Origin of the sequence: Acinetobacter sp. ANC 4558, from assembly GCF_002135375.1 — a bacterium.
In the GTDB taxonomy this organism is placed as follows: domain Bacteria; phylum Pseudomonadota; class Gammaproteobacteria; order Pseudomonadales; family Moraxellaceae; genus Acinetobacter.
On the sequence record NZ_NEGH01000007.1, the window covers coordinates 54,664 to 112,334 of the forward strand.

General features: G+C 35.8%; 46 protein-coding genes and 2 pseudogenes (1 of these 48 running past the window's edge). 22 read left to right on the forward strand and 26 right to left on the reverse strand.

Annotation, left to right across the window (positions count from 1 at the left end; translation table 11 throughout):
- Nucleotides 1–103 carry the 3' end of a chromate transporter gene (locus B9T31_RS09850; RefSeq protein ID WP_086181789.1) on the forward strand. Its footprint begins 413 nt before the window's first position, so only the last 103 of its 516 coding nucleotides appear in the window; the start codon falls outside the window, past its left edge; its stop codon occupies nt 101–103.
- A gap of 58 nt (nt 104–161) precedes the next feature.
- Here the strand turns inward: B9T31_RS09850 and sbmA are convergent, their stop codons facing one another.
- Complete coding sequence (gene sbmA, locus B9T31_RS09855; protein WP_086181790.1) at nt 162–1,355, reverse strand: peptide antibiotic transporter SbmA; 1,194 nt, start codon at nt 1,353–1,355, stop codon at nt 162–164.
- Between the two features lie 341 nt (nt 1,356–1,696).
- Nucleotides 1,697–3,196 carry a cation:proton antiporter gene (locus B9T31_RS09860; protein WP_086181791.1) on the reverse strand — a complete coding sequence of 500 codons (1,500 nt, stop codon included), beginning with the start codon at nt 3,194–3,196 and terminating at the stop codon, nt 1,697–1,699.
- Between the two features lie 546 nt (nt 3,197–3,742).
- On the opposite strand from B9T31_RS09860, the gene trpS reads away from it, so the two are divergent.
- Entirely contained in the window at nt 3,743–4,756 is a 1,014-nt protein-coding gene (gene trpS, locus B9T31_RS09865; RefSeq protein ID WP_086181792.1) for a tryptophan--tRNA ligase, read from the forward strand.
- Between the two features lie 322 nt (nt 4,757–5,078).
- Here the strand turns inward: trpS and sucD are convergent, their stop codons facing one another.
- The 9 genes and pseudogenes from sucD to sdhC all read right to left on the reverse strand — a co-directional run bounded on the left by sucD (nt 5,079) and on the right by sdhC (nt 16,988).
- Nucleotides 5,079–5,969, reverse strand: coding sequence for a succinate--CoA ligase subunit alpha (sucD, locus tag B9T31_RS09870; protein ID WP_086181793.1), 891 nt, complete (start codon nt 5,967–5,969; stop codon nt 5,079–5,081).
- 10 nt (nt 5,970–5,979) lie between these two features.
- Nucleotides 5,980–7,149, reverse strand: a pseudogene (sucC, locus tag B9T31_RS09875) (ADP-forming succinate--CoA ligase subunit beta); the annotation flags it as partial.
- Nucleotides 7,150–7,310: 161 nt separating this feature from the next.
- Nucleotides 7,311–8,744, reverse strand: coding sequence for a dihydrolipoyl dehydrogenase (gene lpdA, locus B9T31_RS09880; protein ID WP_086181795.1), 1,434 nt, complete (start codon nt 8,742–8,744; stop codon nt 7,311–7,313).
- 59 nt (nt 8,745–8,803) lie between these two features.
- Entirely contained in the window at nt 8,804–9,997 is a 1,194-nt protein-coding gene (odhB, locus tag B9T31_RS09885; protein ID WP_086181796.1) for a 2-oxoglutarate dehydrogenase complex dihydrolipoyllysine-residue succinyltransferase, read from the reverse strand.
- 17 nt (nt 9,998–10,014) lie between these two features.
- Nucleotides 10,015–12,837 (reverse strand): 2-oxoglutarate dehydrogenase E1 component, encoded by a 2,823-nt coding sequence (locus B9T31_RS09890; protein WP_086181902.1) that lies wholly within the window; start codon nt 12,835–12,837, stop codon nt 10,015–10,017.
- Nucleotides 12,838–13,588: 751 nt separating this feature from the next.
- Entirely contained in the window at nt 13,589–14,299 is a 711-nt protein-coding gene (locus B9T31_RS09895) for a succinate dehydrogenase iron-sulfur subunit (protein WP_086181797.1), read from the reverse strand.
- Between the two features lie 14 nt (nt 14,300–14,313).
- Nucleotides 14,314–16,212 carry an FAD-dependent oxidoreductase gene (locus B9T31_RS09900; protein ID WP_086181798.1) on the reverse strand — a complete coding sequence of 633 codons (1,899 nt, stop codon included), beginning with the start codon at nt 16,210–16,212 and terminating at the stop codon, nt 14,314–14,316.
- A 12-nt stretch (nt 16,213–16,224) separates the two neighbouring features.
- Nucleotides 16,225–16,590, reverse strand: coding sequence for a succinate dehydrogenase, hydrophobic membrane anchor protein (sdhD, locus tag B9T31_RS09905; RefSeq protein WP_086181799.1), 366 nt, complete (start codon nt 16,588–16,590; stop codon nt 16,225–16,227).
- Entirely contained in the window at nt 16,590–16,988 is a 399-nt protein-coding gene (gene sdhC, locus B9T31_RS09910; protein WP_086181800.1) for a succinate dehydrogenase, cytochrome b556 subunit, read from the reverse strand. The genes sdhD and sdhC overlap by 1 nt, the downstream gene beginning before the upstream one ends.
- A 991-nt stretch (nt 16,989–17,979) precedes the next feature.
- On the opposite strand from sdhC, the gene gltA reads away from it, so the two are divergent.
- Nucleotides 17,980–19,254: a citrate synthase gene (gene gltA, locus B9T31_RS09915; RefSeq protein WP_086181801.1), complete on the forward strand. Its 1,275-nt coding sequence runs from the start codon at nt 17,980–17,982 to the stop codon at nt 19,252–19,254.
- 143 nt (nt 19,255–19,397) lie between these two features.
- A pseudogene (locus B9T31_RS09920) lies at nt 19,398–21,201 on the forward strand (aminopeptidase P family protein).
- A gap of 77 nt (nt 21,202–21,278) precedes the next feature.
- On the opposite strand, the gene B9T31_RS09925 reads toward B9T31_RS09920, so the two are convergent.
- Nucleotides 21,279–22,721 carry a VWA domain-containing protein gene (locus tag B9T31_RS09925; RefSeq protein ID WP_086181802.1) on the reverse strand — a complete coding sequence of 481 codons (1,443 nt, stop codon included), beginning with the start codon at nt 22,719–22,721 and terminating at the stop codon, nt 21,279–21,281.
- On the reverse strand, nt 22,709–24,199 hold the full coding sequence (locus B9T31_RS09930) for an AAA family ATPase (RefSeq protein WP_265733382.1): 1,491 nt from the start codon (nt 24,197–24,199) through the stop codon (nt 22,709–22,711). Before B9T31_RS09930 ends, B9T31_RS09925 begins: the two co-directional genes overlap by 13 nt.
- A gap of 840 nt (nt 24,200–25,039) precedes the next feature.
- On the opposite strand from B9T31_RS09930, the gene B9T31_RS09935 reads away from it, so the two are divergent.
- Entirely contained in the window at nt 25,040–26,665 is a 1,626-nt protein-coding gene (locus B9T31_RS09935; protein ID WP_086181804.1) for an NAD+ synthase, read from the forward strand.
- 56 nt (nt 26,666–26,721) lie between these two features.
- Here B9T31_RS09935 and ftn read toward each other — a convergent pair whose 3' ends face one another.
- The 6 genes from ftn to B9T31_RS09965 form a co-directional block, all read right to left on the reverse strand.
- Nucleotides 26,722–27,186, reverse strand: a complete 465-nt coding sequence (ftn, locus tag B9T31_RS09940; RefSeq protein WP_086181805.1) for a heteropolymeric bacterioferritin subunit Ftn — start codon at nt 27,184–27,186, stop codon at nt 26,722–26,724.
- Between the two features lie 349 nt (nt 27,187–27,535).
- Nucleotides 27,536–29,578 carry an NAD-dependent DNA ligase LigA gene (gene ligA / locus B9T31_RS09945; protein WP_086181806.1) on the reverse strand — a complete coding sequence of 681 codons (2,043 nt, stop codon included), beginning with the start codon at nt 29,576–29,578 and terminating at the stop codon, nt 27,536–27,538.
- A gap of 88 nt (nt 29,579–29,666) precedes the next feature.
- Complete coding sequence (locus B9T31_RS09950; RefSeq protein ID WP_086181807.1) at nt 29,667–30,599, reverse strand: cell division protein ZipA C-terminal FtsZ-binding domain-containing protein; 933 nt, start codon at nt 30,597–30,599, stop codon at nt 29,667–29,669.
- Between the two features lies 1 nt (nt 30,600).
- The gene (smc, locus tag B9T31_RS09955) at nt 30,601–34,053 is read right to left on the reverse strand and encodes a chromosome segregation protein SMC (RefSeq protein ID WP_086181808.1); all 3,453 of its coding nucleotides are present in this window, start codon (nt 34,051–34,053) and stop codon (nt 30,601–30,603) included.
- Nucleotides 34,054–34,059: 6 nt separating this feature from the next.
- The gene (locus B9T31_RS09960; RefSeq protein WP_086181809.1) at nt 34,060–34,761 is read right to left on the reverse strand and encodes a GntR family transcriptional regulator; all 702 of its coding nucleotides are present in this window, start codon (nt 34,759–34,761) and stop codon (nt 34,060–34,062) included.
- Nucleotides 34,762–34,904: 143 nt separating this feature from the next.
- The gene (locus B9T31_RS09965) at nt 34,905–35,714 is read right to left on the reverse strand and encodes a sulfite exporter TauE/SafE family protein (protein ID WP_086181810.1); all 810 of its coding nucleotides are present in this window, start codon (nt 35,712–35,714) and stop codon (nt 34,905–34,907) included.
- A 29-nt stretch (nt 35,715–35,743) separates the two neighbouring features.
- Between B9T31_RS09965 and B9T31_RS09970 the strand changes: the two genes are divergently transcribed.
- The 3 genes from B9T31_RS09970 to B9T31_RS09980 all read left to right on the forward strand — a co-directional run bounded on the left by B9T31_RS09970 (nt 35,744) and on the right by B9T31_RS09980 (nt 38,220).
- Complete coding sequence (locus B9T31_RS09970) at nt 35,744–36,505, forward strand: biotin--[acetyl-CoA-carboxylase] ligase (protein WP_086181811.1); 762 nt, start codon at nt 35,744–35,746, stop codon at nt 36,503–36,505.
- A 4-nt stretch (nt 36,506–36,509) separates the two neighbouring features.
- A complete protein-coding gene (locus B9T31_RS09975; RefSeq protein WP_086181812.1) occupies nt 36,510–37,247 on the forward strand; it encodes a type III pantothenate kinase in 738 nt (245 codons plus the stop codon).
- Nucleotides 37,248–37,539: 292 nt separating this feature from the next.
- The gene (locus tag B9T31_RS09980) at nt 37,540–38,220 is read left to right on the forward strand and encodes a hypothetical protein (protein ID WP_086181813.1); all 681 of its coding nucleotides are present in this window, start codon (nt 37,540–37,542) and stop codon (nt 38,218–38,220) included.
- A 45-nt stretch (nt 38,221–38,265) separates the two neighbouring features.
- Here B9T31_RS09980 and ffh read toward each other — a convergent pair whose 3' ends face one another.
- The gene (gene ffh, locus B9T31_RS09985) at nt 38,266–39,675 is read right to left on the reverse strand and encodes a signal recognition particle protein (protein ID WP_086181814.1); all 1,410 of its coding nucleotides are present in this window, start codon (nt 39,673–39,675) and stop codon (nt 38,266–38,268) included.
- Nucleotides 39,676–39,813: 138 nt separating this feature from the next.
- Between ffh and B9T31_RS09990 the strand changes: the two genes are divergently transcribed.
- From B9T31_RS09990 to B9T31_RS10010, 5 genes are all read left to right on the forward strand, one after another.
- Nucleotides 39,814–40,623 (forward strand): cytochrome C assembly family protein, encoded by an 810-nt coding sequence (locus B9T31_RS09990; RefSeq protein ID WP_086181815.1) that lies wholly within the window; start codon nt 39,814–39,816, stop codon nt 40,621–40,623.
- 311 nt (nt 40,624–40,934) lie between these two features.
- Nucleotides 40,935–41,690 (forward strand): hypothetical protein, encoded by a 756-nt coding sequence (locus B9T31_RS09995; RefSeq protein ID WP_086181816.1) that lies wholly within the window; start codon nt 40,935–40,937, stop codon nt 41,688–41,690.
- A gap of 13 nt (nt 41,691–41,703) precedes the next feature.
- On the forward strand, nt 41,704–42,756 hold the full coding sequence (locus tag B9T31_RS10000) for a linear amide C-N hydrolase (protein ID WP_086181817.1): 1,053 nt from the start codon (nt 41,704–41,706) through the stop codon (nt 42,754–42,756).
- Nucleotides 42,757–43,091: 335 nt separating this feature from the next.
- Complete coding sequence (locus tag B9T31_RS10005) at nt 43,092–44,684, forward strand: ATP-binding cassette domain-containing protein (protein ID WP_086181818.1); 1,593 nt, start codon at nt 43,092–43,094, stop codon at nt 44,682–44,684.
- Between the two features lie 162 nt (nt 44,685–44,846).
- A complete protein-coding gene (locus B9T31_RS10010; protein ID WP_213033232.1) occupies nt 44,847–45,779 on the forward strand; it encodes a tRNA dihydrouridine synthase in 933 nt (310 codons plus the stop codon).
- Nucleotides 45,780–45,832: 53 nt separating this feature from the next.
- Here the strand turns inward: B9T31_RS10010 and B9T31_RS10015 are convergent, their stop codons facing one another.
- The 4 genes from B9T31_RS10015 to B9T31_RS10030 all read right to left on the reverse strand — a co-directional run bounded on the left by B9T31_RS10015 (nt 45,833) and on the right by B9T31_RS10030 (nt 48,622).
- Complete coding sequence (locus tag B9T31_RS10015) at nt 45,833–46,294, reverse strand: DUF1289 domain-containing protein (RefSeq protein ID WP_086181819.1); 462 nt, start codon at nt 46,292–46,294, stop codon at nt 45,833–45,835.
- Nucleotides 46,295–46,452: 158 nt separating this feature from the next.
- Nucleotides 46,453–47,067, reverse strand: coding sequence for a LysE family translocator (locus B9T31_RS10020; protein WP_086181820.1), 615 nt, complete (start codon nt 47,065–47,067; stop codon nt 46,453–46,455).
- A 33-nt stretch (nt 47,068–47,100) separates the two neighbouring features.
- Nucleotides 47,101–47,985, reverse strand: coding sequence for a DMT family transporter (locus tag B9T31_RS10025; RefSeq protein WP_086181821.1), 885 nt, complete (start codon nt 47,983–47,985; stop codon nt 47,101–47,103).
- A gap of 46 nt (nt 47,986–48,031) precedes the next feature.
- Nucleotides 48,032–48,622, reverse strand: coding sequence for a TetR/AcrR family transcriptional regulator (locus B9T31_RS10030; RefSeq protein WP_086181822.1), 591 nt, complete (start codon nt 48,620–48,622; stop codon nt 48,032–48,034).
- Between the two features lie 245 nt (nt 48,623–48,867).
- Between B9T31_RS10030 and B9T31_RS10035 the strand changes: the two genes are divergently transcribed.
- From B9T31_RS10035 to B9T31_RS10050, 4 genes are all read left to right on the forward strand, one after another.
- A complete protein-coding gene (locus B9T31_RS10035; protein ID WP_086181823.1) occupies nt 48,868–49,800 on the forward strand; it encodes a rhodanese-related sulfurtransferase in 933 nt (310 codons plus the stop codon).
- 170 nt (nt 49,801–49,970) lie between these two features.
- Nucleotides 49,971–50,282 (forward strand): hypothetical protein, encoded by a 312-nt coding sequence (locus tag B9T31_RS10040; RefSeq protein WP_086181824.1) that lies wholly within the window; start codon nt 49,971–49,973, stop codon nt 50,280–50,282.
- A gap of 70 nt (nt 50,283–50,352) precedes the next feature.
- The gene (locus tag B9T31_RS10045) at nt 50,353–50,958 is read left to right on the forward strand and encodes a DedA family protein (RefSeq protein ID WP_086181825.1); all 606 of its coding nucleotides are present in this window, start codon (nt 50,353–50,355) and stop codon (nt 50,956–50,958) included.
- A gap of 29 nt (nt 50,959–50,987) precedes the next feature.
- Nucleotides 50,988–51,407, forward strand: coding sequence for an ABZJ_00895 family protein (locus B9T31_RS10050; RefSeq protein WP_086181826.1), 420 nt, complete (start codon nt 50,988–50,990; stop codon nt 51,405–51,407).
- A 33-nt stretch (nt 51,408–51,440) separates the two neighbouring features.
- Here B9T31_RS10050 and B9T31_RS10055 read toward each other — a convergent pair whose 3' ends face one another.
- Together B9T31_RS10055 and B9T31_RS10060 are read right to left on the reverse strand one after the other, a co-directional pair.
- A complete protein-coding gene (locus tag B9T31_RS10055) occupies nt 51,441–51,965 on the reverse strand; it encodes a YecA family protein (RefSeq protein ID WP_086181827.1) in 525 nt (174 codons plus the stop codon).
- Between the two features lie 66 nt (nt 51,966–52,031).
- Nucleotides 52,032–52,235, reverse strand: a complete 204-nt coding sequence (locus B9T31_RS10060; RefSeq protein WP_086181828.1) for a PA3496 family putative envelope integrity protein — start codon at nt 52,233–52,235, stop codon at nt 52,032–52,034.
- 394 nt (nt 52,236–52,629) lie between these two features.
- Between B9T31_RS10060 and rpoD the strand changes: the two genes are divergently transcribed.
- The 5 genes from rpoD to B9T31_RS10085 all read left to right on the forward strand — a co-directional run bounded on the left by rpoD (nt 52,630) and on the right by B9T31_RS10085 (nt 57,633).
- Entirely contained in the window at nt 52,630–54,516 is a 1,887-nt protein-coding gene (gene rpoD / locus B9T31_RS10065; protein ID WP_086181829.1) for an RNA polymerase sigma factor RpoD, read from the forward strand.
- Between the two features lie 115 nt (nt 54,517–54,631).
- Complete coding sequence (locus B9T31_RS10070; protein ID WP_086181830.1) at nt 54,632–54,919, forward strand: YbeD family protein; 288 nt, start codon at nt 54,632–54,634, stop codon at nt 54,917–54,919.
- Between the two features lie 254 nt (nt 54,920–55,173).
- Entirely contained in the window at nt 55,174–55,830 is a 657-nt protein-coding gene (gene lipB, locus B9T31_RS10075; RefSeq protein WP_086181831.1) for a lipoyl(octanoyl) transferase LipB, read from the forward strand.
- A gap of 83 nt (nt 55,831–55,913) precedes the next feature.
- Complete coding sequence (locus B9T31_RS10080; RefSeq protein WP_086181832.1) at nt 55,914–56,447, forward strand: hypothetical protein; 534 nt, start codon at nt 55,914–55,916, stop codon at nt 56,445–56,447.
- Nucleotide 56,448: 1 nt separating this feature from the next.
- Complete coding sequence (locus B9T31_RS10085; RefSeq protein WP_086181833.1) at nt 56,449–57,633, forward strand: iron-containing alcohol dehydrogenase; 1,185 nt, start codon at nt 56,449–56,451, stop codon at nt 57,631–57,633.
- The last annotated feature ends 38 nt before the right edge of the window (nt 57,634–57,671 follow it).

Sequence of the window (57,671 nt, forward strand, 5' to 3'; positions counted from 1 at the left end):
CATTGCAATTGTCATTGTCACTACCTTAATGAGCGTACTCAAAAAAATACATCCTCTTTGGATAATGGCTGTTGGTGCTGCAACTGGGATTCTCTTCTTGTAAGTTTAAATATCATTCATTAATTTAAAACCCATTAACATGGGTTTTAAATCGTGACAATTTAATCATCTAATGTCGCTTCAAATGCTCTTAAACGCTTATAAATAGAAAGCAATTCAATAATTGTCGTCCATGATGAAATTAAATACTGAAAAGATTCTCGAACTTTTCCAAAAACATTGTTAATTTGCATCATTAAACCTAAGGTAATGGTTCCTGCTGCAATACTTGGAAATAACATAAAGAGACCAAATAAGTTATCAAGTTGCAAATACCAAATACGAACTAAGTTAAAATATGCATAATGAAAATATAAACGGAAATAATTTTTTCGCACGTGGCTAAATAATTCTTTTAATGTTAAAGGTTCAGCTCGATCTTCATGATCTTCACCATAAACCAACTCTTTTCGATATGCTGCTTCAACTTTCTGATTATTAAATTCCAAACCTGGTAGCTTATAACCGACCGTCATTAAAACTACCGTGCCAAAGACTGCCCATACCATTGCTGCCCACATTAAAGCATGGGAAATTTCTCCCACGACTGGTAGACTTTTAACGTGTACAGATAATTGAAAAAGTACAGGCAAAAATGCAATCAAGACCATAACAGCTTCAACGAGATTCACACCTAAGCCTTCCATTGTTTTTGCAAAGCGCATGGTATCTTCTTGTATACGTTGTGATGCACCTTCTATATGACGTAGTTTGTCCCAATTTTGGGTATAGAAGTCATTCATTGCAGTACGCCAACGGAAAATATAATGACTGACAATAAATAAATTAAAAACCACTAAAGTAACGGCGACCATCGCAATATATATAAATGTCAATGTTTCGCCATACAGTAAATTTACATCGCCCCCACCATTACTAATCATTTTTTGAATCAGATCATAAAATGGGTTATACCACGCATTAATGACAACATTGACTTGAACATTAAACCAAATATTAAACAAAATAAATGCTGATCCCCATACAGACCATGCCTGCCACGGATTATTCGATCGCCAGCGCCAGAATGAAGCAAAGATTATGGTCGAAACCAAAAACCAAAGATAAAACCATAGAAAATTAGTTGACCAAAAACGACTAATCCCAATAGGAAGTTGGTCATTTGCAATTGTAGCCAAACCAATGTGTTGTCCCCATGTTTGCCCTCCCGAATACCATAATGCGATATTGACAGCCAACCATAATAGCAATGAGCTAAAAAACCATTTAGGATTTGGGAAAAATGACTTAAACACTCTTATTTCTCAGTATTGTTATTAAGATGCAAAATCATAAACTAAATTTATTATAAATATTTAATTTATCTTAGTTTATCTATGATTAAATACGATATAAGTACAAAACAATAGATCTATTTTATTTTTTTATTCACAATCATGAGCTTATCAAACTACGCTTAGAATGAAAGTTTTATATTTTTTTATTATAACCCATTAAGAATAAAAGATTTATTTATTATCTAGCCAATTTTCATTGATAATTTTATACCAAATATCCTCACATTAAACATACAAAAGAAAAGAGGTCTTATTCGACCTCATTCACCATCAATCCAAAAAAGAAAATTCATCACTTGTTAAAAGTTTTTCGGATTTTCCAACTGCTTCACTTCTTGTACTTTATCTGGATGATGCAGGGCTGCAACACCATCTTCCATTTTCTGATCGACAATGTTTTCGGGTTGATAAACTGTAATTGTTTCATTGCCTTGTGCATCTTCCCCAACAATATACTTAAAACCTTTACGATTCATTTTATTACATAAACGTTGATATAAACCTTTAAATCCAGTTGTTTCTTCATTTGGGTTATAATAAAAAGCATTCATCACTGCAGGCAAGCCCAAACCACAGACTACACCTGAAAGCAATACAACAATAAAGGTATAACCAATTAAAATACTACTATATTCTCTAAGTTCAGGAATATTGGCAACTGCCAAAATTAATGCCAATGAAATCCCTCCCCGAACACCGCCCCATGACAATATTGATAAACTACCGTTATAACTATTTTTTCGAAATGATGGAAAAAAGGAGAAAGCCAAAAAGTTTGCAGCAAAACGAGCCAAATGTAAAATAATAAATGCAACTATTCCGCCCAATATTAATTGCACACTTAGATCAATAATAAATAGTTCTAAACCAATTAACGTAAATAAAAATGAATTAATAATCCCTTCAACAGTATGCCAAAAATGGTTAACTTCGCGCACTTCTCTTTCTGCTAAAATTTCATTCCATTTATTACCAACAATTAACCCCCCTATCACACAGGCAATTGGTGCAGATGCATGTGCATATAAAGCGATTAGATAAGATCCACAAGCCAGCAGTGCTGTTGTTAAAATTAAAGATTCCATTTCATGTTTACCACGAAGTAAACGTAAAATAGCCAATCCAACACCCCAACCAATAATAACAGCAACCACAATTTCATATAAAAGCGTTTCTAATACACCAAAAAAAGTAAAATGATGTCCTTTTAATACATTTAACAAGGTCATAAATAATGCAATACACATTGCATCATTAAACAATGATTCCCCTTCAAGCTTGACCATTAAATGATGTGGTGCCTTCACAGAACTGAGTACACTTTTAATTCCTATAGGGTCTGTTGCTCCTAAAGCAGCACCTAAAAGTAATAAGACCAGTAACTCAACTTGTCCGCCAATTAAAAATTGAAAACCATATAAAGCTAGACCAAAGAATACTGCACAAAGAACTAAAGCAATACTGGCTAAAATACTAATCGGTTTCCAATAATTGGTTAAATCTGAGACTTTAAACTTCAGTGCGGAAGATGTTAAAATGAAACAAATAACGCCATTAATTAGAAAATTATAGAAATCAATATGCCGAACGGCAGCCTCAATATTACTAATATTAATGGTTAAAAATGGATTACCACTGAGTAGGCTTGCTCCCCATTGCAATAAGAATACTAAAATCGCAGAAACAATAGGTACACCAATCGCTTGTGGAAATCCTAAAATTCTTTTATTAAAAATTGTCGTTGCAATTGAAAGTGCAAAAATAACTGTAAAAATCTGTAAAAATAAGAAACTACCCATTGCACTACCATTTTAAGAATAGGGAACATAGAAAAGATATACAGTGATAAATTTGACTTTACATCTAACTTTCTATGTAAATCATAATAACTTTTTTTACTGACGTAATAATTTAATTAACTTTTTTTTACAATAAGTGATGTTTAAATGTTTTGATTAAACATATCACAGATTATTATTTATCCAGATCAATAGCCAGACAAGCTGAAACCATTTTTTCGTTCAATACTCATACTATGTCTGGAACAATGTGATCTAAGAACCTTCTTTGCAAAGAATCATCTTCTACTTTAATTCCTTATAAACCTTGACTAGGCTAATCCTTTTATTTCTGTGCGTTTATTTCGTAATGTGGTCGTTTGATAAGCTTGTTGCGAATCTACATCAAAGAATTTCCATATGTTTAAAGCGATCACCAAACTGATAATACTCAGGCTTCTTTATATTTTTCAACTTTTATTGCTGACATAAAAAAAAAAATTACCGTACAATATATGCATTTCTTATACAGCTAAATATAGCATTGACTACTTTTCGGAATAAATAATGAGTAATCAAGACAATCGCCCAGTCATATTAACTGGTGATCGCCCGACTGGGCAACTTCATCTCGGCCACTTTGTAGGTTCTTTGCGTTCACGTGTAGGATTACAAGATTCACATCATCAACATTTACTTTTAGCCGATGCTCAAGCATTAACAGATAATGCAGATAATTTCGAGAAAGTACGTCGCAATATTATTGAAGTTGCAACAGATTATTTAGCTGTTGGAATTGACCCAACTAAAACCACGATTTGCGTTCAATCTTGCCTTCCAGCATTAAATGAACTCACCATGTTGTATTTAAACTTTGTGACTGTATCTCGTTTAGAACGAAATCCAACCATTAAAGCTGAAATTCAACTCCGTGGCTTTGAGCGTGACATTCCAGCTGGTTTTTTATGCTACCCAATTGCACAAGCTGCAGATATCACTGCATTTAAAGCAACCATTGTACCAGTTGGTGAAGATCAAATTCCAATGATTGAACAAACCAATGAAGTCGTGCGTCGTATCAATCGACAACTTGGGCAAGACTTATTGCCTGAATGTAAAGCACTTCTTTCTAATATGAGCCGTTTACCTGGTTTTGATGGTAAAGCTAAAATGTCGAAATCACTCGGTAATACGATTGTTTTAGATGCGACAGATAAAGATATTAAAAGAGCGGTCAATGCAATGTATACCGATCCGAATCATTTACGCATTGAAGATCCAGGTCAAGTTGAAGGCAATATTGTATTTACATATTTAGATGCTTTTGATCCAAATAAGGAAGAAGTAGAAGAACTTAAAGCACATTATCGTCGTGGTGGTTTAGGGGATGGTACGGTCAAAAAACGCCTCGAAGAAGTTCTAAAAGAGCTTATTGGTCCTATCCGTGAACGTCGTATTGAGTTGGCAAAAGATCCAGATTACATTATGGATATTTTAAAAACTGGAACCGATAAATGCCGTTTAATTACCCAACAGACACTAGATGAAGTCAAATCTGGTCTCGGTGTTTTCCATTTTTAAATTACACTTTAGGCAAAACCTCTAAATCATTAAGTTTTGCCTATTTTATGCAAAAAAAATCACATAAAAAACATCTTAAATATAATTATTTTACATTATTTTAAATATTATTGTTTCATTTTGCTTTTTATTTATATATAATGAACCCATAACATAAATACATTAACGTTTCATAAAACTAAAATTTCTCCTTTCGAATATAGAGAAATCTATATTCGCTTTCTACGCAATGATCACCCCAATCATTGCGTTTTTTTTCATTATTTTATATGAAAAAAATCCCCGCAAAAGCGGGGATTTTTAAAGCATCAGATAGAGTAAATTAAAGCATACCTTTATCTTTTAATACTTCATACATTGTTGAGCCAAGTTCTGCTGGACTACGTGTATATGCCATTCCTGCACGTTCAAATGCAGCGAATTTTTCTTCTGCAGTACCTTGACCACCAGAAATAATTGCACCAGCATGTCCCATACGTTTTCCTTTCGGAGCTGTTACACCAGCAATATAACCAACAACAGGTTTAGTCACATTTGACTTAATATATTCTGCTGCTTCTTCTTCCGCTGTTCCACCAATTTCACCAATCATAATGATGGCATCAGTTTGTGGATCTTCTTGGAATAACTTCAAGCAATCGATTTGGTTCATTCCTGGAATTGGATCACCACCAATACCAATACAAGTAGACTGACCTAAACCAAGCTTAGTCGTTTGTGCTACAGCTTCATAAGTCAAAGTACCTGAACGAGAGATAATACCAATACGTCCTGGTAAATGAATATGTCCTGGCATAATACCAATTTTACACTCACCGGGTGTGATTACACCTGGACAGTTTGGTCCAACTAAACGTGTTCCATTACCATTTGTTTCTAAATAGCGTTTTGCTTTCAGCATATCCAGAGTTGGTACACCTTCAGTAATGACTACAATTAACTCTACACCTGAATCGACAGCTTCAATAATCGAATCTAAAACATAAGGTGCGGGTACATAAATCACAGAGGCATCAGCACCTGTTTCTCTTACCGCATCTTTCATCGTATTAAATACTGGAAGGTCAAGGTGTACTTGTCCACCTTTACCTGGTGTAACACCGCCTACAACCTTAGTTCCATAATCTAATGCTTGTGCAGAATGGAAAGTACCATTTTTACCAGTAAAACCTTGAACCAATACTTTTGTGTCTTTATTAATTAATACGCTCATGAATGACTCCTTACCCTTTTACTGCAGCAACAATTTTTTCTGCAGCATCGGCTAAGCCATTTGCAGAAATGAGTGTTAAACCAGATTCATCTAGTAATTTTGCACCAAGTTCAGCATTGTTCCCTTCTAAACGAACAACCACTGGGACAGTAACATTTACTTCTTGAACCGCTGCAATAATCGCTTCCGCAATCATGTCACAACGAACAATACCACCAAAGATATTAATTAATACACCTTGTACTGAGTCATCAGCAAGAATAATTTTAAATGCTTCAATCACGCGATCTTTTGTTGCACCACCACCAACATCAAGGAAGTTCGCTGGTTGACCACCATAGAGTTTAATGATGTCCATGGTTGCCATTGCTAAACCAGCACCATTCACCATGCAACCAATATTACCTTCAAGCGCAACGTAGTTTAAATCAAATTCGGATGCTTTTAATTCACGCTCATTTTCTTGAGATGTATCACGTAAAGCTGCAACTTCTGGTATACGATATAATGCATTTGAATCAATACCCACTTTTGCATCTACGCAAAGGATGTCACCATTTTCACGTACAGAAAGTGGATTAATTTCAAATAATGCAAAATCATTTTCTACAAATGCTTGATAAGCCGCAGTCATAATTTTTACAAACTTATTAATTTGACCGTCTTTTAAATTTAATGCAAAAGCAACATCACGTGCTTGAAAAGGTTGTAAACCAACTAATGGATCGACTTCAACTTTAATAATTTTTTCTGGTGTTTCTTCAGCAACTTTTTCAATTTCCACACCACCTTCTGTAGATGCCATGAACGTAATACGACGACTTGAACGATCAACCACTGCACCTAAATATAATTCACGCTCAACTGGATAAACGTCTTCGGCAACTAAAATACTATTTACAGGTTGTCCATTTGCATCGGTTTGGTATGTAACCAAGCGGGTACCTAAAATGCTATTTGCATATTCAGCCGCTTCTTTTGCCGTTTTGACAACTTTTACACCACCAGCTTTACCACGACCACCAGCATGAACTTGCGCTTTCATGACCGCAAATTTACCGCCTAGTTGTTCAAAGGCTTTAACAGCTTCATCGGCATTGGATGCAATTAATCCTTCTTGAACTGGCATTCCATATTTTTTTAACAAAGCTTTCGCTTGATACTCGTGTAGATTCATTGATTTACCTTTTACTACTTTTCACGTTGTTATTACTGACAAAACTTAAACATCCATCTAGATAAGTTTTGCATTTCTTTAAATTTGTACTTTTATTCTAAGATGATTGTTCAATATTCCTAATCATCCAAATAAAAAAGAGCGGTCAAAACCGCTCTTCAATATTATTTACGCTTACGTTGGATCGCGTGAATTGCACGACCATCAACAGCTAATGCTGCTTCATGCACAACTTCTGAATAAGTTGGATGACCAAAAGTCATCAGTTGTAAATCTTCAATTGAAGATACAAACTCAAGTGCAATCATACCTTGATGTACAATATCTGAAGCACCTGGACCAATGACATGCATACCCAATAAACGATCAGTTTTTGCATCTGCTACAAATTTAACAAAACCAACAGCTTCGTTTGCAGCTAAAGCACGACCATTAACAGCAAATGGGAATTGACCCGTTTTAACTTCATGGCCTTTTTCTTTGGCTTGTTCTTCAGTTAAACCAACCCAAGCTGCTTCTGGATGTGTATAGATCACTGAAATAATCGTGTCATAATTCACTTGTGCAGCATGACCGTGAATACGCTCTACAGCCATCACGCCTTCTTCCATTGCTTTATGAGCAAGCATTGGACCACGAACTAAATCGCCAATTGCATATACACCATCAACAGATGTCGCACACCAGTCATTGACATCAACCAAACCACGTTCAGTTAATTTGATGCCTGAATCTTCGGCCAATAAACCTTCAGCATATGCACGACGACCAACACAAACAATTACTTTATCGAAAGTCTGAGTTTTTTCTTCGCCACCTTGAACATATTTAACAGTCACTTCTCGACCATTAATTTCAGAACCAGCAACTTTAGCGCCAACGCGAATATCTAAACCCTGTTTGGTTAAGATTTTTTGATATTCTTTTGCAAGTGCTTTATCAGCGATTGGTAAGAATGAATCCATTGCTTCAAAAATAACAACTTCAGCACCTAAACGACGCCAAACAGAACCCAACTCTAAACCAATCACACCCGCACCAATCACACCTAAACGCTTAGGTACTTCTTGGAATTCCAATGCGCCTGTTGAATCTACGATAAGATCTTCATCAACTGGAGCTACAGGAATATTGACTGGTACAGAACCTGTTGCAAGAATGACATATTTTGGTTCTAAAACTTGAACTTCACCTTCAAATGGTGTGAACTCAACTTTTTTACCAGCAAGTAATTTACCAGTACCTTGTAACCACTCAATATTATTACCTTTAAGCAATTGAGCGATACCACCAGTAAGCTGATCTACAACTTTATCTTTACGTGCAAGTAATTTTGAAAGATCAAAACTAACTTCACCTGTTGTAATACCGTGATCACCTAAATGATGAACTGTATCTTCATAGCGATGAGATGAATCTAATAACGCTTTAGAAGGAATACAACCCACGTTTAAGCAAGTACCACCTAAAGATGGCTTGCCTTTGTGAATACGTTTTTCAATACAAGCAACTTTGAAACCAAGTTGAGCTGCACGAATCGCAGCTTCATAACCACCTGGTCCACCACCAATAACAACAAGATCGAACTGTTGAGACATTCAGTATCTCCGTAGACGGGCTTAAAGGATCGCTTTAAGCTCGTATTTATATTGAAGTATTAAAGATCAAGGATAAGTCTAGCTGGTTCTTCTAACAATTCTTTAATTGTTACAAGGAAACCAACAGCTTCTTTACCATCAATTAAACGGTGATCATAAGAAAGCGCTAAATACATCATTGGTAAGATTTCAACTTGACCATTGACCGCCATTGGGCGATCTTGGATTTTATGCATACCCAAAATTGCAGTTTGTGGCGTATTCAAAATAGGCGTTGAAAGTAATGAACCGAAAGTACCACCATTAGTAATCGTGAAAGTACCACCAGTCATATCTTCAATTGAAAGTTTACCTTCACGTGCTTTGCCTGCATATGCGCGAATGCCATTTTCAACTTCTGCATAGTTCATACGATCTGTATCACGTAATACAGGAACAACTAATCCGCGATCTGAAGATACTGCTACACCAATATCATAAAAACCGTGATATACAATATCATCACCATCAATTGATGCATTTACCGCTGGATAGCGTTTAAGTGCTTCAGTTGCAGCTTTAACAAAGAAAGACATAAAGCCTAAACGTGCACCATGACGCTTTTCAAATGCATCTTTATATTGGTTGCGCATTTCCATAATTGGCTTCATGTTAACTTCGTTGAACGTTGTTAACATTGCAGTTTCTTGAGTTGCAGCAAGAAGACGTTCAGCAACACGTTTACGTAAACGAGTCATTGGTACACGCTTCTCAATGCGCTCACCTACTGCAACACTTAAAGGTGCTACAGCTGGTTTAGTTTGGTGATTTGCAACATCTTCTTTAGTAATACGACCACCGCGACCAGTACCCGCCACATCAGTAGCTGTAATACCAGACTCTGTTAATGCTTTACGAACTGCAGGAGCTTGATCAGTTACATGTGCACGTTCAACGACAGGCGCTGCACCTGCTTGAGTTTGAGCAGCAGCTTGTTCAACTTTTGCTTCAACTGCTGGCGCAGCACTAGCAACAGCACCTTCTTCGAACTGAGCAATCACTTCACTTGATAAAACTGTATCACCTTCATTTTTGATGATAGATGCAATCGTACCATCAGCAGGAGCTACAACTTCTAAAACAACTTTATCAGTTTCAATATCACAAATAACTTCATCACGTGATACTGCTTCACCTGGTTGTTTGTGCCAAGTTGCAATTGTTCCGTCAGCAACTGACTCTGGGAACACCGGTGCTTTAATTTCGGTTGCCATTCTTAAGACTCTCCTGTTTATTCAGCTACGATCGCTAAAGCATCATTTACGAGCTGAGCTTGTTGTTTTGCATGCAAATATGGTGAACCACATGCAGGTGCAGCAGAAGCATCGCGACCTGCATAGCTGATACGAACATGTTTGTCCGCTTTTTCAACTGTATTATAAAGTTGCGGTGCAATAAATAACCAAGCACCTTGGTTCTTCGGTTCTTCTTGAGTCCAAACAAGTTCTTTGACATTTGGATAAGAAGCAAGAACTTCAACTAAACGTTGTTCTGGGTATGGGTACAACTGTTCAACACGAACAATTGCAACATTTTTCAAATCTTGCTCACGACGTTTTTCAAGTAAATCGTAATAAACCTTACCACCACAAAGTACAAGACGTGTTACATCTGCGTGGTTGATTTGATCCACTTCGTTAATCACAGTTTCAAATGTACCAGTCGCTAATTCATCTAAAGTTGATGTCGCAAGTTTATGACGAAGTAATGACTTCGGTGACATCACAATTAATGGCTTACGAATTGGGCGAATTGATTGACGACGTAAAGCATGATAAATCTGTGCTGGTGTTGTCGGTGTGATCACTTGCATATTTTCTTCAGCACATAACTGCAAGTAGCGCTCTAGGCGTGCAGATGAGTGCTCAGGACCTTGACCTTCAAAGCCATGAGGAAGAAGCATTGTTAAACCACAAACACGTTCCCACTTTGTCTCACCAGAAGCAATGAATTGGTCAATTACAACTTGTGCACAGTTAGAGAAGTCACCAAACTGTGCTTCCCAAACGATTAAACTATTTGGTAATGTCGTTGCATAACCATATTCAAATGCCAATACCGCCATTTCTGATAATAGCGAATCGTAAATTGCAGTACGAGGTTGATTTTCTTTGATATGGCAAAGTGGAATATAAGTTGAACCATCAACTTGGTTATGAAGTTTTGCATGACGGTGCGAGAATGTACCGCGACCTACATCTTCGCCTGTTAAACGCACCAGATAACCTTGGTCTAGAAGTGTTGCATACGCTAAAGTTTCTGCAGCTCCCCAGTTTAATGGCATTTCACCTGTTTGCATTTTCAAACGATCATCAATCACTTTTGAAACTTGGCGCTGCATAACGAAACCTTCTGGTAACTCACGCATTTTTTGTCCAAGCTCTTTTAAGCGCTCGATTGGGAATGTAGTATCCCAGTTGTCTGTATATTCATGACCCAAATATGGTGCCCAATCTACAAACATTTTAGTATTTGGTTCAAGTACCAGTGCATTTGCAACATGATTACCTGCTTCTAAATCGGCACGATACTCTTCGATCATTTGATCAGCCGAAGCGCGATCTAAAATACCTTCTTGTACTAACTTATCTGCATATAATGTACGCGTTGTCGTTTTCTTGTTGATGACTTGATACATTAATGGCTGTGTTGCAGCAGGTTCATCTGCTTCGTTATGTCCGCGACGACGATAGCAGAATAAATCAATGACAACATCTTTACGGAATTTATGACGGAAATCATGCGCCAATTGAGTAATAAATATGACCGCTTCAGGATCGTCACCATTCACATGGAAAACTGGTGCCTGAACCATTTTTGCAATATCTGTACAATATTCTGTAGAACGTGCATCACGTGGATCTGAAGTTGTAAAGCCTACTTGGTTATTCACCACAATATGGACTGTACCACCTACGGTATAACCGCGTGTTTGTGACATTTGGAAGGTTTCTTGGTTAACACCTTGACCTGCAAATGCAGCATCACCATGTACAATCACTGGCAATACATCATCACCACCAATATCTCTGCGACGGACTTGGCGTGCACGTACCGAACCTTCAACAACAGGCCCAACAATTTCTAAATGTGAAGGGTTAAATGCAAGTGCAAGATGAACTTCACCACCTGGTGTGATGACGTTCGATGAAAAACCTTGATGATATTTAACATCACCAGAGCCTTTTTTATTAATAGACTTACCTTCAAACTCGCCAAATAAGTCCGCTGGGTTTTTACCCATAATGTTTACAAGAAGGTTTAAACGGCCGCGGTGAGGCATTCCGATAACCACTTCTTTACAACCGACTGAACCCGCACGTTGGATAATTTCATTTACCATTGGGATAAATGATTCACCACCTTCAATACCAAAACGCTTAGCGCCAACAAACTTATTGCCAAGGTATTTTTCTAAGCCTTCAGCTGCTGTTAAGCGCTCTAAGAAATGTTTCTTTTGATCCGCTGTATACGTAAACTGACCACGAGCACCTTCGAGACGCTGTTGAATCCAGCGTTTTTCTTTGGTATCCACGATGTGCATATATTCTGCACCAATAGATGAACAATAGATTGCCTCCATTGTTTCAACCATTTCACCTAAAGTCGCTTCAGCTTTACCAATTTCTAAGTTACTGGTATTAAAAACTGTATCTAAATCTGACTTTGTTAAACCATGTGCTGCAAGATCTAAATCTGGTACATCTTCACGTTTTGCTAAACCAAGTGGATCTAATTTTGCTTTTTGATGACCACGGTTGCGATATGCTGCAATAAGTTGCAAAACACCAATTTGACGATGTTCATGTTCAGTACTTACGGTACTTTGAACAACAGCTTGAACACGACTAGAATTACGTCCTAGTAATAGGAATTGCTCACGTACATTACTGTGAGGTTGGTCCCCTTTAGGAAATTTATCAAAGTATTCACGCCAATCATCTCCAACTGTTTCTGGAGCCGTCAAATACTGTTCATAAAGCTCTTCAATATACGCTGCACTATCAGCGGAAAGTTCAGTATCAAGACGCAATGCGTCAGTAACTTCTTGCATTTGTGGACCCATTTCCTATTGCAAAAACATTTCAGGATGCTTTTTAAGCAAAACCCATGATTAGTCATGTCAAATTTGTAATATGACATTATTCCCCATTAGGCATAACCTTGGGGCGTTATCCCTACATTAGGAAAATCCCAATGTATATAATGAATCATAACGCCCTCAGCGGCATCATCATTCATACATACCCGGCATAGCCGAGCAATTTTTTGCAAATCGATTTAAAAAAAATAATTGTTTAATATACCTTTTTTAAAGCGACTCGTGTCACAAAAAATCAACCCTATGCTTTATAAAAGCACATTTTACAAATCCATATTTTTTAGATATAGCAATATGTCAAAGTTTATCATAAAGACACCCTATGAACTGATTTTTTTTCAAACATACTATCTATAAATTGGCTAAATACACACTTCAAAACTTCTGTATCTATATGGTGGTTAATTACATAAAATTCTAGTGTGCGATACACGTTTTATGCAAAATTCATATCAATAAAATGACATAAACCATCTTTATCATCATAGCTGTTTTTTCATAAAAAATAAGTCATGAAAGGTATAATAAGCATAAAAAACACTCACTTGATATTTTTTAACCAGCGCACATTAATTTTAATTTTAGCAACACTTTTCATTTATTTTGTTTTTTTTACATAATTTAATAAATTATTTGTACTGTATCACATTTCAAAATCAAAAAAAGCACACCGAAGTGTGCTTTCTATCAACATCTAATTTTCTTAGCCAGCCATATCTAAAAGCATGCCACGGATGTGACCAATTGCTTTAGTTGGATTTAAACCTTTTGGACACACCGAGACACAGTTCATAATTCCTTTACAACGGAATAAAGAGAACGGGTCATCAAGACGAGATAAACGATCTTGAGTTGCTGTATCACGTGAATCAATAATAAAACGATATGCATTCAATAACGCAGATGGTCCTAAGAACTTATCTGGGTTCCACCAGAATGATGGGCATGATGTCGAACAACATGCACATAAAATACATTCATATAAACCATTTAAGTGATCACGCTCTTCAGGAGACTGTAAACGCTCTTTTGGTGGTGCAGGTTGATTATTAATCAAGAACGGCTGAATCTTATCATACTGATCGTAGAACTGATTCATATCCACAACGAGGTCCTTCACGACAGGAAGACCAGGTAATGGACGAACAGTGATTTCATTAGGTAAATCGTTTAGGTTCCAAAGGCACGCTAAACCATTTTTACCATTAATGTTTACACCATCCGAACCACAAATCCCTTCACGGCAAGAACGACGGAACGTTAATGTTTCATCTTGAACTTTCAGTGCAAGAAGCGCATCAAGCAACATACGATGCTTATCTGTTAGCTCAAGCTTAAAAGTTTGCATATACGGTGCTTTATCCTTATCAGGATCATAGCGGTAGATATGAAATGTACGAGTACCTCTACTCATCTTAATTCTCCTGATTAGAATGTACGTGGTTTAGGTGGAATTGCCTGAACCGACAATGGCTTATAACGCACTGGTTTATATTCAAGATGGTTATCATCAGAATACCAAAGTGTGTGTTTCATCCACTCATCATCACGACGACCATAAGAATAAGTTGGGTGATCTGGTGGTAATTCAAAATCTACGACCGTATGCGCACCACGACATTCTTTACGAGCAGCTGCAGAAATTAGTGTTGCTTTAGCAACTTCATATAAATTTTCAACCTCAAGTGCTTCAACACGTGCTGTATTAAATACTTTAGATTTATCCTTTAAATGAATATTGCGAACACGAGGTTCAATCGCAAGAATTTGTTTTACACCTTCATCAAGAAGTGCAGTCGTACGGAATACACCTGCATGGTCTTGAACGATATCACGAATTGCATCAGCAACGTCTTGAGCATTTTCACCAGACGTAGATTCATCAAGATGGCGAATACGTTTTAAAGTTGCTTCAAGAACAGTTGTAGGCAATGGTGCATATTCATCACCATGGTGCTTAGTCACATAATCAATGATATGTTCGCCAGCAGCCTTACCAAAGACAACTAAATCAAGGAGTGAGTTTGTACCTAAACGGTTCGCACCATGTACAGATACACAAGAGCATTCACCAATTGCATAGAAACCTTTAATTGGTTTGCTATAGTTACGATCACCCGAATTCGATGTATAAACATCAGTTTCTGGATTATAACCCGCTTCAAAATCAGGAAGATGCTCACCTTCAGGCACAACAACTTGACCATGAATATTGGTTGGAATACCACCCATTTGATAATGAATTGTTGGTACGACTGGAATTGGCTCTTTTGTGATATCAACGTTTGCGAATTTTTTACCAATCTCAAATACAGATGGTAAACGCTTCATAATTGTATCTGCACCTAAGTGAGTCATATCTAGAAGAATATAATCACCTTTAGGACCACAACCACGACCTTCTTTGATTTCTTGGTCCATTGAACGTGATACGAAATCACGAGGCGCCAAGTCTTTCAATGTTGGTGCATAGCGTTCCATGAACGGTTCGCCATCTTTATTACGAAGGATTGCACCTTCGCCACGACAACCTTCAGTAAGCAATACACCTGCACCCGCAACACCTGTTGGGTGAAATTGCCAAAACTCCATATCTTGCAATGGAATACCAGCACGTGCAGCCATACCTAGGCCATCACCTGTATTGATGTATGCATTCGTTGATGCACGGTAAACACGCCCAGCACCACCTGTAGCAAATAGTGTTGTTTTACCTTGGAATACTGCAATTTTACCTGTTTCTTGGTCAATTGCTGTCACGCCAAGCACATCACCTTTTTCATTGCGGATTAAATCTAATGCAATCCATTCAACGAAAAATTGCGTACCCATCTTCACGTTGCTTTGGTAAAGCGTGTGAAGAAGTGCATGACCTGTACGATCGGCAGCAGCACATGCACGTGGAACCGCTTTTTCACCATAGTTTGCTGAGTGACCACCAAATGGACGTTGGTAAATTGTACCATCGGCATTACGGTCAAATGGCATACCCAAGTGTTCTAATTCATAGACAACTTGTGGTGCCTCACGACACATAAATTCGATTGCATCTTGGTCACCCAACCAATCAGAACCTTTTACAGTGTCATAAAAGTGATAGTGCCAGTTATCTTCTTGCATATTACCAAGAGATGCACCAATACCACCTTGAGCTGCAACTGTATGTGAGCGTGTTGGAAATACTTTGGTTAATACTGCAACTTTTAAACCTGCTTGAGCAAGCTGGTAAGAGGCACGCATACCTGAACCACCACCACCAACGATTACGGCATCGAAAGTTTCGTGTGGAATATTTGTGTAATCTTCTTTAGGGGAAATAGCGCCCATGATTTTTTCCTATCAATTTGCCCAAAAAATCTGGATCGCCCAGATTGCGTATGCAAATACAGCAATAATCACTGCTGAAGTCAGTACAAGGCGTAGACCTGTAGCAGAAGGACCCATTTGACGAGTAGTCACATAATCCGTGAATACTTGCCACATACCAATCCATGCATGCGCTACAAGTGATAAGACTGACAACAAAGATAAAATCTTCATTGGTGTTGTCATCATAAAGCCATACCATTGCTCAAAGTTGAATCCACTATGAAGAAGAACCCAACCAAAGATAACAACAGTATAAACAGCCAACACCACAGCACTTACACGCTGGATATACCAATCACGAGAACCTGAACCTGTTAAACCTGTAGCACTTTTCATTAGAGGACAATCCATACAAATGCTGCAACGATACCGACTGCAGACAAGATTAATGAAATAGTAGCTGCGATACGACCACTTTGAAGCTCTTCGGCAACACCTACATCAGCAAGTAAGTGTTTAACACCTGCGATAAAGTGAAAGATCAAGCCTGCTACAAATACCCATACAATGAAGCGCACAATGAAGCTATCAAAAATAGCTTGAACTTGAGCAAATCCTTCTGGCGAAGACAATGACTTATCTAAAATCCATAAGAGTACTGGTACGAGTAAAAATACGATGACACCAGATAGACGGTGTAGAATTGATGCAATAGCCACAGGGGATTTTAAGTTTACATCTAAAACTTGACCCATGGACAAATTGACAGGTCTGTTGCTTTTCACAGCGGGCATCCTGTAAGTAAAAACTCCATTTGGAGTTTGTTGGAATTAATTCGGAGGAAAGCTGGCATTGTTAGGCAAGCCTATGCCTAAATTTAAAACGACACTGAATTATAAGACGTCAATTATCAAAATACAAACAACCATCTACTTCTTTTTTAAATAAAAACATATAAATAAGAATCATTAACAACAACTTAGTTAAAACACCTCTTACTCTTCACAGCCGTAAAAAAACTAGGGCATTGTTTTTTAATAACTAAATGCTTTTTTAAATTAGATTTAAAGATTAAAAAATAAAAAAAACTTACGACTAAAGCAGAACAAAACTCCTACTATTTTAGTAGACTCAAGGTCATTTTTTTATAATAGCAACCCAATTTTCCAATAAATTTATCATCATTTTTCATATCCATATTTATAAATAAACTTTTATTAATAAACACTTAAATTGCAAAAATACGAATTCCACTCAAAAGTTAAATATTATCAATACTTCATCACACCCTAAGATCACCCCATTCTCTTTATCTGATAAATTCAAGCATGATCAAGTGTCTTTTTTTTAAACAAACGAATCAAAAAAAAAATCGCTTTAATCTTTTTTTTCGCTCAACAAAGTTGATCTTTTTTTTCTAAAAAATGATTGTAAGTTACGAAAATTATAATAATTTAAATAAAATTCATGTCCAATCAAGGCGCTTAATTTTTTCTAGATAAAATTCAAAAATATTTACAATTAAGTTTTTAATTCAATTTTTTTCTGCAACAAGCGATTATTTTAACTTATGATAGCTCGCTGATACTGTGATTTTATTCGATTTTTTAGATAAATTCTTTTGATGATTATTGAGTTCAGGTTGTCATTTTTTATCCTTAAGTATAGTTGACAAAATTTCAGTACCAACTAATCATATTAGCAAATTTCAAACCTCTGATTTATGGATTAGAAGATAAATACCTAGGATCAGACTCACATTCACCGGGACAGGAGATCTATTGAATGTCTGAAGCAACTGGCAAAAAAGCCGTTTTACAGCTTAATGGCAAAGAAATTGAATTACCAATTTACAGCGGCACATTAGGCCCAGATGTAATCGACGTTAAAGATGTATTGACCTCAGGTCACTTTACTTTTGATCCTGGTTTTATGGCTACTGCTTCTTGCGAGTCTAAAATCACATTTATTGATGGTGATAAAGGTGTTCTTTTACACCGTGGTTACCCAATTGACCAGTTAGCAACTCAAGCGGATTACTTAGAAACTTGCTATTTACTTTTAAATGGCGAACTCCCAACTGCTGAACAAAAAGCAGATTTCGACTCTAAAGTACGCAACCATACCATGGTTCACGACCAAGTTAGCCGTTTCTATAATGGTTTCCGTCGTGATGCTCATCCAATGGCAATCATGGTCGGTGTTGTAGGTGCATTATCTGCGTTCTATCACAACAATTTAGATATTGAAAACGTTGATCACCGTGAAATCACAGCGATTCGTTTAATTGCTAAAATTCCGACTTTAGCTGCTTGGAGCTACAAGTATACAGTGGGTCAACCATTTGTTTACCCACGTAATGATCTTGGTTATGCTGAAAACTTTTTATACATGATGTTTGCTACTCCTGCAGATCGTGATTATAAAGTTAATCCTATTCTTGCTAAAGCAATGGATCGTATTTTCACGCTTCATGCTGACCACGAACAAAATGCGTCAACATCTACTGTACGTTTAGCGGGTTCTACTGGTGCAAATCCATATGCATGTATTGCTGCGGGTATTTCTGCACTTTGGGGTCCTGCACATGGTGGTGCAAACGAAGCTGTTCTTAAGATGCTGGACGAAATCGGCTCTGTAGAAAATGTTGCACCGTTCATGGAAAAAGTGAAAACTAAAGAAGTTAAACTCATGGGCTTCGGTCACCGCGTTTATAAAAACTTCGATCCACGTGCAAAAGTAATGAAAGAGACTTGTGATGAAGTGTTAAGCGCACTGGGTATCAACGATCCACAACTTGCACTTGCAATGGAACTTGAGCGTATTGCATTAAGCGATCCGTACTTCATTGATCGTAAACTCTACCCTAACGTAGACTTCTATTCAGGTATCATTTTAAAAGCAATTGGTATCCCAACAGAAATGTTTACTGTAATCTTCGCACTTGCACGTACAGTTGGTTGGATCAGCCACTGGTTAGAAATGCACAGCGGTCCATACAAAATTGGGCGTCCTCGTCAGCTTTATACAGGTGCAACTAAGCGCGATATCGCACGCTAAGTTAACATCATATGTCATAAAAACCACCCAATTGGGTGGTTTTTTTATCTGCTATTTTATGTATTATTCTTTTACTTAAATTTTAAACCTCATATTTAAACCTATTACTCACCCTCATAAACTATGGATAAAACAGAACCTCTATGGATAAAATCAGTAGCTTAGATAAATTACAATTATTACGAAAACAAATGCAATATCAGCATATTGATGCATTTATTGCCATGAGTGCTGATCCACACTTATCTGAATATTTGCCAGAGCATTGGAAAATTAGAGCGTGGTTAACGGGTTTTACAGGTTCTGTAGGAACAATTGTGGTGACTCAAAACTTTGCAGGTTTATGGGTCGATGGTCGCTATTGGATTCAAGCTGAGCAACAACTTTTACACACAGGTTTTGACTTACAAAAACAAACACAGGAAGAGTCATCCACACATCTTTATTGGTTAACAAAAAATCTACCTGCGCATGCACGTATTTCTATTAATGCACACGCCATTTCGGTTCAACATTATGATGTATTACAACACCTTGCCAGTAAAAATCACTTTGAATTAGTCACGCATCTAGATCTTATTGCTGAAATATGGGAGAACCGTCCTACGCTTCCTCAGCAAGCGATTTATGAGGTGAAGCAGAATATTAACCATCTTTCTCGAGTAGATAAAATTAAAAAAATTCGCCAACAACTCAATTGAGCGAAATATTGAAAGTCATCTTATTTCTTCATTAGATGACATTGCTTGGATTTTAAATTGTCGCGGTGCAGATGTTGAATACAATCCTATATTCCTATCACACCTTTATATCCAACAAAACCGCACGATACTCTTCATTGATTTAAGTAAAGTAAATGAGTCGTTAAAACAAAAACTGCAAGCAGATCAAATCGAATTATTCGACTATCATCATACTGTCAGTTTTATACAACAGCTCAATGATCACCATGTGTTAATCGATCCTACAAAAGTTTCTTACGCACTTCGGCAAGCCTTTCCAACACATAGCAAAATTACGGAAGATATTAATCCAAGTACATTATTTAAAGCACAAAAGTCTATCTCAGAAATCAATCATATTAAAAATGCCATGGTGAAAGATGGTATTGCTTTATGTCAATTTTTCTTTTGGCTGGAAACTGCTTTAAATAAAAATGAAAATATGAATGAACTGACTATTGATGAAAAAATCACTGCATTTCGTGCGCAACAAGAAGGTTTTATTGGACTTAGTTTTGCAACGATTGCTGGATTTAATGCCAATGGTGCTTTACCACATTACCGAGCAACACCAGAACAATTTAGTGAAATTCAAGGTCATGGTTTATTATTAATTGACTCCGGTGGTCAATATGAAGATGGAACGACTGATATTACCCGTGTTGTGCCAATTGGTACGCCATCTATAAAGCAAAAACGAGATTATACGCTTGTTTTAAAAAGCCATATTGCACTAGCACAAGTGGTTTATCCTGAAGGACTGGCTGCTCCACTACTAGATGCCATTGCCAGACAACATGTATGGAAATATCAATTAGATTATCGACATGGGACAGGTCATGGTGTTGGTTTTGCACTTAATGTACATGAAGGACCACAAGTTCTATCCTACTATGCACCCATTCATCCATATTCCAAACTTCGTGAGGGCATGATCATTTCAAATGAGCCAGGTCTTTATCATGAAAGAAATTATGGTATTCGCATTGAAAACTTAGTCGTCACTCGTCGAAAAGAATCTTCTGAGACAAACTATGGTACTTTTCTTGAGTTTGAAACGCTCAGCTTATGTCCAATCAACCTCGAATGTATTGATTTAAGTCTAATGAATGACAATGAACGGGACTGGCTCAATCAGTATCATCAGCATGTCCGTATCCAATTATCTCCGCATTTAAAGCATGAAGTTCTTGAATGGTTAACGCACAATACACGTTCAATTTAATGTCCAAATGAATGACTCAAAAAATCACCAAATTTTAAACATTTGGTGATTTAACAATAAAATAATAAATACTTTTCTTATTTCAACTGAATTACTTTTCTCATTTTAGATTGATAAACCCATTGATGATCAAATACATTTTCATCTAAATGATCCAATCTTAAATTCGCAATTGCAACAGCATAAAAACCATGCCCTTTTTGCTTTTTTTCTTGAATATTCTGCATGATGTCAGAGTTTAAATTTCCCATAATAAAATCTGAAATGACAACGATATCTGCTTGATGAAAATCTAATGTCTCTAATAATGAAAGTGAATGTGTTAGTGCTGGAACAATATCAGTTCCACCATGAAAAGACTGACTTAAAAAGTGAATGAGATCATCAAATGAAGTGTTTTTCTGTAAATCTAAAGTCGTTAAATTGGTTGAAAAATTAATAATACACATCATCCGTTTTGTTTTTAATGCTTGAATCGATAAATATAAACAAATTGCTTTCGCAATTAGTTCTGGCTGCCCATTCATCGAACCACTTGTGTCTAAACAGATAATCATGGGGCCTTTTTGACCCACTTGTTTTTTTTGCTGAGTCGTGTCGGAAATTAACCGAGCTGTATTTAAACCCTGAGTATTAAAACTCATTAAGTTTGACTCTAAATATTTAATATCAAATAAAATTTGTAAATCTGGATCTGCAAGTAATGCTAACTCACTCGGTAAAGCAAAATTTAATTCTTGAGCAAGTTTAATTCCGGAAAGCTCTTGCTGTGCGAAAACATCTTCTATTTCCACTTCTGATTGAGATTTTTTAACAACATTTTGTCGCTTTCGACGCTTTTGATCAGGCTGAGTAGAACCAATTAAATAACAAAGTTGCTTAAGCTCCTGATCCGTCTCTAAATAATCAGCCCATTGTTCAAATTGTTCAACATCTTGTGATGATAGTTTACCCTTAGAATAATCAATTAAAATTCCTGTTTCCATTCCAACACTGTCTTGATATTTCGACATGCGTTGTAACGTCGTAAGAAAATCTTTAATCTCATCTAAAAATGCATCTCGTAATAATGATAATTGCTCAAACTCCCAATTTGCGATAGCTTCGGTCAATTGTCTTTGCCATTTTTCTAAAACTAACTGCGCTTGTAATTGGGCATTTGATAAGGAATACATGCTTTGAAGCGTGTTACGCCATAAATCTGTTAAATCTGGACGTCCTAAATTTTGACTAAAATTATGATATTGTTCGATCATTTCATTCAATTGACTTAAATCAAACTGATCAATACACATCCAATATTCTAATTGCTGCTGCTCATCTAAAAAAGGATGCTGCTCATCTAAATTCGACTTCGCTTGAAAAGCCCATTCTTTTACTTTATGAACTAAATGCTTTTCAACTTTCTGATCATTTAACCAGTGTTTCAAGCTCGATTGAGAAAGTTCAGCATAAAGTTGATCTGTTAAACGTGATAATGCTTGTAGCGATTTTTTTCGATCCACGATTATTGACGACATAGCTCATCCAAACGCTTACAATCTTGAATTTGTAATTGGTAGCGCGAAAGTTTGGATTCTATGGCATTCATTAATTTTTCAGAATCCGCGACATCGACAAAACTTGAATAAAAATGTTGTTTATTGTGCAAATATCGTTGTTTTAACGCGTGCTCAGACTGTATCAATTTTTCGCTTAACGTCTGAAGATTTTGTATTAGTTCCAGTTTGTCTTGCAATAATACCTGACTTCTTACAGTTCCTTTTGTATATTTAATATATGGGGTAATCGTTTCTTCCAATCCATAATACCCACCCTTCAACGTACACACACGTACACCATTAAAATTACATACAATTCCACGAATTTCTTCACCCGTTACATCTACAGCAAAAAAATCATTTTTGGTATCCATCTTATTCAATTCAAGATATAAGGTTTGATCTTTATAATGATGATCCAAATGTGTTGTTGCACGAACATATTCTTTATTTTTAATCAAATAACTTTCATATACATTTTCTGTATAATAAAAACAATTTAGTATTTTTTGTTCAATTTCATCTTTTTCAATCATTCGTTGTTCTAAATCGAAATCTGAATCTAAACCAAATTCGAGAATAACGTCATCAATCAATTGAGCAATCAATGAAATATCTTTTTCCTTATTCCATAAACAATGCTTTAAAATAAATAAATCACTAATCAAAACCTCAGTACGTTCATTTAAAAATGCACTGGTCTTTACTAAATAAGCAACACGTTGCCAACGTCGATCAGAAATATATATCTGTTGATCTTCACTTTGTTGAATTAATCTTATTTTTATTTCATCAAAAATCGTTAAAATCGTACTAGATAACTGAACATCATAGATATACTCACGCCACTCTGCCAATTCCGCCCTTCTAATTTTCAAATCATCACTTAACCTTGGTTTTGTTTTACTTGGTTTAGCTTGTAAAAGTGCATGAAAATTTTGAGTCTGTTGTATAGGTTCAACAACTAAACGAAGAATAAAACGATCATATAATGCATCTAAACCTTGATTTTCTTCTGGAATTTCATTTGATGCACTCATCAACACATTCAACGGAACGTGTTGAATTAAATCACCATTTTTGAAAGTTTTTTCATTGACCAATGTTAATAAGGTATTCAAAATAGCTGGGCTTGCCTTCCAAATTTCATCTAAAAATGCAAAATCGGCACGTGCTAAATAATGTTCTGTTTTTCTTAAATATTGATCTTCTTTCAGTGCTTTTATTGAAACTGGACCAAAAATTTCCTCTGGCGTGCTAAAGCGATTCATTAAATATTCAAAATAAGAATTCACTTCAAATGCCGCGGCAATTCTACGAGAAATTAAACTTTTTGCTGTGCCAGGTTGTCCAAATAAAAAAGTATTTAAACCTGCAACTCCAGCCAACAAACTGAGCGCAATAATCTTTTCACGTTCATACATATTTTCACTCATTTCAGTGATTAATGTCTTCATCCGTGTTTTCATAATTTTCAACGTAAAATATGTCTGGAAGTCTTGCAAAATTGTACTCTGATTCAATCAAATTCATAGTCAAAAAGTAATTTGATTCACTGCCATGAGCATTTTTCCTAACAGACTATAGCTCTCTTATAGATTGATGTTGTTATTTTCAGTTTTTCGATGAATGTGAAAATATCCTCCCTTATTCATCAAATTAGTTCTAATGAAATATTTCGTATATCAAAATTTAACATGAGAATACATTCATCTTGGCAAGATAATGATATTCAAAAAACATTCATGATTAACATATTTTAATGCATATTTTACAGAACCCACATCATCTTAATCATCAATGTTAAAGTATATAACTTCAGTCAGGACATTACTTAAACGATAACTGATATAAGCCTTAGGCTAATACATTTCAATCAAAGAAAAATATATTATAAGATTGAATAACGAAGTAATCTTACCTAGCACATAGTAATCAAAAGTTCAGAACATAATTTTATGTGACTAAAATGCGTATGATAACTTACAAGCTTATTTATTTTTAATACATAAATACAAATCAAACAACATTTAATAACTAGAATAATTAATTAAATATGCATATAACTTGAATTAATATCAATATACGCTAGCATCTCTTTTAAATTAAGCTAAAATAGCTCGAGTTAACTTTCTTAAGCTGATCAGTTTTATAGTTTTCAGTGAAATAATTAAGGCTTTTTAATACCTTGCTTTATAAGCGATAATTTTTACTTAAACACATAGACTCCAAATAACAGATGATAATGAAAAGGTAGATATGTGTTTTAAAACCTATAGGAATAGGATTAAATTTAAATGAAATCTTTTAAAATTGCCCTAGCACAATTTTCCCCACATGTCGGCAATATTGAAATAAATGTTCAGCGCATGATTGAACAAGCAACCGAAGCAAAAAAGCAACATGCGGATATTATTATATTCCCTGAACTATCGACCATTGGATATCCAGCAGAAGACTTGCTTCTTCGCCCGAGTTTATCGAAACGTAGTGAGCAGGCATTTAAACAATTAAGCAAAGTTAAAGACATTGTCATGATTTTTGGTTTTGTAAATCAAACCGAAGATGGTCATCGCTATAATTCTGCTGCTGTCATGAAAGATGGACAAATACTCGGAATTTACAATAAACAAAACTTACCTAATTATTCCGTTTTTGATGAAAAGCGCTATTTTAGCGAAGGTCATCAACATCTTGTATTTGAGTATTTAGGTCATAAATTTGGTGTACTCATTTGTGAAGATGCTTGGACGATTAACACCGTACAACAACTTTCACAACTCAATGTTGAAACTGTATTAGTTTTAAATGCTTCTCCATATGAAGTAGGTAAACCGCAACATCGTGTGATCACGATGTCTGAGCTTGCAAAACAACTGAATTTAAATCTTGTTTATGTCAATCAGGTCGGTGGACAAGATGATTTAATTTTTGATGGTACAAGCTTTGTCATCAACAATGATGGTTCCGTTGCGCTTCAAACACCTAGTTATAAAGAAGCATTACTTTATAGTGAATATGAAGTTGAGAAAAAAGCATTCAAAACTGGAGAAATTATAGCCCCATTGGAAACGATGGCTGAGATTTATAATGGTCTAGTCATGGCAACTAGAGACTATATTAATCGCTCAGGTTTCCCTGGTGTTATTTTGGGTCTTTCTGGTGGTATTGACTCAGCACTTACACTTGCAATAGCAGTTGATGCAATTGGCGCAGAAAAAGTTCAAGCTGTGATGATGCCGTATACATATACAGCTCAAATCAGTGTTGAAGATGCTGCTGAACAGGCTAAAAATTTAGGTGTCGTCTTTGGTGTTGCCGAGATCAACAATGTCGTCAATAGCTTCATGCAAACACTCTTTCCATTCTTTGGAAATTCACCTGCAGATGCAACTGAAGAAAACCTGCAAGCACGTTCACGTGGAACACTGCTCATGGCCTTATCAAACAAATTTGGTAACCTCGTCTTATCTACGGGGAATAAATCTGAGCTTGCTGTAGGTTACTGTACTTTGTATGGTGACATGGTGGGTGGTTATGCTGTTCTAAAAGATGTCTATAAAACGATTGTTTTTGAGCTTGCAAAGTACCGCAATAGCATTTCAGAAACTCCTGTGATTCCAGAGCGCGTTATTACTCGCCCACCATCAGCAGAGCTTCGTCCTGATCAGACAGATCAAGATTCCTTACCTCCTTATGATGTGCTTGATGCGATTCTTTATGCATATATTGAAGAAGAATTGAGTCAACACGATATAATTGCGAAAGGATTTGATAAAGCAATTGTTGAAAAAGTCATTCAACTGGTCGATCGCAATGAATATAAACGTCGTCAGGGTGCAATCGGACCACGTATCAGTTCACGTGCATTCTCTCGTGAACGACGCTATCCGATCGTAAATGGTTGGAAACCAGGCATTTAATTCTCGTGAAGAAGAAATAAAAAAAGCCCAGTAATCTGGGCTTTTTTTATTTAAAATTAAATTTGAGATTGAATATAGTTTTGTAAACCGACTAATTCAATTAAACGAATTTGTTTTTCTAACCAATAGGTATGATCTTCTTCAGTGTCTGACATTTGCTGGCGTAAAATATCACGTGTGATATAGTCCCCTTTTTCTTCAGCCAACTTCACACCTTTTGCAAGTTTTTCACGCACATGATACTCAAGTTTTAAATCTGCTTTTAAGCAAGAAACAACATCTGTACCCGTATCAACGTCATCACGCTTCATATTTGGTGTACCTTCCAAAAATAATACGCGACGAATCAGTGCATCTGCATGTTGTGCTTCTTCTTGCATTTCATGATCGATACGTTCATAAATTTTTGTTAAACCCCAATCCTCATACATACGTGAATGAATGAGATACTGATCACGAGCTGCCAGTTCGCCACCAATCAACATATTTAGATAATCTACGACTTCTGGGTTGCCACGCATTTTTAATTCTCCATACAATTTCAATTATTATGGTGAATTGATCAGGTTATTGCAACCTCAAAAATATCTAAGCTTATGATTTTAATACAAAATAAATGATAAACATACGCATTTTCAATCACAATTCATTTTTTTCCATATAAAAAATAACCCTTTAGGAAGCATGAAAAGTAAAATAATTAGAATTTATACCAAAAATTAAATTCATATCAAATTGTAACTATTAAAAATGCTTCTTATTCATTTAAAGAATATTCTAACTTTGAATTAAAATAATCAGAGAAAAAGAAACTCAGTCACCATATAACTAAGTTTCAATACTTTTAGAGTTATCAACTATGAAAATATATTATTCAATCGTATAAACACCATATTGTTGCATGAGCGCCAAAAACTCCTGTTCAGTCAATACTTGAACACCTAACTTTTCAGCTTTTTCTAATTTAGAACCCGCTTTTTCACCTGCAACTAAACATTTAGTTTTACTTGATATACTCCCACTCACTCGTGCACCAAGGGCTTGTAATAACTGCGTTGCATCATCTCTACCCATCTGACTCAATGTGCCAGTAATGACCCAACTTTCGCCATTTAATGGCTGACGAGTTGGAGCAATCGGTGCATCCCAGTGAATACCTGCAGCAATCAAACGATCAACAACTTCTAAATTATGTGGTGCTTGGAAAAAATCGATAATCCATTCTGCTGTAATCCCGCCCACATCTGGCGTTTTTTTCAATGCGTCTAAATCAGCGTGGCGAAGTGTATCTAAATTTTGGAAAGTATTGGCAAGCATTCGTGCTGTTGTTTCACCCACGCCACGAATGCCCAATGCATAAATAAATGATGCCAATGTGGTTTTCTTACTATTCTCGATGGCGTCCAATAAATTTTGAACGGATTTTTCACCCATCTTTTCAATACTTAACAATTGCTCACGATGCTCATGCAAATGATAAATGTCGGCAACATTGTTCAACAAATTTAAATGCAATAATGATTCCGCCCAACGATCACCAAGACCTTCAATATCCATGGCTTTTCGAGACACAAAATGACGAATTGCTTCAATTCGCTGTGCAGCACAATATAATCCACCAGAACAACGAGCTAATGCTTCACCCTCAGGCATCACCACTGGTGAGGAACATACTGGGCAGTTTTCAGGAAGCTGAATGATGACTGCATCGACAGGGCGAAATTCAGGCCAAACTTTTTCAACTTTAGGAATGACATCACCACTACGATAGACACTGACCGTATCGCCAATACAAACATCTAAGCGATGAATTTCACCAATATTATGTAATGTCACATTCGAAACAGTTACCCCACCCACTGTGACCGGATTTAAACGTGCAACAGGTGTTAATGTTCCAGTTCGACCTACTTGCCAATCAATATTTTCAACTTTAGTTAATGCTGCAACTGCAGGAAATTTATAAGCTGTTGCCCACCGTGGTTCGCGACTCAAAAAACCAAGCTGCTGTTGCTGCTTAAGGTCATTCACCTTAATCACCATACCATCAATTTCAACTGCTAAATTTGAACGTTCTTGATTAATTTGTTCGTATTTCTCTTGTACTTCTTGAATACTGTCACAAACAAAATGACGCTCACCCACTGCAAAACCAAATTGAGTTAACCATGTTAAGCTTGCTGACATACTGGTTTGCCCATGATGTGGTTGACACTGCGCAATACCGTAAGCAAAAAAAGCCAAAGGACGTGATGCAGCGATATTCGGATCTAACTGGCGTAAACTGCCAGCAGCAGCATTACGTGGATTTGCAAAAGTTTTTTCGCCTTTTTTCTCATTTTCAGCGTTCAACTTTTCAAAACCAGATTTTGGTATCAGTACTTCACCACGAACTTCTAATAGCTCTGGAATGATGCCATTTTCTGAGGATAAAACTTTGGGTAAATTACGAATTGTTTTTACATTTTGAGTAATGTCTTCACCCGTTTCACCATCACCTCGAGTTACGCCACGGACTAAAATGCCATGTTCATACCATAAGGAAATTGCCAATCCATCAAATTTAAGTTCGACATCATATTCAATCTGCTGATTTGGCAATCGTTCTTCAATACGACGTGCAAATGCAAAAAGATCTTCTTGATTAAATACATTTCCCAATGACAACATGGGAATCACATGCGTCACACTATCAAATTTTGATAATGGCTTTCCACCAACTTTATTGATTGGTGTATCGTGCTGAAGCAAATCAGGATATTGTTGCTCTAATGCTTTCAGTTGATGAAATAATTGATCATATTCACTGTCTTCTATCGTAGGTTGATCCATTACATAATAGGCATGATTATGCTGAGCAAGTAATTGAATCAATTGACGCATTTGCGCAATGACAGCTGAATTTTGGGTCATGATTTCACCATAAAAAAGAGCGGTTTCCCGCTCTATAATTTCAAATATATAATGATTATAAAAAGCCTAACCGAAGCTTTCAATCTACTTATGCACTTGCATGTCGTTGTGATTTATAATCAATCGCTTGATGGCGCCAATATTCACGTAATTGAGGTGTTAACTCATAGTTTTCTTGATCATAAATAACACCATCAATTTCACGTGCAATGAGCCCTGCAATACTCACCATTGTATCAAATGCATTTTGTACATCACCATGTGGTAAAGCAAGGAAACAAGCCAATCCCTTTACTTCTTCAGTAGAGAGTGTTTCTAAATCAAAACCTTCGGTGCCTTCAGTGGTTAATTTTAGAACAGAAAATAAAAGTTTTGAACCGTCATCATTATAGCGATGGAAGCATTTCATTTCCCCAAAGCGTAGACCATATTTCAAAAGGACTTTTAAGGTCTTCTCACCCGATAAAATACGCCCTTTAGGCATAATATTAAATGCAATAAAAGACTCTGCCGTGACCAGTGCACATTCATCATCTACCATTTTTTGTTCATGTAAATGTGCATCTAAAATACTACTTTCATCATTAAAGTCTGCTATTTCAGCTTTATCTATCTGACTATTCAAACTAAAATTTTGTAACTCAGTCTTAGCAACCTCAACCACTGGCGTCGTATCGCCTTGAGTATTATCGCGAGATTCTTCTTCTTTTATTGTCGTTACTTCTTCGATTAAAGCTTCATCTTTTAAAGTCGTCTCAATCGCTTCAGACTCAGTCTTTTCTAATAGAATATTATCGACTGTTTCATTTTCAGTTAATGTAGGTTCTACTCGTTCAGAAGTTTCAACTTGTAATTGATCTCTTACATGACGTGGAATAATGGGTTTTTGTGATTCATCATTAATATGTAATGCACTTTCTAAAGACGGTGCTGCATCACGAGATTTTCTGAATATAAAATAGAGTGCAACGACCATCACAATGATCGTAATTATAATTCCAGCGATTGTAGTATTTTCCATCTTATATCTCCGCAACTAAACCATATTCAGCAGCTTCTTCTAAATTCACTGTGACTAATTTTGATGTTCCTGGCTCTGGCATTGTTACCCCAAGTAAATCTGTTGCCATGGTCATTGCCAGCTTGTTATGTGTAATATAAATAAATTGAACTTGCTCAGAAAGCTCTTTCACAAGATTACAAAATCGTCCAACATTCGCATCATCTAACGGTGCATCTACCTCATCTAAAACACAAAATGGTGCAGGATTTAAGCGAAAAATAGCAAAAACTAAAGCTAAAGCAGTTAAGGCTTTTTCACCTCCTGAAAGTAATGCCAAAGAGCTATTGCGCTTTCCTGGCGGTCTTGCCATCAATTTAACCCCAGATTGCCAATCATCTTCTAAACTTAAACTTGCCTCACCACCTTCAAATACTTTAGGAAACAAAACTTGTAGTTCAGTATTGACCTGATCAAAAGTACCCATAAATAATTTACGTGTCTCTTGATCAATACTTTTCATTGCTGATTGTAATTGATCTACCGTTTTTTTTAAATCATCTATTTGATGATTTAACTCTTCGTAACGTTTTGAAACTTCTTCATATTCTTCAGAGGCTGCTAGATTAACTGCTCCCAGCTTTTCAAACTGAGCTTGAGCCTTTTCTAATTGTTGTTGATGTACAGTTAAATCAATCACCAACCCTTTAAGAGGTTCACTATTCATCTCTTTTAACTGATCAGAATAGTGCTGTAAATCCGATTGAGCCGCTTGCCAAGCCAAACGCTTTTCTTCCAACTCAGTGCGTAGTTTTTCATCTTTTTGTTGACATTGATGTCGTGTTTCAGTCAGAGACTGTTGTTTTTCTTGAATATTATGAAGTTCAAGTTGCCATTCATTCCAGGTTTTTTGCAATTTCTCTGTACTGCACTCTTGTTCTTCGTATTGTGACTGCAAGATAGGAAGTTCAAGCTGTACAGGATCTACAAATTTTTTAGCTTGTTCAATTTGCATTAAAATTTGTTGGTATTGCACCTTTAAAAATGAAATATCTTTCTCTAGTAATGCCAGCTGCTGATTGGTTTGACTTAATTGACGTCGAACCAATTCCAGTTCTTGCAATACATGTTGCAAAGATGTTTGAGCATGTTCTAATTGCTCCGTCATTTCTTCAAGCTGAAATTGTAAAGTTTTATAATTTGGTAAAGCTTGTTCTAGTTTTAACATCAATGCATGCAAATCTATTTCTAAATCATCTTTTTGCATTGCATCTTCTTCAAGCTGCTCATCTAATTGTTGAAACTGATGCTGTAATTGTTGTTTTTGTACAGCAAAGGCCTGAATCGTACTATTCACTTTAACTACACGAATGTCTGCACTTTGTAAGGCTTTTTGGTGATCTGTAATTTGAGTTTGACACGCTTTAATTTGGACTTGAATATCCTGAATGCGTTGTTCCACTAAAGGCAAGGTTAACTCAAATTCTTGAGCTTTTGGGAATAAACCGTTGAGTTGAATTGCAATTTCATCCAACCGTATCCGATGACTCAGTGCACCTTGTCCCGCTTGAGAAGACTCATCATACATTAAGCCAATCACCCAGTCTGGACCAAGGTGATAGCCATCTAAACTTAAAATACTTTGTCCAGTTTTAAGTTGGTTTTGAAAGAGCAATGCTTGCTGCAATGTTTCTGCAATGGCAACCTGCTGCCATAATGAATGATGTGGGGACTCAATCCATTGCACTAAACTGATTAAACCTTCAATTTGAAGGCTCTGATTATTCTCAGTATTTTTTACTTGTCGCGCTAAATTTTCTTGAAAACTTTCAGTTGGATCTATCACTTGAGCAGATAGCCATTTTGCTAAAAACTTTTCTATTAAATTTGCATGGGCTTTTGCGGATGCTTTCAATTTAAAAACATCCATTAACAAAAGTGCAGTATGACCTTTTTGCGGACTAATTTTTGCCATCAATTGGTTTAAATTTTTCTGCTCCGACTGCAATACTTGAATTTCAGACTTTAAATTCGCATAGTCTTGTTTTTGTATAATTTGTTGATCAAGTAGAATTGTCAGCTGCTCTTGTTCTCGACGTAATTTTTTTTCAATTGATTCGATCTGTTGACTCAAATGATACTTTTCTTGTTCAAGTTGATCAATTTCTTCGGGTGAATATTGATTGTGAATATGTTGAATTTGCTGTGCTAGTGTTTCTTTCTGCTGTTCAATTCTTACAATATTTTTAGTTAGCTGCTCACTTTGCGCCAACATTTGCATTTTCTGTTGTTGCTGTTTTTCAACCTGTTCTTTAACTATCTCAAATTGTTGAGAAACCTGTTGATGTTGAACATTCAAGTCATTTAATTGCTGAGTATGCTCTGTACTTTGACTTTCTTGAATTGTCAGCTGCTCTGTTTGCTGCTCTTGTTGTTCAAGTAGTACATCCATTTGTAATTCAATCAGTTGTAAACGCTCTTTTGTCTGTAGTTTTTGCGCTTCAAGTTGAACTAAAGTAGTCGAGTTTTGTTGTAATAAATTTTGCTTTTGATCTAATATTATCTTTAACTCTGCACGTTTTTTTTCTGCCTGCTGCCACTCACTTTGCAGTGGTGTTGACTGCTGAATAAGACGTTGAAATAACTCACTGGTCGATGATAAATCATGCTCTAATGTTGTTAAATCTGAACGTACCAATTTAAAATCGTCACCCAAACGATTCATTTGCACTGTATATTCTTGCTGTAAGTGCATGCTTTGTTCACATTGGAATGAAAGTACCTCAATTTTAATACGTCGAATTTGATGTTCTAATTCTTTATATTGAATTGCTGTTTCAGATTGCTTTTTCAACGTTTTAAGCTGAGCGCGAAGTTCAGAAGCGATATCTTCAATACGGACTAAATTTTGATTGGTATGTTCAAGATGCAACATCGTTTCACGACGTCTTGCTTGATATCTTGAAACCCCAGCAGCCTCTTCAATGAAAACTCGCATTTCTTCGGGCTTAGCATCAACCAAACGATTAATCATTCCTTGTTCAATAATCGCATATGAACGTGGGCCTAAACCTGTTCCTAAGAAAATATCTGTAATATCACGCCGTCGGCATTTTGTACCGTTTAAGAAATATTCAGAACGACCATCTCGATTGACTTGGCGACGTACAGCAAGCTCACTATAAGCATTATACGCACCACCTAGTTTCCCATAGGTATTATCAAAGCGCAGTTCTACACTTGCGACACCTACAGGTTTACGTTTTACCGTTCCTGTGAAAATCACATCTTGCATACTTCCACCGCGTAGCTGTCGAGCACTAGACTCGCCCATTACCCAACGAATCGCATCAATGACATTTGACTTACCGCAACCATTTGGTCCTACAACTGCGGTTCTGTTTGCCTTGAAATTTAATGTCGTACTATCGGCAAAAGATTTAAAGCCTGAAAGTTTTAAGCTGCTTAAACGCATAATATCCTAGAGTTTACGTCGTGAACGCCTTGCCCACGCTAATTCAATTTGTTTCATTCGTGTTAAAGATTCCAACACCAACTCACACAAGTGTCGACAAAAATCTTCCATAAATAAAGTAGCTTGTTGTGATTTTCGGTTTAAAATAGCATCAGTCACAAGTTTAAATAATTCTAATGATTCTTGTAACTCCCTTCGAGAAGTATTTAAGATTAAAAAATAGCTTCTTCGTAGAGATGGTAGCAATTCTTTATAAAATTTGATCACATAAATATTACCTACATACTCTTCTTGTTTGGCTAAGGTTTGAAAAATTAAATCATAAAATTTATCAATACATCCTAGTTGACACTGTTCTGTTAACTGATCAAGAAGTTCTCGCATTTTTAAAATATCATTCAGGTAACAGGCTTCCGACATGTGATAAACCACTTTACCCAAAAGTAGACTCGTAACACTAAATAAAGCTGTCACTTGTTGTGCCGACATTTCTGAAACAACAGCACCTCGCCTTGGGTAAATTTGAATTAAATGAGTTCGCTCAAGTAGTAATAATGCTTCTCTAACTGACCCGCGACTCACCTCAAGTTCTTGTGTAATACGTAACTCTGGAATACGCTCGCCTTCTACCAAATCACCAATAATAATTTGCTCACTAATATGATGAGCAATCTTTTCGGAGAGGCTATCAATATATTGTTTTTGCATATGACCCCAATTTTGTTTTTATTTAATACAGTTTTCATTCTCAAATTTAATGCTCCTTATATAGGATTTTATTTGAGAATGAATATGACATTGTTCGACAGTTTTCTGTCAATAAAGACAATAAAGGGGAAATTAACTTTAAATCAATAAAATGCACTAATACCTTTCGTCATAAAATAAAGACCCACGATGGTAAGCAAGATCGAAAAGCATTTTTTTAACATGGCAGCAGAAAGCTGATGTGCCACTTTTGCCCCTTGTTTGGCAGTAATAAAACTCATGATGCTAATCCCAATGAAGGCATAAATTTGAACATAGCCAATCGTATTAGGAAGAGCAACATCAGATTGATGACCAAACCACATAAAACCAATTGCCCCTGCTACAGCAATTGGCAAACCACAAGCAGCAGAGGTTCCCACTGCTTTTTGCATCACAACTCCACATTTATTTAAATAAGGAACCGTTAAACTTCCACCGCCAATACCAAAAATTGCTGAAGCCGTACCAATTCCCCCCCCCGCCAGCAGTTGCATGGCCTTTGATGGCAATTTTTTAGACTCATTCACGGCCACATTTGCACCTTTAAACATCTTATACGCCATCCAAAGGGAAAATGCGCCAATCAGGAGCTGCAAACCTTTACCTGGTAAATAATCTGCGATTCCCGCACCAACAAAACCACCAACGACTAAACCAGGCGTTAAATTGCGTACAACATCCCACAGAATGCCTTTCTTTTTTTGATGTGCAGAGATCGAACTTACTGATGTCACAATAATGGTGGCTAATGACGTTCCAATGGCCATATGCATAATCACCGATGGATCATATTGTAAATAAGTAAATACTACATAAAGAATTGGCACAATAATTAACCCACCACCAACGCCAAATAAGCCTGCAGCAAATCCAGCGATTGCACCAATGAGTAAATATATGATTAACTCCATCAATATTCTTCCTTAAATTATTTATACAAATGGATCTAGAAACCCGTCAACTGCAAAAATATCTTGCTGATGCAAATCAACTCCCTGATGTTTTAATCCTGAAACCAGTCACAACCTCAACCAATGATGATGTACAAGAATTAGCTTTAAAAGGCGTTCAGAGTATTTTGATCTGCAGTGAAAAACAAACCAAAGGACGTGGACAAAAACAAAAACCGTGGATCTCGCCACCAGGCAATATTTATTTAAGCACATTACTGAATGTACAAACACCTTTAGATGGTCGTTTATCACTGGAAATTGCACTCAATATTTTACAAATTCCAAGCTTTAAAAACATTAACTTACAAATAAAATGGCCAAATGATCTGTATATAGATAATAAAAAACTGGGGGGAATACTCATTGAACCTATTACGCTCAATCAAGTCATTGTTGGGCTTGGCATCAATCTCCATCCCGTTCCAACACAGTCATTAGATCAAGAAACATGTTCCCTTTCAGAACTTGGGCTTAGCCAAATTGATCGTACTAAATTAATTGCTGAACTCTATTTAGCAATTCAACAAGCTGGGCGGTGGTTTGACTATAATTGCTATAATTTAGCAGCACGTTTTAATCATCATGCCGCGTTCAAACATGAGCCTGTTTCTTTTGAACACACACAAGGTCATATTTATGGGGAATTCTTAGGTATTCAAGATGATGGTGCTGTATTAATTCAACAAAATGAGCAAATTTTAGCCTTTTATCAAGGTCGCTTAAGACGTTATTCTGTCCATCAAGAGTAAAACAATGAAAAAATTATGGCTAGATATTGGTAATACTCGTCTAAAGTACTGGGTCACTCAAAATAACCACGTCATTGAACATGATGCAGAATTACATTTGCAGTCACCTGCCGATTTACTTTTAGGTTTAATTCAACACTTTAAAAGACTGAACTTACAACAGGTGGGTATTTCATCTGTTCAAGATCTTAAAAACAATGAACGTATCCAAAAAATATTACAACTCTTAGATGTTCCTGTTACTTTTGCTCGAGTTCATGCAGAGTTTGCTGGCTTAAAATGTGGATATGATGTGACACAGCAGCTAGGCATAGATCGCTGGTTACAGGTTCTTGCTGTAGTCGATGACCCACAGCAACACTATTGTGTTATTAGCTGTGGAACTGCACTCACCATTGATCTTGCAGATGGTTTACAGCATTTAGGTGGTTATATCTTACCTAATTTGTATTTACAAAGAGACTCTCTTATTCAAAACACCAAAGGAATTAAAATTCCAGATGCGGCCTTTGATCAATTGACACCTGGAAGGAATACCATCGATGCTGTTCATCATGGCATTTTACTTGGATTACTCAGCACCATTGAAAAAGTACTTGATCAATATCCACAAAAACTTGTTCTAACGGGTGGAGATGCGCCTCTTTTTGCTAAATTTTTACAAAAATATTCACCAACCATTGAACCTGATCTATTACTTCAAGGCCTCAAACGTTATATCGACACAGATACGCAACATTAATCAAATAGAAATTATTAAAAATTCGTTTTAAAATTAAGCATCTTTCATCAATATTTTCTAACCGCTTTAAAGCGTAAGAAATATTGATGCAAGAAGCCTATTGTTATAGATCGCTCCGAACCATTTAAAATGGCTCTAAACATCATCCTATGAAGATAAACTTCGACTGATTTCCTTAATTTTGTATCATTCAAATAATAATATTTAGTATTCCTATGATATTTAATAAAAATACAACTTAATCACATCTTCCTACCTTCTACAATTAATCATTAATTTAGAGTGCTCTAATATGAAATTTACCTTTTTAACATCAGCTTTATTGAGTTCTATTTTAATACTAACAGGCTGTGTATCAACACCTAACTTAAATCATCAAACACAAATACCTAAAGAAATCAAAGCAAACCTAAGCTCTGATAAAGCAATTATTGCCTATTTTAGTCGATCAGCAGATACGTCTTATTCAAATGAAGATGCTGATATAGATTCGAGTTATTCAGCACTTCCTGTCCCTAACGGTTACTATCGCGTACTGCTTGGACGTAATGCTCAAGGGCATTTCTTAGTTCAAGATTTTTATCTATCAACGCATACACCTCAGTCATCTCCTGCATGGGTATTAGAGCCTTATCAGCTCTTTAGTTTTTCTGGTAGTGACGTAGACGGACCTGTAACGCTTTATTTAGAAAATGGAAAAATTGTTGCAAAATTCATCAATAAAAATAGTGTAGCAATTGAAAGTGAAGAATTCTATCCAAATGGTCAGATTGGCGCTAAATATGTTTTAGTAGATGGAAATAAGGCAAAAAATCAGCTTTGGTATGCATCTGGGAAAAAAGCAGCGGAATATATAATAGATTCAGACAATACCATTATTTCATCGCAGCAATGGTTAGAAGATGGTACACCCTCTAATGACTTTGAAAAAATTATAGAAAATGTTTATGCACTTCTTGATCCAGAATTTTAAACATTATAAAAAAGGCGCTTAAGCGCCTTTTTTACTTATTCGATATTACTTTTTCGAATCATTATTTCCAAAAAGTGGTCCCATACCACCGCCACCACCGAATTGTTTCTGCAATCCACCCAGTGAGCGCATCATTTTTGCCATTCCAGATGGATTAGCAAATTTTTTCATCATTTTTGCCATTTGTGCATGTTGTTTAATTAATTTATTAATTTCAACAACATCCATTCCACAACCAGCGGCAATACGCTTTTTACGACTCGGATTCATTAAATCAGGATTACGACGTTCTTTAATGGTCATCGACTGAATAATGGCTTGCATTTTTTTAACTTGCTTTTCAGGGTTCGCTTGCGCAAGAGCATCTTGAATACCAGAACTATTCATGCCAGGTAACTTATCTAAGAAACCCATCATACCGCCCATGCTATTCATTTGCTCAAACTGCATTAGCATATCTTCAAAATTGAAGTTTCCGCCTTTTTGCAGCTTTTTCGCCATTTTTTCTGCTTTTTCTTTGTCGACTTTACGCTCAAGTTCTTCGACTAAAGAAAGTACATCACCCATCCCCAAAATACGTTGTGCGATACGTTCTGGATGGAATGGTTCTAAGGCATCAAGCTTCTCGCCCATTCCTAAGAATTTAATTGGCTTCCCGGTAATTGCACGAACAGAAAGTGCAGCACCACCTCGGGCATCACCATCGGTTTTCGTTAAAATTACACCTGTTAGTGGTAATGCATCATTAAATGCTTTTGCAGTATTTGCCGCATCTTGCCCAGTCATGGCATCAACAACAAATAATGTTTCAGTCGGTTTAATGGTTGCATGAAGTTGCTTGATTTCATCCATCATGTCGTCATCGACATGTAGACGACCTGCTGTATCGACAATTAAAACATCAGCAAACTGTATTTTTGCTTGTTCAATTGCACGAATTGCAATATCAATTGGTTTTTCATTGGCATTTGAATCAAAAAAGATTGCGCCAACTTCGCCTGCAACAGTTTGTAACTGTTTAATCGCTGCAGGACGATAAACATCCGCAGAAACCATGGCTACTTTTTTCTTTTGACGCTCTTGTAAGAATCGCGCCAATTTCGCTGCTGTTGTCGTTTTACCAGCCCCTTGTAGGCCTGCGAGTAAAACAACAACAGGAGGTTTTGCAGCGAGGTCAAGGCTTTCATTAGCCTCTCCCATCATTTTTGTTAATTCGTTATGAACAATTTTAACGAATGCTTGGCCAGGAGATAACTGAGTCATCACCTCTTGACCCAATGCTTCTTCCTTAACTTTCGCGATGAACTCACGAGTTACAGGTAATGCAACATCGGCTTCAAGAAGTGCCATACGCACTTCACGTAACGTATCTTTAATATTGTCTTCGGTTAGCTGCCCTGAGCCAGTAACATTTCTTAAACTCTGCGTGAGTCGTTCTGTTAAGGTATCAAACATTGCAAAATCCGCGTAAAATAACCAGTAGCAAAATATTCTTTCTTAATTTAGAAAATTTATGCTTAAGATGCTATAGGATACTTTAGTTCGCGTAGAATTTATATAAATGAATTTTTATCATCCTGAAAAAGGTTTGACATGATTAGCCTCCCATTGGTTTATACAGTCTTAGCATTAGTCGCTTATACCACCGGTTTTTGGTATTTGTTTCTTCGTTTAATGTCTAAAAGTGAAATTAATCACTGGCTCATTGGCCTAATATTAGGGATTGGTCTTATTCTTCACGGCACAGTGCTTTATCAAGATATTATTACACCAGAAGGCGTAAATTATGATGTTTTTAATATCATTTCATTTACATCAGGCCTCATGCTTCTATTGAGCATATTATTCAGCACCTATCGCCCTGTCATTACAGTCAATTTGATTGGGATTCCTGTTGCTGCAACAGGATTGATTCTTGGGTTTGCTTTTAGTCAACCTAACAATTTTGTTGAAACACATTCCGTCAGCTTAGATGTTCATATTATTTTATCCTTAGCAGCCTATATTGTTTTACTGATGGCAACCATTCAAGCGGTGATTTTATGGTTTCAAGATCGTGAACTTAAAAATAAACAAAAACGTAGAATTTGGGTCAATTTACTTCCATCATTTCAAGCAATGGAATCGCTCTTATTCGACATGCTGATCGTAGGATTCACATTATTAACGATTGCACTTGGTTTTGGTTTTTTAACCATTGATAATTTTTTTGGTCAACACTTGGCACATAAAACCGCATTTAGCATTATTTCTTGGTTTATTTATGGCTCATTATTAATCGGTCATTATAAGTTTGGCTGGCGAGGACAAAAAGCAATTCGTTTTACCATTTTAGGTTTTTTCTTATTAGCCTTAGGATTTATTGGTTCAAAGTTTGTATTGGAGATGATTTTAAATCGCTAAAATAAATTTTTAACTCCTCTTTTTATATTTTATCTCACGAGAAGTTTCCTCTTTTATAATGCCAAGATGAATGACTAAGCTATGCTTATTTTTAGCATCTAAGCGAATATAATCTCTTGTTTTTAAGAATTATTATTTAAAAATTAAATCTGAATATAAAATCAAATAAAAATTATTGTTGCTCTGGAAAATAATAAAATATTCATAGATAAAATACAAAATCACAACACCATAGGTCAATATTAGTTGATTTATATCACATATTTTTTAATTTAAAACTGATAAAATCACTTAAAAATAGGGACAACAACATGAAGTTTTCAAAATATATTTATCTCTCATCATGTATTCTTTTTAGCCAATCATTACTTGCGAATAGCTTTTTAGATTCTTTTAGTGGTGAACCGCGAATTAATGCCAATATTTATGTTTTTGCAGCGGATGTTGATGGCACCTTAAGTGATAAAAATATTCAATATAAAGTCGATCAATCTTTTAACGATACATTAGAACATCTTGATCGTGTTTTTATGGGTTTTTTAGATATTAATAAAGGAGACTGGGGACTTTATATCGATAAAAAACTGGTTAAAACATCAGAAGATAATGATGTCATTAACATTCCTATCGCAGTCAATACGAAACTCGATCAAACCAGTTATGGCGTTTATTATCGCGCCTATAAATCTACTGAACTCAATGCATTTAAACAACCTAAACTATTAATAGAACCGACTATTGGTCTTCACCACACAGATGCTAAAGCAACATTATCGGCATTTAATATCACCAAAAATGCCAACATCGATTGGAATGAATTCTTTTGGGGCGCACGTTTCAGGTACAACTTCGACTCTCCTTGGAACATTGCATCTGAACTCACCATCGGTGAAAAAGATACCATTTCTGCCCATGCTTATTTGGGATATAACATTCCTTTCTTTAAACGCCCACTCAATGTAAGAGTCGGTTATCGTTATTTAAAACAAGATTATCAATCCAATGATTTCCATTGGGACATTCGCCAAAGAGGTCCAGTTATTGGCATCAATTTACCTATTTATTAAAGGATAGAGCAACATGAAACATAAATTTAAAAAAGCACTTTGCGCAGTTGCCATTCTCTTAGCTGGAGAAGCAGCTATGGCATGTACTCGAATCGTCTACTTAGGTGAAGATAACAACATCATGACAGCCAGATCAATGGACTGGAAAACTGATGTTGGCACCAATATTTGGATCCTACCGAATAACGTAAAACGTACAGGTCTAGCTGGTCCTAAATCAATTGAATGGACTTCAAAATATGGCAGTGTTGTTGCAACAGGTTATGATATTTCAACAACAGATGGCATTAATGAAAAAGGCTTAAATGCAAATTTACTTTGGTTAGTTGAATCTCAATATCCAAATGTTAAAAGCAGTAAGAAACCGCCTTTGAGTATTTCACTTTGGGCACAATATGTTTTAGATAATTTCGCCACAGTCGATGAAGCAGTCAAAGCCCTTGAAAAAGAGCCTTTCGTGATAGTTACAGATGCTGTACCAGGTCAAGATCGCCTTGCAACCTTACACTTGTCTATTTCTGATGCAACGGGCGACAGTGCAATTGTTGAATATATTAATGGCAAACAAGTCATTCACCACAGCCGCAAATATCAAGTGATGACAAACTCGCCTACATTTGATCAACAACTGGCTTTAAATACATACTGGCAACAAATTGGCGGAACGGTAATGTTACCTGGGACAAACCGTGCTTCAGATCGTTTTGCACGCGCATCATTCTATATTAATGCGATCCCACAAAAAGCCTCAACTAAAGATAGCCTTGCCAGCGTATTTAGTGTGATTCGTAATGCATCTGTACCTTTTGGAATTAATACAGAAGCTGAACCTAATATTTCCTCAACGCGTTGGCGTACTGTGGTCGATCATAAAAATGGCTTATATTTCTTTGAATCTGCATTATCTCCAAATGTATTCTGGGTAGATCTCAAAGAAATTAATTTTAGCAATGGCAAAACTCAAAAACTCGAACTTGGTCCAGATCAGTCGATTATCTATTCAGGTAAAGCCAATGCTTCATTTAAAGATGCGAAACCATTCACTTTCCTAGGTGCACAACTTTAAACTCCTGTATATCAAACAGATTGAGAACACTCAATCTGTTTGAAAACCCTACATTCATCTCAATCTACTATCTTCTACATACAGATAAGCTTGTGTTACAACATGTATTATTTCTATTCACTAAATTCTTAATCTATTAAACAGTTTGTTTTTCATACAAACCCATGTAAAATGGTACTCTCCTCTTTCCCGTTAAATTGAGTTACGCCAATGAAGTAAGTTTATTTTCCGTCAAATTTCTTTTTTATTTTTTTGACGTGCAAAATAAAGCTTATTTTATTACTCAATCATCATTATAAAATTTATTTTGTACGTCCTGTATTTGGGAGTCTTATATGACCCAACAGGCTTGTATTATTCAACAACTCAGCGTGCAATTCGCTTTTGAATCTTTGTTTGAAAACCTAAATTTTCAACTTCCTTTCGGGCAATGTTCCAGTTTAATTGGTCGTAATGGTCAAGGAAAGTCGATCTTAATGTCCTTACTCACACAGTCGCTACTGCCTACCTATGCAACAGGATTCATCACTTGGCAAACACCCTTTGCGTACCTCCCTCAAATGCAACGCCTAAATGTTACAACAATTGCTGAAGCCTTAGATATACAGCATTTACACCTGTGTTTTACCCGAATTGAACATGGTATTGCAGATTTCAAAGATTATGAAATCGTTGAAAACTTATGGCATTTACCATCCGAATGGCAGACCTTACTTGAGCATGCAGGGCTGCCGACAAATCTAGACACAATCATTTATCATTTAAGTGAAGGACAAAAAACCAAACTTGCACTTTGTCGTTTGTTTTTACTTAAAGATCATTATTTATTATTGGATGAGCCGAGTAATCACTTAGATCAAAACAGTCAACAATGGTTGATAGACAAAATACAAAATCACCCCGCAGGATGCTTAGTCATCAGCCATGATCGTCACCTTTTAGACCAAATACATCATACTTTTGTTCTCAATAATTTTGGTTTAACAGAATACCATTGTAACTATTCACAATATAAACAATTATCTGACTTAGAATTAGAGGCGTTGCAATATGAAATTAAACAACAAAAACATGACTTAGTGAAATTAGAAAAATATAAATCGACTCAATTGGAAAAATCAGCACATAAACGCAAAATTTTTGAAAAAACCAAGCAATTAAGAAAGGAGCCTGATAAATTTATTCTTCATGCTAAAAAAACTCAGGCGCAAAATGCAGAAGCGAGACTCAACCAACAATTTTTAAATCAAAAATCCTTAAAACAGCAAATCATGACAGAAAAGAAAACATTAATTGAAAAAATTAAACCACAAAGTTTTTCTTTTGATGTCGCTCAAGTAAAAAATATGGAAATATTGCGCCTAAAACACATCAATCTTCCTCATTGTCAGCTCAATCCAATCAGTTTATCGCTCAATTCAAATGAAAAAATACATTTAACTGGAAAAAATGGTATTGGAAAATCCATTTTACTCAAATTCATTGATCAAACTTCTTCATCAACACCCAAGATATTTAAAAATGTAAATAGCTTTTACTTAGATCAAAATTTTAGTTTTCTTAAAATGCATTTGAATGCGATTGAAAATCTACGTCAATTTAATACCAAACTGACAGATCAGGAATTTCGTACACAACTTGGAAAAATTCGTTTAAGAACCGATAAAGCTTTAATGCCAATTTCTCAACTCAGTGGAGGTGAACAATTAAAAATTGCACTACTGTGTATAGCACTCAGTCAAAATCCTATTGAATTATTACTTTTAGATGAACCAGAAAATCATTTAGATATTGATTCAAAAATTTTATTTGCCAGTGCCATTCGCTCTTTTACTGGGGCAATCATTCTCGTTTCACATGATTCCTACTTTGTAAAAGAATGTGGAACCTCTGAGCATTTCTCATTAGATGATTTCAAAATTGCTTAATTCAATTTCATCTCATGTTCAATTGCAGATTGACTTCGATAGAAGTGATCTGCAATACCTTATAACATGATCCTTTCTTTCTCACTTTTTAGCTCACTTATCACTAGACAGCTTTTGACTATTTGCGTATAACACCGTTTTCATTGTTCAAGGATTAATACGTTGAAACTTGTGCTTGCACCCATGGAAGGTTTAACAGATCCAATTATGCGAGATGTACTGACATCTGTCGGAAACTATGACTGGTGTGTAACTGAGTTTATTCGTGTGACCGATTCCGTACTGCCAGATCATATCTATCATACCTATTGCCCTGAACTTAAAAATCATGGGAAAACGGCGGCTGGAACACCTGTACATGTTCAGTTCTTAGGAAATAATCCTGAAATGTTAGCAGCAAATGCAATTCGTGCCGTTGAGCTTGGTGCACCAGCCATAGACATGAATTTTGGTTGTCCTGCCAAAACTGTGAATCGTCATCGTGGTGGATCGGTATTACTTGATGAACCCAATGTCGTGTATGAATTGGTCAAAGCGGTCAGAGATGCTGTCCCCTCTCATATTCCTGTTTCTGCCAAAATGCGTTTGGGATACATGGATCGTAACTTTACATTAGACAATGCACATGCCATTGAAGATGCAGGTGCAAGCTGGCTTACAGTGCATGCACGTACCAAAGCTGAAGGCTATACACCTCCTGCATTTTGGGATCAACTCCAACCCATTCATGAAGCATTGAATATTAATGTTATTGCAAATGGCGAAATTTGGACCAATACAGATGCAAAACAATGTCAGCTGGAATCTGGTTGTCAAGACTTAATGATTGGTCGTGGTGCTGTTACAACACCTGATCTAACATTATGTATCCGACAAAATACAGATCAAGCAATTTTAAATTGGACAGACTTAATTGAACTGCAAATTAAATTTCTAAATGGTTCATATAAAAAAGAAATGAATATGGTTGGTCGTTATAAACAGTGGTTAGGAATGATGTCTAAGCATTATCCAGAAGCTAAATTATTATGGGATGACGTTAAACGTATTAAACCTCTAGAAGATATTATTGATAAATTAAAATCAACAGCTTAAATAAGCTACGACTCAGAAGAATAGAAACTTTTCTATTCTTCTATAAAATGAATTTATCGCAGATTCATATAATCTGCACGTAAAAAAGCTAAATCATAACTTGCAGTCGCCAAAGCCAAGACACGACGCTCAAATTCTTGCCACAAGGGCTTGACATGCTCAGCTTGAATTCCTAAACCACTTTCACTCGCAAAATATTTATTTTTTTCACAAAGTTTTAAGGCATGATAGAGTTTACGACCATTGCTTGCATCTGTATGTAGACGTACACGTTTAGACAATACAAAACTTTCTGCAAGTACAACATTTGCAAATGGCAGCATTGGAACTAAAATTTGATCTAACTGAGCATCTAGTCGTTTCCAAACCGTATGTTGCTGCTCTAAGGTAAATGTATTCCAACGAATGACTTCGTGATTAAAACGTCGGCATCCACGACAAACAGAATCACCAAACACAGTAGAACAACGACCTGCACAAGGTGTTAAAGATGGAATTCGACGATGATCACTCAAAATAATGCTCTTATTCTTTAAACTAAAACACACTATATAGTATAGTGCATATCACTATAATACCATATGTAGTATCTCAAATAAAAACCCCTCAATAGTATAGAAAACACTCAACATTCAATCAATTTTAAAATCATTTGATTTAATTCGTATCTCTATTAGGGCAATATGGATATTAAAATATTTAAGCCAAATAAACTAAAAATTAAACCAACAATTTTATTAATTGAATGAACATACTGGCTATATAACTGAATAAATCGAGCTTGAGATAATAGTATTACGACAAATGAATACCAAATACCAGAAATCATCACAACACTGAGTAAGACTAAAACAATGAAAATATAGTTGAAATGTGAAATATTAATTCCTGCAAAAATACTGGTAATAAAAATCAGTGTTTTAGGATTTGTGATATTGATGGTAAATCCTTGTAAAAAAATATTCTTAGTCTTGTTTTCAACTTCATCATACTGCATCTGTCCTTTTTGCTGTCCAAAAATATTTTTCAAACCCAAATAAAGCAGATAAAACCCACCTAATAATTGAATACATAAATAAAATATAGGGTAGTTAAGGAAAACCTGATGCATGCCAATAAAACAAGCTAAGAACCAGAATAGCGTTGCAATAATAATTCCTAATATAGCTAAAAATGCTTTTTTCTTTTGCCCTGCCGTCGCTAAACTCATCGTCAAAATAAAATTCGGTCCAGGCGTGATTACAGCTAAAGACCAAATCACCATAATTTTAAGTAGAATTTCAGACATAAATATAGATCAATACTTTAATTAAATAATGCTTTAAGACAGATCAGAAACTGATTTATCTATTTTGTTTAATGGTTTTTTATAAACTAAATAAACGCCCAGCAATATGGCACTTATTCCAAGTAGATCTAAAGAACCAAGCTCAACTCTAAAAATAATGAAATCTAAAATTAGGGTAACCAACGGAACCAAATAGAATAAACTGGTTACATTCACCAAATTCCCAGACTGCAATAATTTATAAAAAATCAATTGTGCTAAAACAGAAACTATAATTCCAAGCCAGAAAACAGGTAACCAAAAATTCCAACTGACGTCAAAATTAAATGTTTGGAATGGGATAATCACTGCAAATATAACCAAAGCGACGGCATATTGTAGAGGTAATACTTGCCATGGTTTATCTTTAATATTTTTTTGTAAAATGGCACCTAATGTAATACTTCCCAAACAAAGTAATGCACAAATCGTTGCCCACAGTGATAATTTATTAACAAAAATACTATTATAAACTAAACAAATAATTCCTATAAAGCTTAATACGAGTCCGATTAATTTCAGCTTAGAAAAGCTTTTCTCTGTGATAAAGAATGATAAAATCGGCTGTAATGCTAAAATTGTTGCCAATAAACCAGGTGAAATACCATAATCTAAAGATAAAAAATAAAATAAAGTATAGCCTGCAATCAGAAATAACCCTGTAAAAACAATATATTTCCATGATGTTTGATTTGGATAGTACGGCAATTTATTTTTCACGCAATAAATTAGAATAACTACAGTCGCAATTAAAAATCGAAAGAATAAAAATGCAATGACGCTGCCATAATGTAACCCCCATTTGGTAAAAATAGCAGCACTTCCCCATAATGTAACAAATACGCCAATATTTATTACATTCTCAAATTTCAGGCTCATGAAAATTACCTTATCAATACTTTAAAACGATTGGAATTACAAAAGATTAGATCTTAATATTTTGCTGTCGTGGCGTTTGCAAAATATTTTCAGCCATTTTTCGCGCCATGATCAGCTTATCACTTGAGCTTTCTAGACCTGCTCGAGCAATAGAACCTTCTAAAAGAAATGAAAGCAAACTGGCAATATATTGAACTTGTTGCGTATCTTGAAAAATCATCTTTAAATGTACAGTTAAAATATCTTCAACTTCATCTTTATGAAGTTTGACTGCCATACGTTCTGGACTATTTGAAGCAAACTCAGCAGCAGCATTTAATAAACCACAGCCTCGGAATCCATTTTCATACGCATCTTCCGCATGATCACGATAGGCATCAAAAACCGCTAAAATGCCTTCTTGTGGTGAGGTTGCTTGTTGCAAGCGTTTTTCATATAACGCTAACCATTCAGCATGTCGTGCTTCGATATAAGCCGTAATTAAATCGGCTTTTGATGGAAAATTATTATAAAGCGACATCTTTGCAACTGCCGCTTTATCCGTAATCATATTAATTCCCGTTTGATTAATTCCTTGATTATAAAAAAGCGTACTCGCTGCTTCTAAAATCTTTTCTTTCGCTGTTTTTGTATTCATCACAATATCTGGGTAGACTGGTATATATAATAATACATTAAAATACAACTAAAACAATATGCAAATAAAACTCTAAAAATGAATTCATCATTAAAAATATAATATATTGATATATATAATATTTATTTAAATTCTCTCAATTAAATATTCATCCAATAGACTCACCACGTACTTTCTCGCAAATTTTAATCATTCAGGTTAGAATATGCGCCTTATTTTTTCCTTTTTACGTATTGGAGTTTTCCATGAACGCTACTGTAGAACAGCTTGCACCTGTAGAACAGCAAGCGACGGCTAGTTGGGTTGTTGCAGCACTTTATCAATTCAAAGAAGTTCAAGATCCTGCAGATCTTCAGCAACGTCTTTTAGATTTAGTCAAAACAATTAAACTATGTGGAACACTCATCGTAGCGAATGAAGGAATTAATGGCACGGTTGCTGGTGATCAAGCTGCAATTGATACGATTCATCAATTCCTTCTTAATGAGGGCTTTCAGACAATGGAATATAAAGAGTCCTTCAGCGCTGAAAAACCATTTCGTAAAATGAAAATTAAATTAAAAAAAGAAATAGTTACTCTAGGGGTTGATGTTAAACCACGTGATCTTGTCGGTCATTATCTTGACCCTAAAGAATGGAATGAGCTGATTGCTCGTGATGATGTTATTTTAATTGATACACGTAATGACTACGAATATGAAGCAGGTACATTTAAAGGTGCCATTGACCCAAAAACAGAAACCTTCCGTGAGTTTCCTGAATATGTGAAAAAAGAACTCGAACAGCATAAAGATAAAAAAATTGCGATGTTCTGTACAGGTGGTATTCGTTGTGAAAAGTCAACCTCTCTTTTACTTCAAGAAGGTTTTAATGAGGTCTACCATCTTAAAGGCGGAATTCTAAAATATCTTGAAGAAACGCCTGTAGAAGAAAGCTTATGGGAAGGTGAATGCTTCGTATTTGATGGACGTACTGCGGTTACACATGGGATGGAAGAAGGTCAAAATACAAAATGTCATGCATGTGGCTGGCCGCTTCTTCCCGAAGATATTTTATTATCTAGCTATGAACATGGTGTGTCATGTAAATATTGTGTTGATAAAACAACTGTCAAACAAAAAGAAGGCTTCCGTATGCGTCAATCACAAATTGTCGCGGCAAAACGTAAACGTCTTTAATATCTAGTATAAAAAGATACATAAACCCTCAATAGAGGGTTTTTTATTTACTTAATAAAAACTTAAATCATAACGAATATACACCAAGCTGTATTACAACAGAGTTTAGAAAAATTTAAAATTTGAGATAATTATTTTACCACCCATCCTAAGAAAAATAGGTGAAGATCATGCAAAAACCGAGCATTCAGCTATATAAAAAGAATATTGCTCATCACAACAAAGGGAGAGGTATGCCAATAGCATCAAAAAGTCACCATCAAATTAAAGTAAAAGATGAGAATTATGATTTCCATATTTTTATTGCAATACTTGGTGCAGTTATTGGAGGAATAATCGCCTTATTCATTGTTTATTTACTCCGCTTCAATATTTTGAGCTATACCTCTTTTGTGATTATCCCCATAAGCGTCGCTTTATTATTACGAAAAATTTATCTTCGAACGTTAGTCAATATTGGGAATCAAGCAGATAAAGAATAAAATACCAATTTAATAAAAAACTAATTACTTTTTATTTCATATTTTAAATACCTAAAAAGACTGAAACCGTATGAATATACAAAACTGGGTTCTCTTCATTATGGAGCAATTAGGATATATTGGAATTGCTTTTTTAATGTTTCTAGACAATATATTTCCTCCTATTCCCTCTGAAATTATTATGCCTTCAGCGGGTTATTCTGCATCACGAGGTCAACTTATTTTAATTGGTGTAATTATCGCGGGTAGCATAGGTTCATTGGTTGCTGCTTCAGTTTTATATTGGCTTGGTTATAAGGTGAAACAAGATCGTATGTTTCGATTTATAGACAATTATGGTCAATATGTTTTTCTTAAAACTGATGATGTAAAAAAATCTTTAGCTTGGTTTGAACAATATGGTTATAGAATCGTCTTCTTTGGACGAATGATTCCCGCAATGCGTTCTATTATTAGCATACCTGCGGGTATGAACCGAATGCCATACGGAAAATTTATGTTTTTTAGTAGCATTGGCACTATAATTTGGACCACTTTTTTAGCCTGTATTGGTTATTATTTTGGTGAAAATCAAATATTCATGCAACATATTTTCAGACAAGCCAGTAATATCATTATTGCAATTTTACTTGTAGTTTTATTATTTATTCTATACCGTAAATATCAACAAAAATGAGTAATTAAGTCGTTTACTGGAATATATTTATGCAAAAATATCTTAAAAAATTTGCACTATTTTATAGCATATCATTGATTATTATTTGCTTAATTCTTATCTTCATGATTCCCCTAACATCGCTTACCTTCATCGCTATTCTGATTTTTTCAGCTTTTTTTTCAGCATCTCAATTTGTTAAAGCTGAGCATCGCCTACCAACAAAAGAAGAAAAACATCTATTGGTCTGGGGAAATAGCGCAATCGCAATTATCATCGAATGTTTTCTTGCATTTTTTCTTGTTATTATTAACCCAAATGCCGAGCAAATACTCCAAGCTGCTGAAAAAATAGGAATCTTTGGTTATGCTGCAATTATGTTATTTTTAGTTGCAGTACATGCTGCTATATTTTTTATTGCTTATGGCTGGATTGCAACATTTTCTTTAAAGCGTATTAATAAAGCTTAAGATGAAAAAAGCACCGATTACGGTGCTTTTTATTTAATTTGGTGTGTGATACATCAAATAAAGTTCATTCAAATTATCTGGTATTTCTTCAGCGAGCTCATCCATCAATTGACCATTACGACGGAACGTTTCCATCTGAGAATCTTCTTCATCTACACCACTAAATACCATGATTGGTAGTGTTAAATCTACAAGCTGTTCTTCAAACTCTGGTGTAAACCAAGCATCTTCATTGAGGAACATTGCATCAACAAAACCAACACTCCAATCACCTAAGCTAGACTCAACATCTGCTTCTTCAATTTCAAAAGGAAACTCAATTCCTTCTTCATTGGCTAAATTTTGACGAATTGCATCTAACCAAGTATTAATTTGGGCAATTATTTCTGTTGGTATTTTTTTCTGATTTCCATCAAACAGTTCACTTAACCATTTATCGAATTTCGGCCCAACCGCAATTGCACATAAAAAACCATGAGTCGCTGCAAAATCTAGACCGAACTCGTTTTGGTCACCATCTAGATATTCACTTAACTGGTCTAAATCTAAAGCACTCATTTAAAATCCAAATTCAGATACTAAAATACAAGCTTAACATTATGCCATGTTTTATGAACTTTTTAGTTAATCTTCGTCATCAAAGTCATCATCATCGAAATCATAATCAAAATCTTTGAGTTCACGCTCCAAACGACGTTGTGCTAATAAATCATCAATTAGGCGACGTTTTTCTAATGATTCTTTCGCACTAATTTTACTTGATGCTTCATCAAAACTTGCATCATCATCACCGTAGTTATCATCTAGTTCAAAATCTGTCGAAGACACTAAAACTACCTCAGAGTGAAAAAATTATATGGTCTACGGCGTATTTATATAGGATTTAAAAGAATGTCAAGTTTTTTTCCTAAAATTCCATGTTATTTTCATTTTTTCACAATTCTCACTAACTTTTTATGAAATAAATACACATAAAAGATAGATTTAATTTATGATAAAATATTAAAATAATGATGTGATGAAAGCGACCATTTTTACAAGAGTAATTATTCATCAACTTGAATTTATCAACTTCAACCCCATATCCAATTTTAGTTGCAGATTCAGATCATTTTATTATTTTCAGGTTTGACCGATCAATTTAGAAGCTATTTTATTATCATAAATTGTGCTATCATGCACGGTTTTTCACTGCCACAGATTCAACGAAGAGTAAGCAAAGATGAGCGATATGACTTCCCCTACTTCTCAAGTAGCGGCTCTGATTAGCCGAGGCAAAGAGCAAGGTTACTTAACTTACGCTGAGGTTAACGATCATCTCCCAGACTCGATCACAGAAAGCGAACAAATTGAAGATATTATTCAAATGCTTCAAGACGTTGGTATTCCTGTGCACGAACGTGCGCCTGAATCTGATGATACAATGTTCGAAGATACAGCAGAAGCTGCTGATGAAGTTGCAGAAGAAGAAGCAGCAGCAGTACTTGCATCTGTAGAAAATGAACCAGGTCGTACAACCGACCCAGTCCGTATGTATATGCGTGAAATGGGAACAGTTGAATTGTTAACTCGCGAAGGCGAAATTAGTATAGCAAAACGTATTGAAGAAGGTATCCGTGATGTTCTTCATTCTATTGCATACTGGCCGAATGCAGTTGAAGTTGTATTAGCAGAATATAATGATTATGAAACAGGTGAGCGTCGCCTCGCCGATATCCTTTCAGGTTATCTCGATCCTGAAAGTGATGAAGAAATTCCAGAAGTTCTAGAAGATGAAGCTGAACTTGAGACAGAAGAGACTTCTTCAAATAAACCCACTAAAGACGTTAAATTAGACGATGATGATGAGGAAGAAGAAGCTGAAAGTGATGATGATTCTGAAGGCGAATCTGGCCCAGATCCTGAAATTGCAAAAATGCGTTTTACTGAACTAGCAACTGCATGGGAAAATACCAAAGCTGTATTAGCTAAAAATTCACGTAGCAGCAAAGAAGCTGAAGAAGCACTTGAGAGCTTAGCAAGTGTATTTATGATGTTTAAATTTACACCGCGTTTATTTGACATTATTTCAGAAATGATTCGCGGTACACACGAACAAATTCGCCTCTCTGAACGCGAAGTTATGCGTTACGCTGTTCGTCGTGGTCGTATGGATCGTACTCAATTCCGTACCTCTTTCCCAGGACAAGAATCTAACCCTGCATGGTTAGAAGAACAAATTTCAAAAACACCTGCAGATATGCGCGGGTATTTAGAAAAAGTACGTCCAGATGTGCTTGCTTTCCAACAAAAAATTGCTGATATTGAAAATGACTTGAGCCTGAGCGTTAAAGAAATTAAAGAAATTTCTAAACGCATGGCAGTTGGTGAAGCGAAAGCTCGTCGCGCTAAAAAAGAAATGGTTGAAGCTAACTTACGTTTAGTGATTTCAATTGCGAAAAAATACACCAATCGTGGTTTACAGTTCCTTGATTTAATTCAAGAAGGTAATATTGGCTTAATGAAAGCCGTAGATAAGTTTGAGTATCGTCGTGGATACAAGTTCTCAACTTATGCAACATGGTGGATTCGTCAGGCTATTACACGTTCAATTGCAGACCAAGCACGTACGATTCGTATTCCAGTCCATATGATCGAAACCATTAACAAAATCAACCGTGTATCTCGTCAACTTCTGCAAGAAATGGGACGTGAGCCAACACCTGAAGAATTAGGTGAACGCTTAGAGATGGATGAAGTTAAAGTTCGTAAAGTATTAAAAATTGCCAAAGAACCAATTTCTATGGAAACACCTATTGGTGATGATGAAGATTCACATCTTGGTGATTTCATTGAAGATGGCAATATCACCTCGCCAATTGATGCTGCAACCTCTGAAGGCTTAAAAGAAGCGACACGCGAAGTTCTTGAGAACTTAACAGAACGTGAAGCAAAAGTTCTAAAAATGCGCTTTGGTATTGATATGCCAACAGACCATACATTAGAAGAAGTTGGTAAGCAATTTGATGTAACACGTGAACGTATTCGTCAAATTGAAGCGAAAGCTTTACGCAAGCTTCGTCACCCTTCACGCTCTGAACATTTACGTTCATTCTTAGAAAATGACTAATCCAACATCATCTTCAATGGAAACTTGAATTTTTAACTAAAGTCTCCATTTAATTTCTAAGATAGACATTAACGCCTGCCTCTCAGCAGGCGTTTTGACGATATAAGGATTGCCAATGACTGACCGTACTCCATCTCGTGAATTACAAGAACATTTATGGGTATTCCCTATGGATTATCCAATCAAGTTAATTGGTCTTGCTGGTGATGATTTACATAATGCTGTAGCTAAAATTTTTATTAAACATTTCCCTGATTTTAAAGCAGACAGTATGACGATTACGCCATCAAAAACAGGAAAATATCACTCCATTACAGCTCAACTTCGATTTGATGAACTTGAACAAGTTCATGCCGTTTATGCTGACTTAGCGGCATGCCCATTAATTAAAACTGCACTATAGTCAGGAATGATCTGATTAAAAAAACACGCATTAATGCGTGTTTTTTATTTCATCTCTTATTTATAATTAATTTAAAACGATCAAATATATCTCAATTATTTAGATTACTGACCTATTTAGCCTATATCATATGCTAACTCGAACTGATATCCATTTATTCGGCTCAAAAGTCAGCAAAAATTAAATTTAACCCTCCAATCAGAACAATAATTGACTATAATTAAATGAATAGGCTTTTTTAAGGTAGATTTTCGTTGAGTACGGACTTAAAACCCAAATTAAATATTCGTGTTTACCAAAATCTAACTTCTTACGAAAGTCGCTTTCAAGAAATGAAACATTTGACTGCTGAACGTGATGAAACTTCAGATGATGAGCTTTGGATTTTGCAACATCATGATGTTTTGACTCAAGGACAAGCAGGAAAACCAGAACATATTTTAATTCCCTCTACCATCCCAATTGTACAAAGTGATCGTGGTGGACAAGTCACATGGCACGGCCCTGGTCAACTTGTTATCTACTTTATGTTTGATCTCAATCGTTTAGGATGGAATGTTCGAACTTTAGTTTCTTATGCTGAAAACTTAATGATCACTTTGTTAAAACGCTATCATATTAATGCTTACGCAAAACCTGATGCACCTGGTGTTTATGTCAATGAGCAAAAAATTGGTTCGCTCGGTTTTAAAATTCGTAAAGGACGCAGCTATCATGGCTTAGCATTAAATGTCGATTGTGACTTATCTGGTTTCCAGACGATTAATCCATGTGGTTACGCAGGCTTAGAAATGGTACGTATAATGGATTTAATCTCCGATTATCCTAAATTTAATGATTTAAGTATTGATGTGATTGAGTCCCTAAAAGAGAGTGAGTACTTTAGTGATATTACTGTGCTTCAATATTGAGTAATGCCTTTACTTCGCACACAAAAACAAATAGAGTATTTACTCTAAAAATAAGATTACTTCCCAACTAAAAGGATGGATGTGTGATTTCAACTAAATCCGTAAAACCTGCATTACAACTTGCATACGTCAAACTCATGATGGATATTATTGGCCGCGGCTTAGTGATGGCAAGCCAAGTTGATGATGAAATAAAAAAAGAAATTGCAAAATTCCCAACAAATTTCATACTTTCAATGAATGTTTTTCCTAAAGGTCCAGCCTTCATTGCTCAAGTGACTGAAAATCACCAATTAAAATTACTGTCCACAACAGCGAAAAAACCTGATTTAACTATTACATTTAAGCATTTACACCATGCTTTTTTGGTTTTTTCTTTTCAGGAAAGTACCGCTCAAGCATTTGCAAATGATCGTATGATTGCAGATGGAGATCTATCTTATGCAATTCGCCTCGTTCGATGTTTAAATAAAATGGAATCTCTCATTTTGCCTAAACTGGTTGCAGAACTTGCCGTAAAAGAATATCCACCACAGTTAACTTTAAAAGAAAAGCTGTTCGGTGCATCTAATATCTATTTTAAAATTGCACAATCATATTTCAAAGGGAATGTATAACATGTCAAAGCCATATTATGAGTTTTTTTGTCCTGTAAAAATCATTGCTGGTCACGCTGCCTTAGAACACATTCCTTTTGAACTTGCGACATTAGGCGCAAAGCGCCCTATGATTATTACCGATAAAGGTGTTCGAACCAATCACCTTTTGGCTCCGATTGAAGCTGCATTTGAATCTACAGAAACTGTGATTGGTTATATTTTTGATGACGTTCCACCAGACTCAAGCTTAGAGACAGTTCGTAAAGCTGCCCAACTTTATAAAGAAAATAATTGTGATGCAATTATTGCTGTGGGAGGTGGTTCAGTTATTGATACCTCTAAAGCAACCAATATTCTGGTCACTGAAGGTGGTGATGACTTGCTCAAATATTCAGGGGCACATAACCTCCCTCAAGCACTCCAACCATTTTTTGTTATTCCAACAACATCTGGCACAGGTTCAGAAGTAACCATGGTTGCTGTCGTTTCAGATCCAGAAAAAAACGTTAAAATGGCATTTGCTTCTTATTATCTAATGCCTCATGCTGCTATTCTTGATCCACGTATGACGCAAACACTGCCACCACACTTAACTGCTATGACTGCTATGGATGCCATGACACATGCCATTGAAGCTTATTCATGCATGGCACATAATCCCATTTCTGATGCTTATGCCACAGCAGCCATTAAAAAAATTGCCGACAACCTATTTAATGTTCTCGACACCCCAACTGATGCCCATGGTCGTTTAGAGCTTGCACAAGCTTCGACAATGGCAGGAATTGCATTTTCTAACTCAATGGTTGGATTAGTTCACTCACTCGGACATGCGCTTGGTGCGGTTGCGCATCTACCTCATGGCTTATGCATGAACTTATTCCTGCCTTATGTACTTGAATATAATAAAGAAGAAAATGGCGATAAAATTGCTGAGTTATTACTGCCCTTAGCCGGTGCAGACATTTATGCGCAAACCCCAGCACATTTGCGCGCAGATAAAGCCATTTCAATGCTTTTAGCAATTCGCGATCGCCTGTTCGTACTTGCAAAATTACCGCGCACCTTACAGGAAACAGGAAAGGTTACAGAAGATCAGTTAGATGAAGTTGCCGAAAAAGCGCTAAATGATGGTTCTATTATATATAACCCAAAAGAAGCGACTTTGGATGATTTAAAAACTATCTTAAAAAAAGCTTGGTAATTTAAAAAAAATAAGCGAATATAGCCAAAATTCAAGCC

Excerpts from the sequence above, each read along its gene's own strand:
- B9T31_RS09860 (WP_086181791.1), bottom strand. The coding sequence starts at position 3,196 with ATGGGTAGTTTCTTATTTTTACAGATTTTTACAGTTATTTTTGCACTT.
- trpS (WP_086181792.1), top strand. The coding sequence starts at position 3,743 with ATGAGTAATCAAGACAATCGCCCAGTCATATTAACTGGTGATCGCCCG.
- sucD (WP_086181793.1), bottom strand. The coding sequence starts at position 5,969 with ATGAGCGTATTAATTAATAAAGACACAAAAGTATTGGTTCAAGGTTTT.
- lpdA (WP_086181795.1), bottom strand. The coding sequence starts at position 8,744 with ATGTCTCAACAGTTCGATCTTGTTGTTATTGGTGGTGGACCAGGTGGT.
- odhB (WP_086181796.1), bottom strand. The coding sequence starts at position 9,997 with ATGGCAACCGAAATTAAAGCACCGGTGTTCCCAGAGTCAGTTGCTGAC.
- B9T31_RS09890 (WP_086181902.1), bottom strand. The coding sequence starts at position 12,837 with ATGCAAGAAGTTACTGACGCATTGCGTCTTGATACTGAACTTTCCGCT.
- B9T31_RS09895 (WP_086181797.1), bottom strand. The coding sequence starts at position 14,299 with ATGAGTAGAGGTACTCGTACATTTCATATCTACCGCTATGATCCTGAT.
- B9T31_RS09900 (WP_086181798.1), bottom strand. The coding sequence starts at position 16,212 with ATGGGCGCTATTTCCCCTAAAGAAGATTACACAAATATTCCACACGAA.
- sdhD (WP_086181799.1), bottom strand. The coding sequence starts at position 16,590 with ATGAAAAGTGCTACAGGTTTAACAGGTTCAGGTTCTCGTGATTGGTAT.
- sdhC (WP_086181800.1), bottom strand. The coding sequence starts at position 16,988 with ATGCCCGCTGTGAAAAGCAACAGACCTGTCAATTTGTCCATGGGTCAA.
- gltA (WP_086181801.1), top strand. The coding sequence starts at position 17,980 with ATGTCTGAAGCAACTGGCAAAAAAGCCGTTTTACAGCTTAATGGCAAA.
- B9T31_RS09925 (WP_086181802.1), bottom strand. The coding sequence starts at position 22,721 with ATGTCGTCAATAATCGTGGATCGAAAAAAATCGCTACAAGCATTATCA.
- B9T31_RS09930 (WP_265733382.1), bottom strand. The coding sequence starts at position 24,199 with ATGAAGACATTAATCACTGAAATGAGTGAAAATATGTATGAACGTGAA.
- B9T31_RS09935 (WP_086181804.1), top strand. The coding sequence starts at position 25,040 with ATGAAATCTTTTAAAATTGCCCTAGCACAATTTTCCCCACATGTCGGC.
- ftn (WP_086181805.1), bottom strand. The coding sequence starts at position 27,186 with ATGCGTGGCAACCCAGAAGTCGTAGATTATCTAAATATGTTGATTGGT.
- ligA (WP_086181806.1), bottom strand. The coding sequence starts at position 29,578 with ATGACCCAAAATTCAGCTGTCATTGCGCAAATGCGTCAATTGATTCAA.
- B9T31_RS09950 (WP_086181807.1), bottom strand. The coding sequence starts at position 30,599 with ATGGAAAATACTACAATCGCTGGAATTATAATTACGATCATTGTGATG.
- smc (WP_086181808.1), bottom strand. The coding sequence starts at position 34,053 with ATGCGTTTAAGCAGCTTAAAACTTTCAGGCTTTAAATCTTTTGCCGAT.
- B9T31_RS09960 (WP_086181809.1), bottom strand. The coding sequence starts at position 34,761 with ATGCAAAAACAATATATTGATAGCCTCTCCGAAAAGATTGCTCATCAT.
- B9T31_RS09965 (WP_086181810.1), bottom strand. The coding sequence starts at position 35,714 with ATGGAGTTAATCATATATTTACTCATTGGTGCAATCGCTGGATTTGCT.
- B9T31_RS09970 (WP_086181811.1), top strand. The coding sequence starts at position 35,744 with ATGGATCTAGAAACCCGTCAACTGCAAAAATATCTTGCTGATGCAAAT.
- B9T31_RS09975 (WP_086181812.1), top strand. The coding sequence starts at position 36,510 with ATGAAAAAATTATGGCTAGATATTGGTAATACTCGTCTAAAGTACTGG.
- B9T31_RS09980 (WP_086181813.1), top strand. The coding sequence starts at position 37,540 with ATGAAATTTACCTTTTTAACATCAGCTTTATTGAGTTCTATTTTAATA.
- ffh (WP_086181814.1), bottom strand. The coding sequence starts at position 39,675 with ATGTTTGATACCTTAACAGAACGACTCACGCAGAGTTTAAGAAATGTT.
- B9T31_RS09990 (WP_086181815.1), top strand. The coding sequence starts at position 39,814 with ATGATTAGCCTCCCATTGGTTTATACAGTCTTAGCATTAGTCGCTTAT.
- B9T31_RS09995 (WP_086181816.1), top strand. The coding sequence starts at position 40,935 with ATGAAGTTTTCAAAATATATTTATCTCTCATCATGTATTCTTTTTAGC.
- B9T31_RS10000 (WP_086181817.1), top strand. The coding sequence starts at position 41,704 with ATGAAACATAAATTTAAAAAAGCACTTTGCGCAGTTGCCATTCTCTTA.
- B9T31_RS10005 (WP_086181818.1), top strand. The coding sequence starts at position 43,092 with ATGACCCAACAGGCTTGTATTATTCAACAACTCAGCGTGCAATTCGCT.
- B9T31_RS10020 (WP_086181820.1), bottom strand. The coding sequence starts at position 47,067 with ATGTCTGAAATTCTACTTAAAATTATGGTGATTTGGTCTTTAGCTGTA.
- B9T31_RS10025 (WP_086181821.1), bottom strand. The coding sequence starts at position 47,985 with ATGAGCCTGAAATTTGAGAATGTAATAAATATTGGCGTATTTGTTACA.
- B9T31_RS10030 (WP_086181822.1), bottom strand. The coding sequence starts at position 48,622 with ATGAATACAAAAACAGCGAAAGAAAAGATTTTAGAAGCAGCGAGTACG.
- B9T31_RS10035 (WP_086181823.1), top strand. The coding sequence starts at position 48,868 with ATGAACGCTACTGTAGAACAGCTTGCACCTGTAGAACAGCAAGCGACG.
- B9T31_RS10040 (WP_086181824.1), top strand. The coding sequence starts at position 49,971 with ATGCAAAAACCGAGCATTCAGCTATATAAAAAGAATATTGCTCATCAC.
- B9T31_RS10045 (WP_086181825.1), top strand. The coding sequence starts at position 50,353 with ATGAATATACAAAACTGGGTTCTCTTCATTATGGAGCAATTAGGATAT.
- B9T31_RS10050 (WP_086181826.1), top strand. The coding sequence starts at position 50,988 with ATGCAAAAATATCTTAAAAAATTTGCACTATTTTATAGCATATCATTG.
- B9T31_RS10055 (WP_086181827.1), bottom strand. The coding sequence starts at position 51,965 with ATGAGTGCTTTAGATTTAGACCAGTTAAGTGAATATCTAGATGGTGAC.
- rpoD (WP_086181829.1), top strand. The coding sequence starts at position 52,630 with ATGAGCGATATGACTTCCCCTACTTCTCAAGTAGCGGCTCTGATTAGC.
- B9T31_RS10070 (WP_086181830.1), top strand. The coding sequence starts at position 54,632 with ATGACTGACCGTACTCCATCTCGTGAATTACAAGAACATTTATGGGTA.
- B9T31_RS10085 (WP_086181833.1), top strand. The coding sequence starts at position 56,449 with ATGTCAAAGCCATATTATGAGTTTTTTTGTCCTGTAAAAATCATTGCT.